The organism is Bradyrhizobium sp. USDA 376 (genome assembly GCF_054063675.1).
This window is the reverse complement of the sequence record NZ_JBSSGN010000001.1, coordinates 675001-731587: the sequence shown is the minus strand read 5'-3', so window position 1 is coordinate 731587 and position 56587 is coordinate 675001. Positions and strand designations below refer to the sequence as shown.

Sequence of the window (56587 nt, the reverse complement as noted above, 5' to 3'; positions counted from 1 at the left end):
CGCAAATGGCATCGAGCCCTATGCCACGCTCTACCATTGGGACCTGCCGCAGGCGCTGCAGGACCGCGTCGGCGGCTGGCAGTCGAGCGACACGTCAAAGGCCTTTGCCGACTACGCCGCCTATGTTGCCGCGCGCCTGACCGATCGCGTCAAAACCGTCTTCACCGTGAACGAGGTCGGGCGCTTCGTGAATTTCGGCTATGGCTGGGGCATCGACGCGCCGGGCCTGAAGCTGCCGGCCGCGCAGCTCAACCAGGCGCGCCATCACGTCGCGCTGGCGCATGGGCTCGCCGTGCAGGCGATCCGCGCTTCAGGGCGGGTCGGCACCCGTGTCGGCGCAGCCGAGAATATCGCTGCTTGCGTGCCGGCGATCGCGACGCCGGACAACATCCGCGCCGCCGAGATCGCGACGCGCGAGCTCAATGCCGGCTTCCTCGGCGTGGTGCTGGAGGGCAAGTACACCGACGGCTTCCTCGCCTATGCCGGCGCGAACGCGCCGAAGTTCACGCCCGAGGAATTGAAGATCATCGGCACGCCGAACGATTTCGTCGGCCTCAACATTTACGCGCCGCAGTTCTACGTCACCGCCTCCGATCGCGCGCCGGGCTTCCACGTGCTGCCGTTCCCGACCTCGTTCCCGCACATGAATTCGGAATGGCTGCGGGTCGGCCCCGAGGTGATCTATTGGGCCCCGCGGCTTGCCGCGAAAATCTGGAACATCGAGACGATCTACATCAGCGAGAACGGCACCTCGTCCGAGGACAGGATCGCCGCTGACGGCCAGGTCTACGACCTCGACCGCATCATGTTCCTGCGCAACTACCTGACCCAGATGCAGCGCGCCATCGCCGAGGGCGTGCCGATCCGCGGCTATTTCCTCTGGAGCCTGATGGACAATTTTGAATGGATCTTCGGCTACGGGAAGCGGTTCGGGCTCTACCGGGTCGATTTCGAGACCCAGGCGAGGGTGCCGAAGCTGAGCGCGGCGTTCTATCGCGACGTGGTGGCGCGGAATGCGATTGGGATGTGAGACCGTCCTTTATCGGCGGTGCGGGTAGTCGCGTTTGAGCCGCGCGATCTCTTCCGGAGGCGCAGCAAGCAGCATCAACTTGAGCGGCGAGAGCGGGCCGCCATGGCAAGGACCGAACTGGCCGTCGACCCGCCCGCGGTACAGCGTCTTGCCGTCGCTGGTGACCTTGTCGGGGCTGGGTGAAACTCCGATTGTAAGCATCGCGCCGGGAGCCCACTCGAGCGGACGGTGAGCGCAGCCACCATCACACCATCTGTCGAACGCGACCATCGCTATCCCATCAACCCTGCTGCGAGGAAGGACGCCCTTCAGGACTTTAACGTCCCTGAATCCAAGCAGCTCAATCCCGGAGTCCGGCCCAGAAAGGTGGCGGATGCTGACAAGGCGGCCGCTGAAGACAATCGGGCTGAGAGTATAGAGAGCGACACGCGCCTCGAGATCAACAGCCCTTTTGGTTGGATCGACATTTGGGTTGATCGATTCGAAAAAAGCGGAAGTCGGAAGACCGCAGTCCAGCCCATAGACCGTGACAGGCCAACCGATTGCGAAAGCAGCCAAGCCGATGGCTGATCGAATGCCGCGAAGAAAGCCGAACCGCATCGCCGGTCGCCAGCCTCTACGGATCCAGCTCCGTATCCCAGTACAGGTAGTCCAGCCAGCTGTCGTGCAGATAGTTCGGCGGGAACAGGCGGCCGTTGCGGTGGAGCTGGTGCACGGTCGGCGCGAACGCGGTCTGGCGCGGAAACATCTTGGCTTGCGCCGGGGTGAGATTGCCCTTGCGCAAATTACACGGCGAGCATGCCGCGACCACGTTCTCCCAGGTGGTCTGGCCGCCTTTGCTGCGCGGGATGATGTGATCGAAGGTGAGGTCTTCGGGCGAGCCGCAATATTGGCAATTGAAACGATCGCGCAGGAAGACGTTGAACCGGGTGAAGGCGGGATGGGTGGTCGGCTTGACGAAGGATTTGAGCGAGACGACGCTCGGTAACTGCATTTCCAGGGTGGGACTTCGAACCGCCTGATCGTAATGGGCGACGATGTTGACGCGGTCGAGGAACACCGCCTTGATCGCGTCCTGCCACGACCACAGAGACAGTGGGTAGTAACTCAGCGGCCGGAAGTCCGCATTCAGCACCAACACCGGCCAACTGCCTTGCGAGACATGTGCGTTCAAGTAACGCTCCCGGCCTCCAATATACGCTGCGAAGCAGCATGTATTGACATACTACATGCAGCGTGACGGGATTGTGAAGCCCGTTGAGAGACTTATTCAGCCGCAGCCAATGCGGCGGCGGGGTGGCGAAGCGCCCAAAAACGCCGTGATTCGGGGGGACGGGCGAGGCCGGCCCGGAACCGCCGGGCGGTCGCCGACGCCTCATTCCGGCACTCGCTCCAGCTTCTGCAGGCACCGCGTCGCGCGCACCGCGGCCGGCATCTCCTCGTCCGGAAAGCTCGCCTTCCAGTTGGTGACGCCGACCTCGCCGACATAGATGTCGCCCTTGGAATCCAGCGCGATGCCATGCGGCGCCAGGAACTTGCCGCTGGCGACACCCGGGCCTTCCTCGCCGCCGAGCCGTGCGATGCGTTTGCCCTGCGCATCGACAATCGACAGCCGCGGGCCGAGATTCGGCACGTTGCGGTTGATATCGAGGCCGGGACCGAGCTCGCCGATGACGAAGGTCGGGCGCTTAGCCCCACCGCAGCAGCACAACGCGCAGGGCCGGTGCAGATTGTTCCACTGCGTCTCGTACTTGCCCTCGCCGTCGAACACCTGCACGCGATGGTTCTCGCGGTCGGCGACATAGACCCAGCCGTCGGCATCGGTCGCGATATTGTGCACGATGTTGAACTGGCCGGGATCGGTGCCCGGCTCGCCCCAGCTCTTGATCAGCCTGCCGTCGGGCGTGAACTTGTGCACGCGCGCATTGCCATAGCCGTCGGAGACGTAGATCTCGTCCTTCGGCGACAGCGCGGTGTGGGTGCAGCGGTGGAACGGCTCGCCGCTCATGAACGGCGCCGGCTTTGCGGGGATGCCGATCGTCAGCAGCACCTTGCCGTCGGTGGTGCATTTACGCACCGTGTGGTCCCCGTCGTCGGTGCAATAGAGGTTGTCGTCGGCGTCGATGTGCAGGCCGTGCGCGCGGGAGAACAGGCCCTCGCCAAAACTGCGCAAAAAGTTGCCCTCGCGGTCCAGCACCACCATCGGATGGGCGCCGCGGTTGAAGACATAGATTCGGTCCTTGCTGTCGACCGCGACCGAGGCGACGTCGGTCAGCGTCCAGCCGTCGGGAAGTTTCGCGAAATCTTCGACGACGCGGTAGCGGTGCTCGCCGCTGCCGAGAATGGCTGGCATTGATTTCTCCTCTTGTCATTCCGGGGCACGCGAAGCGTGAACTATGATGCGCAATTGCGCATCTGAGAATCCATTGCGCGGCATATTTCGTGGATGGATAGATTCCGGGCTCGCGCTGCGCCCGCCCCGGAATGACGGGTGTCGTTAAACCCGCCCCAACATCCCTTCCTCGATCGCCTTGATCTGGAGCGCGAGATATTTCGAGTTGATCCGGCATTGCGCGAGGCTGCCGGCGATGAACCAGAGGCCCGGCTGCTGCGTGCGGGCGTACATGTTGCGCAGCTCAAAACCGTCGCCAAAACCCCAGATCGGGCCGACGCGGTCGGCGATAGCCTCGCCGAACAGCTTTCGCACCAGATATTCCTGCGGCTTGTAGCCGGTCGAGAGCACGATCAGATCGGCGGCAATGATCGTGCCGTCCGTCATCCGCGCGCCCTCGGGGACAAAGCCCTCGATGTCGGAAAACTGCCTGAGCTTGACCACGCCCTCGACGATCAGGTTGGAGCAGCCGACGTTGAAATAGTAGCCGCCGCCGCGGGTGAGATATTTGAACTGCCAGCCGGTGCCGGCCTCGCCGAAGTCGAGCTTGAAGCCGACGCGCGAGAGGCCGTCGAGCAGCTCCTTGTCCAGCTGCCTCGACTGCTCGGTCAGCATCACATGCGTCTTTTTCGCGAGCGGCGTCGGCATCGAGGCCGCGATCAGATCGTTGTCCTCGAGCGTGCCCTCATTGTAGGTGGCGTAGGCAAGCTGCGCCGACGGCTCGATATTGGTGACCAGCGTCGGCGAACGCTGCACCAGCGTCACCTCGGCTCCGCTGGAATGGAGGTCCTGCGCGATGTCGTGACCGCTGTTGCCGGTGCCGATGACGATGGTGCGCTTGCCTGTCCAGTTCTCGCCGTCCTCGTAGCGGCTGGAGTGCACCAGCGTACCCTTGAAATTGTCGAGGGTCGGAATGTCGGGAATGTTGGCGATGCCGCTGACGCCGGTGGCCATGATCACATGGCGCGGATGCATGGTGCGCCTGCTGCCGTCGGCGCGGCGCAGCGTGACGGTCCAGTGGCCCTTGGCCTCGTCATAGGTGCCGCTCTCGAATTCGGTGCCGGTCCAGAAGTTCAGCTCCATGGCGTCGACATAGGCTTCGAACCAGTTGGCGAGCTTGTCCTTGGGGATATAGACCGGCCAGTTCGGCGGAAACGGCATGTAGGGCAGATGATTGACCTGAACCTGGTTGTGCAGGGTGAGCGCGTGATAGCGCTTGCGCCAATTGTCGCCGATCCGCATCCCGCGATCGACGATCAGGGTGTCGACCTTCAGCTGCTTCAGCCGCGCCGCAATCGCGAGCCCGGCCTGGCCTCCGCCGACCACCAGCACGGCCGGATCGCGATCGGAATAGTCGCGCGAGGCGTTGCGCAGGTCGAGCCAGTTCGGCCCGCGGAAATCGCGCGAATAGGCCTGGCCGCGCGGGCGCGAGGTGCCGAGCTGCTCCTCGAAGCCCTTCAATTCGTCGAGCGCGGTGAGCAGCGTCCATGCCTTCAGGCGGTCGCCGTCGGCGGCATCAGGGACGAGCCGCACGATGCCGCTGCCGCGGCCGAGCGCGGTCTCGAAGTTGAAAAGCGCCTCGATGTTGTTCGTGCCGGCACGCGTCACCCAGCGCGGCGGTGCGCGGTTCGGGGCCAGCTTGAAATTGGTTGGTGCGGCCTTTGGTGCGAGTGCTGTCAGCGCCTGAACGACTGCATCGTGGCTGGCGATCGTTTGCAGGTTCCAGCTCAGCGCCAGCACGTCACGCCAGAAACAGTCGGTAAGGAAAAGGCGGTCCAGCGTGACGGGCTCAGGCTTGCCCAGCGAGTGCTCGAACTCGTCGAGCCAAGCCTGTGCGGCGACGGAAATATCCTTCGTCTTGTCCAGCATGCGCGACCTCATGGCCGTCTTCGCGGCGCTTCCTCTGAGGTTGACGCTATACGGTTTCGACGGCCGCCAGAAGCCGATTACCCGAGCAACGAAAGCATGTGGCCCTGCTCAGGAGGAATGCGCCCCTTCAGGGTATCGAGATACACCTGCAGCACCGCCTCGGGCCCGCGGCTCTCGACCACGGTCAGGCATCGCTCCAACATCGGCGCGAAGCCGGCCCAAGCCGCGCCAAGGCGCTGCTCGATGCCGCCCGGCCCCCATTCCTTGGCGCGCTTGCGGATATGGTCGGGCGCGAAGAACCAGCGCGGCTTTGCGCCGGGCAGGACGCCTTCGTCGGTATCGGTCGCACGATGCGTCAACCCGACGCGTACCGAGCATTTCATCTGGTCACCGAAATGCCGGTGCAGCGTGGTGCGCAGCGCGCTGTTGCCGGCCATGTCGACGAAGGCAACCGGCGCGTCCGATGGCAGCGAGGTCACGTGGTCATAGGTGACGACCTCGTCATAGCAGCCGAGCGATGTGACAAAGCCGGTATTGCCTGATGAGGTCAGGCCGATCACTTTGCGGCCGCGCGTGTGAAGCAGATGTGCAAGGCCGAATGCGGTCTTGCTCGAGGCACTCGACAGCAGCACCGTGCGCGCACCAAAATCGTCGTTCTCGGCGAGGAAGTCGTCGACCAGGAACGACAGCATGAACAGCGGCCGCAGCAGCGCCTGGTAGTCGCCCTGCGGCCCGGCGTAAGCGGGGTCGCCGCCAACGCGCGCATAGGTATTGTAGACCGGTGCCACGCCCTGCCGGTGCGCGGCGCCGTCGCGCAAGCCGCGCTTGCTGACGTCGGTGGCCTCGATCACGAGATGCGTCGCCATCGGGAAATAGCCGAACAGCCGCTCGCCGACCGGCACGTTCGGATGTTTGGAGGCGATTACTTCGCCAAAGCCCCACACCGGAATGTTGCCAAAACCCTGCGGCGCGGGAAAGATCTGCCAGTATTTCAGCTCGTCGCCCATCACGGCATAGGTGATGTTGTTGGCGGTGAACGCAAAGCGCTCGACTCTGACGAGGAGTGCATCCTGCGGCAACGCGTCTGCCGCGGGAAGCGCGCTCGCGATCGTCTTGCAGGTTTCGAGATTATCCCGTGCAACGATGAAGTCGGTGGCTGTCATGATGTCGATCCCGGCTCTGATCCGCACCGGCATCTCATCGACTATGCGCGCGCCGTTTGCAACCTCAACATAGTTTTAAACGCTGTTTGCTCGCGTCCGATCAGGTGCGGTTCGTCCAGTAGGGATCGCGCAGCTTGCGCTTGAAGATCTTTCCGGTCGCCTCGCGCGGCAGCGCATCCAGAAACTGGACCTCCTTCGGCACCTTGAAGTTGGCCAATCGCTCGCGCAGAAAGGCTTGCACCGCGGCGGCGGACAGCTGCGCGCCCGTCTCCGGCTCGATGCAGGCGCACAGCCGCTCGCCAAACTCGGCGTCGGGGATGCCGAACACGGCGCAGTCGCGCACGCCGGGCATTGCGATCAGCACGTTCTCGATCTCGGCGGGATAGATGTTGACGCCGCCTGAGATCACCATGTCGCGCTTGCGGTCGCACAGGAACAGATAGCCGTCTTCGTCGAGATAGCCGACGTCGCCAACGCTGACGAGGCCGTCGCGCCCGGCTTCGGCGCGGGCCTGCGCCTTGCCGTGATAGTCGAAATCAGGCACGGCGGTCTGGCGCATGTAGATCTCGCCGACCTCATTGACGCCGCAGAGGCTGCCGTCGTCGCGGAAGATCTTGACGATGCCGCCTTCGATGGCGCGGCCGACCGTGCCGGGCTTCTTCAACGCCTCCTCGGCCGAGTGCCACACCGGGATGCCGGTCTCGGTCGAGCCGAAATATTCGTTGATGACCGGTCCCCACCAATCGATCATGGCCCGCTTGATCTCGGGCGGGCAGGGCGCCGCGCCGTGCACGACGAAACGCAGCGAGGAGAGGTCATAGCGCTGCCTGACCGCTTCGGGCAGCCTCAGCAACCGGACGAACATGGTCGGCACCATGTGGATATGCGTGACGCGGTGGCGGTCGATCAGTGCCAGCAGCTCCTCGGCGTCGAACCGCGCCTGGAGAACGATGGTGCAGCCGCTGCGGAACGCCAGCATGCCGTAGGAGTGCGGCGCCGAGTGATACATCGGCCCGTTGATCAGAACGACCTGGTTGTCCCGTGTCTTGATGCCATAGGCGATCGCGCCGACGCGCGCGGAGGCGGCCGCCTGTTCGGGCTGCATCGGCATGCGCCGCACGCCCTTCGGCATGCCCGTGGTCCCCGACGTGTAGATCATTGCTGCGGCACGGCGCGGCGGCTCCTGCATTTCCGGATGGCCATCGCGCCAGCGGTCCCAATCGGTCAGGCCCGCCGGGACTTGTGTCAGCTCGAGGGGAATGGCGAAGGTCGCCGCCAGCTCGGGCGGCGTTGTGACGACGAGCAGGCGAACATCCTCGGGCAGGCCCGCGCGGATCTGCGGCAGCAGATCGGCATGACAGACCAGGATCTTCGCCCCGCTGTCGGTCAGGATGTAGCGGACCTCCTCGGCCTTGAGGTGCCAGTTGATCGGCACCACCGGACTGCCCAGCGCGGCGGAGGCCGCGGCCACCTCGAACAGCGCAAAATCGTTGCGCAGCATCATGGCGACCGGAGCGCCCTCGCCAAGGCCAAGGGCGCGCAGCCCGCTCGCTGCCCGCCTGATGCGCGCCTGGATCTCGTCATAGCCGATCCGGCGTTCACCGCTGATGATCATGGCGTATCCTATCTTGTTCCAGCCTAGCGATCGTCCAGCACGTCGCCGAACCCGACCCAGCTCTTGCCGTTGAAGCGGCGGAGCTGCAGCTGCTGGAACGGCAGATAGTCGTCGGGGCCGGTGCTGACGGATATGCCCGGCAGCAGCAGCGGCAGCTTCACCTCTTTCAGCGAGGCGGCCTGGCGCATGATGTTGTCGCGGCTGAAATCGTCCTTGCACGCCTTCAGCACCGTCATCAGCAGCGTCGCGTAGTGGTAGCCGGCGGCGTAGTTGGAATTGGTGAGATCAGCGGTCGGCATGTACTGCTTCATGAAGGCAAAATAGTCCTTCACGCCGGGATCGCTGGCCCATTGCGGGTCCATCGTGTCCTTCTGGTTGCTCGACGAGATCAGGCCGACCGCATTGTCGAGCCCGGCCGGCTCGAGGAACGAGATCGACGAAGCGGACGTGGGCACGAAGAACAGCTCGGGCTTCCAGCCGATCTCGGCCACGCCCTTGACCATCTGCGAGGTGAACTTGCCGAGCACGACGCCGAACAGCACGTCGGCGCCCGACGCCTTCAGGGTCGAAAGCTGCGAGCTGATCGTCGGCGCGCTGGTCTCGTAGGTCTGCTCCGCCACGATCATGCTGGCGCCTTTCTCGCCGAGCGCGCGCTTGAAGCCGGCGACATAGTCGCGGCCGAAATCGTCGTTCTGGGACAGGATGGCGATCTTGGCGCCGGGCTTGGTGCGCAGCACGTGTTTGGCATAGACCACGCCCTCGGACTCGTAGGCGGCCATGCCGGGCATGGTCCACGGATATTTCTGCGGATCGGCCCATTTCGTCGCGCCCGAGAGCACGAACAGCTGCGGCACCTTCTTGCCGTTGAGGTAACGCTGCACGGCGCTGTTGGTGGCGGTGCCGAGCGAGCCGAACATCATCAGCACCTCGTCCTGCTCCACCAGCTTGCGGGTCTGCTCGACCGTCTTCGGCGGCGAGTAGGCGTCGTCCAGCGTGATGAACTTGACCTTGCGGCCGTTGATGCCGCCTTCGGCATTGATCTTCTCGAAGAACGCCTCCTGCGTCCGTCCGATCGCGCCGAAGCCGGAGGCCGGGCCGCTATAGGGCAGGGTCTGTCCGATGCGGATCTCGTTGTTGCCTTCGGCGCGGGCGGCCCCGGTCGCGAGCGTCAGCAACGACAGGCCGATCAGTGCGGCTGCCAGCTTCATGATGTCCTCCCGTTTTTCTTGTCCGTCCGAAATGTCAGGCGCTGGCGCGCATCAGGAAATCCTGCCGGGCCTGATCGAATTCGCCCTTCATCCGGTCGACGAGCTCGGCGACCGGAGGGGCGTCGGTGATCTGGCCGATGCCCTGGCCCGATCCCCAGATGTCGCGCCACGCTTTCGATTTCATGTTGCCGCCGGAGCCGAAATTCATCTTCGATTTGTCGGCGGCCGGGAGATTGTCGGGGTCCAGCCCTGCGGCGGCGATCGAGGGGCCGAGATAGTTGCCGTGCACGCCGGTGAAGAGGTTAGTGTAGACGATGTCGTGCGCAGCATGCTGCGTCAGCGCCGACTTGTAGGCTTCGTCGGCATTGGCTTCCTGCGTCGCGATGAAGCGCGTGCCCATATAGGCGAGGTCGGCGCCCAGCGTCAGCGCGGAGGCGATGCCAAAACCGTCGCTGATCGCGCCCGACAGCAGGATGGCGCCGTCAAACCATTGCTTGACCTCGCGCACCAGCGCGAAGGGCGACAATGTGCCGGCATGTCCGCCTGCGCCGGCGCAGACCAGGATCAGGCCGTCGACGCCCTGCTCGGCCGCTTTCCGCGCGTGCTTGACGTTGATGACGTCGTGGAACACCAGCCCGCCATAGGAATGCGCGGCCTCGACGATCTCCGCCGGCGGCCGCAGCGAGGTGATGACGATCGGCGCCTTGTGCTTCACGCAGGTCTCCATGTCCTTCATCAACCGGTCGTTGGAGGCATGGCAGATCTGGTTGACGGCGTAGGGCGCGACCTTCCTGTCGGGATTGCGCGATTTGAATTCGCCGAGCTCGTCCTCGATCCGGCTCAGCCATTCGTCGAGCTTCTCGACGGGACGGGCATTGAGCGCGGGAAACGAGCCGACGATTCCCGCCTTGCACTGGGCGATCACCAGTTCCGGCCCGGAGACGATGAAGAGCGGCGAGCCGACGACGGGCAGCTCCAGATTGTTCTTGAGCAAGGCAGGCAGTGCCATCGGATCCTCCTGATAACGCGCATCGCCGGACCTTGCGGGCGATGGTGAGCGCTTCCATGTCGATTTGTCGCGCCGGCGGAGTGTCCTCGCTTGGCGCCTTGACGCCACTATAGGGTTGGACGACGGGCGGGGATCGTTCAATATTGAACAAGCGCATATTCAGATTTGAACGGAGGCGGCGATGGATTGGGATCTCTGCAAGACCTTCGTCGCGGTCGCCGATACCGGCAGCTTCACCGCCGCGGCGCGGCGGCTGCACGCCAGCCATCCGACCGTCAGCCGCAAGATCGCGGCGCTGGAGGCGCAGCTCGGCACAAAACTGCTGGCGCGTGCTGCGGATGGTTTCATGCTCACCGCCGACGGCCGGACGCTACGCGAGCATGCGGAAACGATGGCGGCCGCCGCGCTCCGGGCCGAGGCCGCGGTCGGCGCCGGCGGACGCAAGGCGCGCGGCACGGTCAAGCTGTCGATCGGCGCGACCCTGGCCTCGCACTGGCTGATGCCGCGGCTGCGATCCTTTCTCGACGAGCACGATCATATCCGGCTCGAGATCATCACCCATCCGTTCCCGGCAAGCGTGCGCCGCCGGGAGGCCGACGTCGTGCTGCGGCCGGTCGACAGCGGCGAGGAAAACCTGGTCGGCCGCAAGATCGGCCGTCTCGGCACCGGCTTCTACGCCTCGCGCGACTATGCCGCCGGCCGGTCCCTGCCGGAACGGAGCGGCGAGTGGAAGGGGCACAGCGTGATCGGCTTTGCCGACCAGGATTCCAACGCGCAGCTGGCGCGCTGGAGCGATGCGATCACGCGCCAGGGCACGGTCGTGATGCGCTGCTCGTCGCAGGGCGACATGCTGGCGGCGGTGCGCGCGGGGATCGGAATCTCCGCGCTGTCCTGCTTCGTCGCGGAGAGCTATCCGGATCTCGTGCGCGTCGCGCCGCAAAAACTCGTCAGCGTCGCCGACCTCTGGCTGCTCGCCCATCCCGACCTGGTCGAGCTGTCGGCGGTGCGTGCCGTGGTCGACTTCGTCGCCGAATGCGCCCGCGCCGATCGCGAGCGGCTGCGGGGCTAGGGCTGGTTGCCGATGACACCTTCGCGCTTCTTGATCACGCGATAATAGCTCCACCACAGATGCGCGGCTGCTCCGCGCAGCGGCCGCCAGGGTTCGGCGAGCGGCGCCATCTGCTTCTCCGTCGGCCGCGCCTTGAGCCCCAGGCCAACCTTGATCCCCTCCTGCACGGCGATGTCGCCAGCCGGCCAGGCATCGCCGTGTCCGAGGCAGAACAGCAGATAGACATCGGCCGTCCACGGGCCGATGCCGGGCAGCGTGATCAGCGTATGGTGCGCGGCCTCGGCGTCTTCTTCGGCGAGCACGTCGAGGTTCAGCCGTTGCGCGGTGATCTCGCGCGCGAGATGTTTCAGCGTCTTGATCTTGGCGGCGGAGAGGCCAAGCCGCCCCAGCCGGTCGGTGCGGGCACGCCGCACCGCCTCATGGTCGAACGGATCGAAGGCGGCCGACAGCCGCCCCCAGATAGCTGCCGCGCTCGCGGTCGAAAGCTGCTGCCCGCAGACGATGTGGGCGAGCCCGACGAAGCCGGGCTCGCGCCGCCGCAACGCCGGCATGCCCGCGATCTCGAGCACGGGCTTGAGCCGCGAATCGCGCTTGATCAGCGCGTGGACGGCTTCTTCGAGGTCGGACTGGGTTTCGAGGTGGATGGTCATTGTTATGGGACTCGTGATGCACGGGCTTGACCCCGTATCGAATATCCTACTCCGTCATTCCGGGGCGATGCGACGGGGATCGCGCGAAGCGCGATGCCGGAGCATCGAACTATGGTGCGCAATTGCGCACCAGAGAATCTCGAGATTCCGGGCTCGGTCCTGCGGACCGCCCCGGAATGACAATCGTGGCAGTCAAGCCCGGCAATGACGAGTCTTGCGAGAACTCATGCCACCCGTTTTCCGATTTGCCCCCAGCCCGAACGGCTTCCTGCATCTTGGCCACGCCTATTCCGCGCTGCTCAACTTCGATCGCGCGCGCGAGAGCGGCGGGCGGCTGTTGCTGAGGATCGAGGACATCGATGCGACACGCTGCCGGCCCGAATATGAGGCAGCGATCTACGAGGATCTCGCCTGGCTCGGGGTCGCCTGGGAGACGCCGGTGCGACGGCAGTCGGAGCATCTGTCCGATTACCGTGCCGCGTTCGAAAAACTCTCCGCGCTCGGCCTTGTTTATCCCGCCTTCGAAAGCCGGGCCGAGATCGCAAGGCTGGTGGCCGCGCGTGAGGCGGGCGGGCCGTGGCCGCGCGATCCCGATGGCGCGCCGCTTTATCCCGGTGATGCGAAGTCGCTCCCTGCCGACGAGCGGGCACGGTTGATCGCGTCGGGCGCGCCCTACGCGCTCCGGCTCGACATGGCGGCCGCCTGCCGCCGCATCGCCGGCCTGAACTGGAACGAGCTCGGCGAGGGACCCGATGGCGAGCGTGGCACCGTCCCGGCGCGGCCGGAGGCCTGGGGCGACGTGATCCTGGCCCGCAAGGAGACGCCGACCAGCTACCATCTGTCGGTGGTCGTCGATGACGCGCTCCAGGGCGTCAGCGAGATCGTGCGGGGGCAGGACCTGTTTCACGCAACCGCGGTGCACCGCCTGCTCCAGGTTCTGCTCGGCCTGCCGGAACCCGCTTACCGGCACCATGCCCTGATTCGTGACGGCGAGGGACGGAAGCTGTCGAAATCCAGTCGCTCGACGGGGCTGCGGGAGTTGCGCACCGCGGGCGCCACGCCCGCCAGTGTCCGCCGGCTGGTGGGATTAGGTTAAGTTTCTCTGGGGGTTAGCGAAACGCTGCCGTGACTCCGGGGGTTCCGTCGTGTCATGCTTGGCTGACAGCCCGGGTTCGAAGGGGATACTTCGAAGGGGAATTATGGCGGCGAAAACGCGCGCGTTGCGCACTACGCGGACGTCCAGGCGACCGCCTCGGAAACGGTCCGGGGCGGCCGGGCGGCCGCGCAAGCGCGCCGCCAGGGCAGCCGCGCCAGATGTGGTCCAGGCGGCGCTCGCCGCCTTTGCCCACGAGGTCCGCACCCCCCTGACCGGCATTCTCGCGATCAGCGACCTGCTCGCAACCTCCGATCTCGGGGAGCGGGAGAGGCGCTGGGCAGACACCATCAAGGCCGGCGCCGAGCATCTGGCGAGCCTTGCCACGCTGTTCGTGGACGCTGCCAGAACCGGCAAGGGCGCCGGGAAGGGCGGCAGCACGCTGCGGCAGGATCTGTTCGACTTGCGGGCGCTCGCGCGCAGCACCGGCGATTCGCTCGCCGGGCGCGCGGCGGCCAAGGGCCTCCAGGCCCAGGTCGAGATCTCCGACAAGCTACCGGGGCTGGTGGTCGGCGATCCCGTTCGCCTGCGCGCCGCGCTGGAGAACCTGATCGACAATGCCGTGAAATTCACCGAGCAGGGCGGTGTGGCACTTGCGGTAGCGCCCTGGCGTTCTGCCAAGAAGGGCAAAGGCAAGGTCGGCGTCGCCTTCGCGGTGTCCGACAGCGGCATCGGCCTGACCATGGCCGAGATCAAGCGGCTGTTCCGCCCTTTCACCCAGGCCAACGTCACCATCGCCTCGCGTTTCGGCGGCGCCGGTCTCGGGCTGTCCTCGGTGAAGCAATTGGCGCGCGCGATGGGCGGCGACGTCTCGGTCGCGCCGCGCGGTGGCGGCGGCGCCACCTTCACGCTGACGGTGTCGCTGGATGCGGCGGGGCCGGCCAGGTCCCGCAAATCGAAGGGCGACGCCGGGGTGGACGCGGTCGCTGCGCTGCGCGTGCTCAGCGTCGAGGACAACCCGTTCGGCCGCGTCGTGCTCAACACCATCCTGACCGAGCTTGGCCATCATGCCGAGTTCATCGGGCGCGGCGAGGATGCCGTGAACCGGCTGGAGCAGGGCGCCTTCGATGCGGTGCTGATGGACATGGTGTTGCCGGGGATCGACGGCGTCGAGGCGATCAGGCGGATCCGCACCATGCCGGCGCCGCTGGCTCAGATCCCCATCATCGGGGTCTCCGGGCGCGGCGAGGACGAGGCGGCCTCGCGTGAAGCCGGCGCCGACGCCTTCCTGGTCAAGCCTGTGTCTCCGCGGGCTTTAGCGACTGCGCTGCTTGAAGCGACACGCCGTGAGGTAGCTGCGACTTGATGATCGCGGCATTGAGCTCGCCGCCATAAACGAAGATCGCGGCGATGAAATACAGAAACACCAGCGCGATGATCACCGAGGCGAGCCCCGCATACATCGTCACGTAATTGTTGGCGAAGCGCGCCAGATATTGTCCGAACACGATGCCCGAGATCAGCGACGCCACGATGGTGAAGACGATGCCGGGCAGGATCTGGAGAAAGCCGCGCCGGCCCGCCGGCAGCCAGGCGTGCAGGATCAACAGCGCCACCACCAGCGCGCCGATGGTGATGCCGTAACGCAGCCAGGTGAGAATGCTTTCGTTCGATTCGACGAACAGGGGAATGTGGCGCCGCGTCGCCTCGATGATCAGCGGACCGAGCACGATCAGGAACGCCATCGCGAGGGCAGTGAAGGCCGCAATGAGCGTGTAGGCAATCGATTCCAACCGTAGCCAGTACCAGCTCCGCATCTCCACCACCGCATAGGCGCGGTTGAGCGCGACTCGCAGCGCCTCGACGCCGTTCGAGGCGAAATAGACCGACAGCGCCGCGCCGATGGTCAGTATGCCGGTGCGGGTGGTGGTCAGCACGTCGTGGATTTCGCCCGAGATCGAATCGGCGACCTGCTTGGGCCAGACCTGGAGCATCAGGCTGGCGGCCTGATCGGCGAGTTCCTTGGAGCCGAAGAAGCCGGCGAGCGAGGTCAGCACGATCAGGAACGGGAACAGCGCCATCAGCGTCGACAGCGCGATATGGCTCGCGATCGCCCAGCCGTCGTCGGCCAGGAACGTGTAGAACGCATCCTCCAGCACGACGTAGATGTAGCGGATCGCTTTCACGTGGCACCCGTATTGGCGGCCGATGCTTTCCTACCCCGCAGGCGGGGACAGTTGAAGGACGGCTGCATCGGATCGACATTCATCCAGCTAGCTTCTGATATTATTAGCTTAAAAGCCAGATCGGGAACGCCATGGCGAACCGCCGCACACGGTGTTATCTACCCTCAGATGGCATCTATCCTGAGTACTTTCATCCTGCCGATCGCGGTCGGCGCCGTGGCGTTGGTGCTGCTGCTCGGTCTCATCAACATGATGCGCGGCGGCTCGCCAAACACCTCGCAGAAGCTGATGCGCTGGCGGGTGCTGCTTCAGTTCGTGGCGATCGTCATCGCCATGGTCGCAGTCTGGGCGATGGGACGCTGAACATGGTGGTATTGAACCGCATTTATACCAAGACCGGTGACGACGGCACGACGGCGCTCGGCTCGGGCGAGCGCCGGCCGAAATACGATCTGCGCATCGAGGCCTATGGCACCGTCGACGAGACCAATGCCGCAATCGGCGTGGTGCGGCTTCACACGCGTGACATGCCCGAGTTCGACGCGATGCTCGGCCGCATCCAGAATGATCTGTTCGACCTCGGCGCCGATCTCGCGGTGCCCGAACGTGACGGCAAGGAAACTAAAAAGGCCGAGCGGCTACGGGTGGTCGCGAGCCAGGTTGAGCGGCTCGAGCGCGACATCGACGCGCTCAACGACAAGCTCGCGCCGCTGACCTCCTTCGTGCTCCCTGGCGGCACGCCGGCTGCGGCCTACCTGCACGTTGCGCGCACGATATGCCGCAGGGCGGAACGCGTCATCGTGGAACTGGCGGCCCGGCCGGGCGAGCCGGTCAGCGCGGCTGGCATCCAGTATATGAACCGCCTCTCGGACTTCCTGTTCGTGGCGAGCCGTGCCGCTAACCATAATGGCGCCGGGGACGTGCTCTGGGTTCCGGGCCAGAACCGCTGACCCATTTGGGCGGCGCATTTCTAAGGACTAAAAATTGGCCGCTTCGCGCGTTGACCGGGCCGGATCAGGCCTTTAGGTTCCGCGCCAGTTGATAACCCCCCTCCCAAATTGAGTGAAAGAGGATCGATGAAGGTCTTAGTGCCGGTAAAGCGGGTGGTCGATTACAACGTCAAGGTCCGCGTCAAGGGCGATGGATCGGGCGTTGAACTCGCCAACGTCAAGATGTCGATGAACCCGTTCGACGAAATCGCGGTCGAGGAAGCGCTGCGTCTGAAGGAAGCCGGCAAGGCGACCGAAGTCGTGGTGGTCTCCATTGGACCGGCGCAGGCGTCGGAGACGATCCGCACCGGTCTTGCCATGGGCGCCGATCGCGGCATCCTGGTGAAGGCCGAAGGCAATGTCGAGCCGCTCGCCGTCGCCAAGATCCTGAAGAAGGTTGCTGAGGAAGAGCAGCCCGGCCTCATCATCCTTGGCAAGCAAGCCATCGATGACGACAGCAATCAGACCGGCCAGATGCTGGCCGCGCTGCTGGGCTGGTCGCAGGCGACCTTCGCCTCCAAGCTCGAGGTCGAAGGCTCTGACTTCAAGGTCACCCGCGAAGTCGACGGCGGTCTGCAGACCGTCAAGCTGAAGGGACCGGCGATCGTCACCACCGACCTTCGTCTCAACGAGCCGCGCTACGCCTCCTTGCCCAACATCATGAAGGCGAAGAAGAAGCCGATCGCGGAGAAGACCGTCGCCGATTACGGTGTCGATGTCGCCGCGCGCCTCGAGGTTCTCAAGACGACTGAACCGGCGGGCCGCAAGGCGGGCGTCAAGGTCAAGGACGTCGCCGAGCTGGTGTCGAAACTCAAGAACGAAGCCGGGGTGCTCTGATGACGACGCTTCTGATTGCCGAACACGACAATGCGTCGCTCAAGGATGCGACCAACAAGACCCTCACCGCGGCTGCCGCGCTCGGCGCGGACGTCGAGGTGTTGGTGGCCGGCCAGAACGCCAAGGCCGCGGCGGATGCCGCCGCCACGCTTGCCGGCGTGAAGAAGGTGCTGCTCGCCGACGGCGAGCTCTACGCTCACGATCTCGCCGAGCCGCTGGCCGCGCTGATCGTCTCGCTGGCCCCGTCCTACGACGCGATCGTCGCGCCCGCGACCTCGCGCTTCAAGAACGTGATGCCGCGCGTCGCCGCCCTGCTCGACGTCATGCAGGTCTCGGAGATCATCAAGGTGGTCGCCCCCGATACCTATGAGCGTCCGATCTATGCCGGCAACGCCATCCAGACGGTGAAGTCGAAGGACGCCAAGAAGGTCATCACGGTCCGCACCTCCACCTTCGCTGCGGCGGGTGAAGGCGGCAGCGCGCCGGTCGAGACCGTGGCGGCGGCGGCCGATCCCGGCCTGTCGTCCTTCGTCGGCGAGGAAGTCGCCAAGAGCGACCGTCCCGAGCTGACCTCGGCCAAGATCATCGTCTCCGGTGGCCGCGCCATGCAGAGCCGCGAGAATTTTGCCAAGTACATCGAGCCGCTGGCCGACAAGCTGGGCGCCGGTGTCGGTGCCTCGCGCGCGGCGGTGGACGCCGGCTATGCCCCGAACGACTGGCAGGTCGGCCAGACCGGCAAGGTCGTGGCCCCCGAGCTCTATGTCGCCGTGGGCATTTCCGGCGCGATCCAGCATCTGGCCGGCATGAAGGACTCCAAGGTGATCGTCGCGATCAACAAGGACGAGGACGCGCCGATCTTCCAGGTCGCCGACTACGGCCTGGTCGCCGACCTCTACCAGGCGGTTCCTGAGCTGACGGACGAACTCGCCAAGCTCGGCAAGTAAAAGCCGTACAAAACACCGGCCGGAGGTATAAACTCCGGCCGGTGTTTCATTTTTGAGGCGATTTCTTTGGCGTGGGGCACGCCTTCGAAGCGATCCAATCTAGGTTTCGAGCCCGGGTTCTGATTAAATCGGACCTCCTGGCTCAAGGGGATAGGCAGGGCGCGCGTCGCGCGCCGTTCCGGTGGATGACATTATGGCGGCAGTGATCAAGAAGGTCGGCGTGATCGGCGCGGGTCAGATGGGCAATGGCATCGCGCATGTTGCGGCGCTGGCCGGCTTCGACGTGGTGCTCAACGACGTTTCGGCCGACCGCCTCAAGTCGGGCATGGCCACCATCAACGGCAATCTGGCCCGCCAGGTCTCCAAGAAGGTCGTCACCGAGGAGGCCAAGACCCAGGCGCTGTCGCGCATCGTGGCCGCCGAGAAGCTCGACGACCTCGCCGACTGCGATCTCGTGATCGAGACCGCGGTCGAGAAGGAAGAGGTCAAGCGCAAGATCTTCCACGAGCTCTGCGCTATCTTGAAGCCGGAGGCGATCGTCGCCTCCGATACGTCCTCGATCTCGATCACCCGCCTTGCCGCGGCCACCGACCGGCCCGAGCGCTTCATCGGTATCCACTTCATGAATCCGGTGCCGCTGATGGAGCTGGTCGAGCTGATCCGCGGCATCGCCACGGATGATGCGACCTTCGAGGCGGCCAAGGAATTCGTCGCCAAGCTCGGCAAGCAGGTCGCGGTGTCCGAGGACTTCCCGGCCTTCATCGTCAACCGCATTTTGCTGCCGATGATCAACGAGGCGATCTACACGCTGTACGAAGGCGTCGGCAATGTCGAGGCGATCGACGCGGCGATGAAGTTAGGGGCGCACCATCCGATGGGCCCGCTCGAGCTCGCCGATTTCATCGGCCTCGATACCTGCCTGTCGATCATGCAGGTCCTGCACGAGGGCCTCGCCGACTCCAAGTACCGCCCGTGCCCGCTGCTGGTGAAATACGTCGAGGCCGGCTGGCTCGGTCGCAAGACCCAGCGCGGCTTCTACGACTACCGCGGCGCCAAGCCGGTTCCGACGCGCTGACCCATTGCCCGGTGCCGTAGGTGCCGTAGGGTGGGCAAAGCGAAGCGTGCCCACCGCTTCAATCCAATTTGCGGACAGATGGTGGGCACGGCGCAAGTGCGCCTTTGCCCACCCTACGGCACTGTGACAATTCATGTCCCATTAACCCCTCGCGTCTAGGTTACAGCCGGTACGAGGGTTCGCGTAATGGACATGATGGCGATGGTCAGCACCATGCTGGCCGCTCAGCAAGGCGCGCTGCAGTCGAATATTGCGGCGACGCTGACCAAGCAGAACATGGATATGGAGAAATCCACCGTCCTGACCCTGCTCGGTGCCGGTCAGCCTTCGCTCGCCAATGTCGGCCCCGGCGTCGGCGGCAATCTCAACGTGACCGCCTAACCCTCAAAGCGACGCGGCGGCCTTGCCTGTCGCCGCCCGGAGCAGCTTGAGCGCATCCTCGCTCGCCCATTCCGCCGGCCCGGCGATCGTCGCGATCTCGCAGCCATGCGGGTCGACCAGCACCGAGGTCGGCATGCCCAGCGCCCGGCCTATCGCCTTAAGATCCTGGAAAACCTTGGCTTTCTGGTCGTTGAAGTAGCCGAGCCGGGTCAGGTTAGCCTCTTTCAGGAAGGTTTTCGGCTTCTCCGGGTCGCGGGTGTCGATGTTGATCGCCACCACCTCGAAATTCGGGCCCGACAGCTTGCCTTGGAGCTCGTCCAGCGCCGGCATTTCCTTCCGGCACGGCACGCACCAGGTGGCCCAGAGGTTCACCAGCAGCGTCTTGCCGCGGAAATCGGACAGCTTCTTCGGCTTGCCGTCGGCATCCTCGAAGGCGAGGTCGGGCAGCTTCAACGGCGCGCTTGCCATGGTCAGGGCGGCCACCTCGCCATGGGCGAGCGGGGCTATTTTCTGCGCCGTTGCGACGGCCGGCTTGCAGGTCGGATCGCCTGAGGGCGCCCGGCTCAGGCCCAGCCCGTACAGCGCGGCGAAGCCGGCCAGCCCGCCGATCGCCACGGTGGCGACGACGAGGGGGATCCGGCGCGTGGCGGAGGGCTTCTGGTCGAGCATATCGTTTGTCATCCGGTCGCAGATATGGCTATCAGGGGCCTCTTAATACGGCTGGCCTCGGCCAGCAAACGTGCGGCAAAGCAAGGCGTGAGCAGGGGATCATGAGCAACAAGATGTGGGGCGGCCGGTTCTCGGAACGTCCCGATGAGATCATGGAAGAGATCAACGTCTCCATCGACGTCGATCGTCACCTCTTTGCCCAGGACATTGCCGCGTCCAAGGCCCACGCCGCGATGCTCGCCGCGAAGGGCATCATCACGGCCTCTGATGCGAAAAATATCGGCAAGGGTCTAGACACGATTTTGTCAGAGATCGGCAAGGGCGGCTTCGAATTCAAGCGCGCGCTCGAGGACATCCATATGAATGTCGAGAGCCGCCTGTCGGAGCTGATCGGCCCCGCGGCCGGCCGCCTGCACACCGCGCGCTCGCGCAACGACCAGGTCGCGACCGACTTCCGTCTCTATGTCCGCGACGTGCTCGACGAGACCGACGCTGCGCTCGCCGCGTTCCAGCAGGCGCTGGTCGAGCGTGCGCTGGAGCATGCCGGGACGGTGATGCCCGGCTTCACCCATTTGCAGACCGCGCAGCCCGTCACCTTCGGCCATCATCTGCTCGCCTATGTCGAGATGGCCGCGCGCGACCGCGGCCGCTTCCAGGACGCACGCAAGCGACTCAACGAGTCGCCGCTCGGCGCCGCCGCGCTCGCCGGCACCTCGTTCCCGATCGACCGCCATGCCACCGCGAAGGCGCTCGGCTTCGACCGCCCGATGGCGAACTCGCTCGACGCCGTCTCCGACCGTGACTTCGTGCTGGAGACGCTCTCGGCCGCCTCGATCTGCGCCGTGCACATGTCGCGCTTCGCCGAGGAGATCGTGATCTGGACCTCGCCACTGGTGGGCCTGATCCGTCTCAGCGACAAGTTCACCACTGGCTCCTCGATCATGCCGCAGAAGCGCAATCCGGATGCCGCCGAGCTCGTGCGCGCCAAGACCGGGCGGGTCATCGGTGCGCTCAACGGCCTCCTGATCGTGATGAAGGGCCTGCCGCTCGCCTATCAAAAGGACATGCAGGAGGACAAGCAGGGCGCCATGGAGGGCTTTGCCGCGCTGTCGCTGGCGATCCGCGCCATGACCGGCATGGTTCAAGACCTCGTGCCCGATGAAGCGAAGATGAAGGCGGCCGCCGGCGAGGGCTATGCCACGGCGACCGATCTCGCCGATTGGCTGGTGCGGACCCTGAAAATGCCGTTCCGCGACGCCCACCACGTCACCGGCCGCATCGTGGCCAAGGCCGCCGAGGGAAGCGTGGCGCTGCACGAGCTGCCGCTGAAGGAGATGCAGGCGATCGAGCCCAAGATCACCAAGGACGTGCTCGGCGTGCTCTCGGTCGAATCGTCGGTGAAGAGCCGCACCAGCTTCGGCGGCACCGCGCCGAAGAACGTGGCCTCTCAGGCCAAGGCCTGGGCGAAGCGGCTGGAAAAAGAGCGGAAATTGGGCTGAGGGGCAAAATTTCGCTTATGTTTCATGGTCATCCGGCTCTCGCCAGAGCGCGCCAATCTCTGTATGGTGCGGCCCGCGTAGTGGGGATTTCGTCGTGACGTCAAAGTTTCGCCCGGCCGGCTCGGGGTGGGCCATCATTGTCTTGAGCCTGACGGCGCTCGCGCTTGCCGGCTGCGGCCGCAAAGGTCCGCTCGACCTGCCGCCGACCGCGTCCGGCGCGTCCACGGCCAACGTCGCAGCTCCAACCGAGACCGAGACGGCAGCCCAGAAGACGCCGAGCCTGTTCAACCCCACCTCCGGCGCAGACTCCGCGCCGGCGGCGGCCAAGGGCAGCAAGAAACCGTTTATCCTCGACCCGCTCCTGGACGAACCTCCCGGCAAGAAATAAGCCGGGACAACTGAGCCAACGCCATGAACCATTTCGACTATCGCAACGGCGTGCTGCACGCCGAGGCGGTGAACCTGTCCGAGCTGGCCGCAACGGTCGGCACGCCGTTCTATTGCTATTCGACCGCGACCCTGGAGCGGCATTACCGCGTCTTCACCGAGGCTTTCGCCGGCGAGAAGGTGCTGGTCTGCTACGCCATGAAGGCGAACTCCAACCAGTCCGTGCTGCGCACGCTGGCCAAGCTGGGCGCCGGCGCTGACGTGGTCTCGGGCGGCGAGTTGAAGCGCGCGCTGGCCGCCGGCATTCCCGCCAGCAAGATCGTCTTCTCCGGCGTCGGCAAGACGGAAGACGAGCTGCGTGCGGCACTCGCCGCCGACATCCTCTGTCTCAACGTCGAATCCGAGCCCGAGCTCGAACTGCTCTCGCGCCTTGCAACCGAAATGGGCAAGACCGCGCGGATCTCGCTGCGCGTCAATCCCGACGTCGATGCCGGCACGCATGCCAAGATCTCCACCGGCAAGTCCGAGAACAAGTTCGGCATCCCGATCGTGCATGCCCGCGAGGTCTATGCGCGCGCTGCAAAGCTGCCTGGTATCGAAGTGACCGGCACCGACGTGCATATCGGCAGCCAGATCACCGATCTCTCCGGCATGGAGACCGCGTTCCGCATCCTCTCCGAATTCGTGCAGACGCTGCGTAGCGACGGCCACGACATCAGCCACGTCGATTTCGGCGGCGGCCTCGGCATTCCCTACTACATGGACCGCGAGGCACCGCCGGCGCCCGCCGCCTACGCCGCCATGGTCAAACGCGTCAGCCACAATCTCGGCTGCACGCTGATGTTCGAGCCGGGCCGCATGATCGTCGGCAATGCCGGCATCCTGGTCGCCAAGGTGATCTATGTGAAGCACGGCGACGGCAAGAATTTCGTCATCATCGACGCCGCGATGAACGATCTGATCCGCCCCACGCTTTATGAAGCCCATCACGACATCCTGCCGGTGACGCAGCCGGCGAAGGATGTGGCCACGATCACGGCCGACGTCGTCGGTCCGGTCTGCGAGACCGGCGACTATCTCGCGCTCGACCGCACGCTGCCGACGCCGAAGGCGGGCGATCTCCTCGCCATCATGACCGCCGGCGCTTATGGCGCCGTGCAGGCCGGCACCTACAACACACGCCCGCTGGTGCCCGAGGTGCTGGTAAAGGGCGACCAGTACGCCGTGGTGCGCCCGCGCATCGAGGTCGAGCAACTGATCGCGATGGATACGCCCGCGCCGTGGCTGTGAGTGAGGTGAGGGGCGGCGCAAGCACGCCTCATACGCGGTGTCGTCCCGGCGAAGGCCGGGACCCATAACTCCGCAGCAGAAGTCGTAGTGCGAAGTGGTCATGACCAGCCTTCGCCAAATCCAATTCGGTGGTTATGGGTCCCGGCCCCCCGTGCGCAATTGCGCACTAGGCCGGGACGACAACGGAAACTACTTCCCCGCCAATCCACCTTTCCCCCCGACCACCACCCCCGCCTTCTTCTCGATCGGCTTGATCGCCGCGGTGAAATCCGACTCCGCGCCTTCCGCGCTGATCACCGTCTCCCACAGCCGCCCGACCGCATCGGCGACCTCCATCGACAGGCCGAGCTGCTTCATCTCCTCCAGCGCCAGCCGCACGTCCTTGACCATCAGCCCCGTGGCGAAGCCAAAGTCGAAGGTGCGCGGCAGCACCGAGCGCGGAAACTTGTCGCGGCTTGCGGTGTTCATGCCCGAGCCGGCATTGATGACGTCGATCATCACGGCGGGATCGAGCCCGGCCTTTACGCCCATCACGACGGCTTCCGACGTCGCCACGATGGCAGTGGCCGACAGGAAATTGTTGGCGAGCTTCATGGTCTGTGCCGCGCCGGGCTTCTCGCCGATGAAGAACACCTTTCCGATCACGTCGAGCGCCGGCTTCAAGAGCTCGAACTCCGCCTTCGGCCCCGACACCATCACCGCCAGCGTGCCTTTCTCGGCACCGCCGACTCCACCGGAGACGGGAGAATCGATCTGCACGATGTCGCGCTTTGCCAGGAGGCCGTGAATCTTCGCGGCCATCGCCGAGCCGACGGTGGAGAGATCGATGAAGCGCTTGACGCGGCTCCCCTCGATCACACCGTTCGCGCCCGTGGCAACCTCAAGCGAAGCCTGCAGCGAGGGCAGGCTCGCCATCACGGTCTCGACCTGGTCGGCGACGTCCTTCGGCGATGACGCAGCAGTAGCGCCGCGCGCCACCAGCCTGTCCGTGACCTCCTCGCGCATGTCGAACACGACGAGCTTGTGTCCCGCCTCGATCAGCCGCCGCGCCATCGGGAAACCCATGTTTCCGAGCCCGATGAATCCGATGTCCATGGTGTTTCCTTGTGCTTGTTATTTGTTGTTTGTTGATATGCGTGCGCCCAATTTCGGTGTCGTCCTGGCGAAGGCCAGGACCCATTACCCCAGAGAGGAGTGGGGCGCGAAAGCGGTCACTCCGAGTCCTCGCAACCACATCCGCTGGTGGTTATGGGTCCTGGCCTGCGCCAGGACGACGATGAGGAGGGACTTCGCGCCCCTCACCACACGACCCTCACGCCTTCCCATCGATCTCCGCGAACACCTCGCGCGCGATGCGAAAGCTGTCGACGGCGGCGGGCATGCCGCCGTAGATCGCGACCTGCATCAGGATCTCGCGGATCTCGTCGCGGGTGACGCCGTTGGTGAGTGCGCCCTTGAGATGCGCGCGAAACTCGTGCTGGCGGTTGAGGATCGCGATCATCGCGATGTTGAGCATGCTCCGGGTCTTGCGCGGCAGCTCCTCGCGGCCCCACACCGTGCCCCAGCAATACTCGTTGAGCATCTCCTGGAACGGACGGTTGAAATCGTCGACGTTCTTCAGGGCGTTGTTGACATAGGCTTCTCCGAGTACCGCTTTGCGGACCTCGAGGCCCTTGTCGTGCATCTTCTTGTCCATGGCGTTTCCTTCGTTTCCCTTGAGGTGGCGGCGCGGAAATTACGGGGTTGCGGCGGGCCAGTCACGTCCTCGTGTTATGCGGGAAAAGGGGTGTCTCCCGTACAGGAACGGATGCCTCAGTGCTGCCGTTGTGGTACGCTTCACTCTACCGGGCAACCTGGAGAGCTGATTGAACGGCGTCACCCCCGACCCGTCAGACCCGATCCGCGATGGCGACGCTCTGTCGCGGCTGAAGCTGGCGCAGGCCCTCGACCGGGCCATCTATGCCATCGCGTGGGAGCGTGCCTGGCCAAATCTCGCGCGACTGCTGACCGTCATCGGCCTGTTCCTGGTGGTGTCCTGGGCCGGTCTCTGGCTGGCGCTGCCGTTCCTGGCCCGTGCCCTCGGTCTCGTCATTTTTGCCGGCATTGCGATCGCCGCGCTGTTCCCCCTGCTTCGGTTCCGCTGGCCGAGCCGCGAGGAAGCGCTGGGCCGGCTCGACCGCGGCTCCGGCATCCGTCACCGCCCGGCGACCACGCTCACCGATACCCTGACCTCGCAGGACCCGATCGCGAAGGCGCTGTGGCAGGCGCAGCGTGAGCGCACGCTGGCGTCGCTCAAGCGCATCCGGGCCGGTCTGCCGCGCCCGCGGCTCGCTCTGCACGATCCCTGGGCGCTGCGGGCGCTGGTGATGGTGATGCTGGTTGCGACCTTCTTCGCCGCCGGCGATGAACGCGCGATGCGGCTCGGGGCCGCCTTCGACTGGAACGGCGTGCTGGCACCGACCAACGTTCGCGTCGATGCCTGGGTCACGCCGCCGCTCTACACCGGCAAGCCGCCGGTGATCCTGTCGGCGGCCAACAAAGAGGCCGCAGCGCTGCCGGCGAGCGGTCCGCTCGCCGTGCCCGCCGGCTCGACCCTGATCGTGCGCTCCTCCGGCGGCAACCTCGATGTCGTCGTCTCCGGCGGCCTGAAGGAGGTCGCCCCCACTGAAGCCACGCCCAAGGGCACCAACGAGAAGCATTTCGCCATCACCGGCGACGGCACCGCGCATGTCCGTGCGCCCTCCGGCCAGCCGCAATGGGCGTTTGCGGCGACGCCCGATCGCGCGCCGACGATCTCGCTCGCCAAGGATCCCGAGCGCCAGGCGCGCGGCGGACTCCAGCTCTCCTACAAGATCGAGGACGATTACGGCGTCACCGGCGCCGAGGCGCAAATCGGCCTGCGCGCCGTCGATGCCAAGGATTCCGGCAAGGGCGACACCAAGGCCGCCGCGCGGCCGCTGTTCCAGCCGCCGCAATTCCCGCTGGTGCTGCCGAACGTGCGCACCCGCAACGGCGTCGGCCAGACCGTGAAGGACCTCAGCGAGGATCCCTATGCCGGCGCCGACGTCACGCTGACGCTCACCGCCAAGGACGAGGCCGGCAACGAGGCGAGGAGCGAGCCGTTCAACATGCGCCTGCCCGAGCGCCTGTTCACCAACTCGCTGGCGCGCGCGCTGATCGAGCAGCGCCGCATCCTCGCGCTCGACGCCAACAAGAATTCCGACGTCTACGTCGCGCTCGACGCGCTGATGATCGCGCCTGAATTGTTCACGCCGGATGCCGGCTGCTATCTCGGCCTGCGCAGCCTCGCTGCCCAGCTCGAGGCCGCCCGCACCGACGATGCGCTGCGCGACGTGGTGGCGAGCATGTGGGCTTTCGCGGTCACCATCGAGGATGACGGTGTCGCCGGAAGCGTCAACGCCGCGCTGCGCTCGGCGCAGGACGCGCTGAAGCGGGCGCTGGAACGCGGCGCCAGCGAGGATGAGATCAAGGTGCTGACGCAAAAGCTCCGCGAGGCCATGGCCGGCAAGGTGCGCGATCTCGCCCGCCGCGCCGAGCAGAATCCGCTTGGGCCCCGGCAGCCGTTCCCCGCGGAGGTTCAGCTCATCCTCGACAAGGCCATCGAGCTGCGACAGAAGACCCAGCATGCGACGGCGGAGCAGCTCGAGGAGCTGGCGCAGCAGCAGGACGCACTTCGCCAGCAGCTTCAGGCCTATCGGAAGTCGGCGAGCAACCGGGGGAAGGCGGGCAACGACGGGGCCAACCAGTTTACGCGGGACCGGAAATGCGGAAGCTAGCGCGCGTGCCAGTCTTCAAGGCGATCTCGATCGCCTGCTTCGCCTTGCTGTTGGGCGGCGTCTCGCCGGCCGCTGCCCAGCTGAATCAGGATCCCGACGCGCTGCTCGACAGCGCCGAAAAGGCGATGCAGGATTCCGGCGACAGCCTCAGGCAGAAGGAATCGGGCAAGAGCCTGAGCAATCAATCCGATGCCATCCAGAAGCTCGAGGAATACAAGCGCGCGACGGAACGGAGCCAGTCCTCCAGCCGTGATCGCAACGTCATCACGCAGCGCGATCTCGACGAACTGCTGAAGCAGATCGAGAAGGCGGCGCGCGAGGGCAATCGCGAGGCGGCCCAGCGCATGCTCGAGCAGCTCGCGCAGATCATGGAAAATCTCCAGATGGCGCAGCCGGGGCAATCCGGCGACAGCGACATGGAGCAGGCGCTGAACGAGCTCAGCGACATGATCCGCAAGCAGCAGCAATTGCGCGACAAGACGTTCAAGCAGGGCCAGGACTCCCGGCGTGACCGCTCCCGCGGCAAGCAGGGCGACCAGTCGATGTCGGACCTCCAGCAGGACCAGCAGGCGCTGCGCGACCGCCTGAAGAAGCTGCAGGACGAACTCGCCAAGCGCGGCCTGGCGCAGAAGGGTCAAAAGGGCCAGAAAGGTCAGCCGGGGCAGAAGGGCCAGCAGGGCGATCCGGGACAGTCCGGCCAGGATGGCGATCAGGACGGCGACCAGGGTGACGATGACGGCAGCCTGGATGCCGCCGACGGCGCCATGGGCGATGCCGGCTCGAAGCTCGGCGAGGGCAATGCGGATGGTGCCGTGGACTCGCAGGGCAAGGCGCTCGATGCCCTGCGCAAGGGCGCGCAGAAGATGGCCGAGGCGATGCAGCAGGGCGACGGCGACGGGCAGGGCGACGGCCCCGGCAACCGGGCCGGCCGCCAGCAGAGCGGCGGCAATCAGACCGATCCGCTCGGCCGTCCGCTTCACGGCCGTGAGTTCGGCGACGATTACACGGTCAAGATTCCCGGCGAGATCGACGCCCAGCGCGTCCGCCGCATCCTCGAAGAGCTCCGCCGCCGCCTAGGGGATCCCTCGCGCCCGCAGATCGAGCTCGACTACATCGAGCGACTGCTGAAGGATTTTTAGCGGGCGATAGCCTCGATGCCTCCCCGATGTCGTCCTGGCGAAAGCCAGGACCCATTACCCCAGGGAGGCGTTTGGCGAAGACTGGTTGCCCGGTACGACTTCCATTTCCGACAGATAAATCACGCGGTATGGGTCCTGGCTTTCGCCAGGACGACACCGAATGTGTAGCGGTGGCGTCGCGTCATAGAGGTATAGCCGACGCAACTGCAGCGCCGCCGGCTACCCCTTCTTCGCCGCCAGCGCGTCGGCCACGGCGGTGCGGATATCCGCCACCGAGAACGGTTTTGTCACGACATCGTGCACCAGCGCGTTCAAATTCGAGGCGCGCTCGCGCTGGTCGGCAAAGCCCGTCATCAGCAAGATGGTCAGGTCGGGGAAGTCGCGCGCGGCGGACAGCGCCAGCGCGATGCCGTCCATCACGGGCATCTGGATGTCGGTGAGCAAGAGATCGAACGCACCGTCCTCGCGGGTCAGGATCTCCAGCGCCTCGGCGCCGTCCTGTGCGGTCACGGTCTCGTGGCCGTCCATGGCGATCGCGCGCGCCACCAGCGTGCGCATCGAATCCTCGTCGTCGGCGATCAGGATTTTCGGCATGAGACCAACCTTGGGACCAACCTCCCGTGTGACGACTATACGCTGCCGCCGGCGATGTCGCGCCGGTTGAAGAAGCGAACGTCGATATTGCGGCCCTCCGGCGGCGGCGAGGCCAGGCGCGAGCGGAAGAAGGCGCGCTCGCCGGGCTGCAGCACGGTCTGTTCCAGCACGGTATTCCAGGCGTAGATTTCCGCGCCCTGCGCATCGCGCACGGCAAAGCGCAGCCGCGGGATATCGAGCGGCTTCTTGCCCTGGCCGACGATCACGCCCTCGATCACCAGCACCTGCTTACCGTCAACGGTCTCGCTGGAGAGCTTGACGTCCTTGAAGGCCAGCCCGCGCAAATTCACCTCGAGCCCGACCATCTTGTAGAAGGCCGCCGTCTGCGGCAGCAGGCGCACCACGTCGCCGCGCCACATGATCAGGGCCAACACCAGCGCGGCCATGGCGGCGCAGGCGGTCGGCAGGCCGAAATAGGATTTTCGCGGCGCCACAGCGGGGGCCGCACGCTTCACCCGCGCTCCGCGGCGGCTGAACAGGCCGCGGAACCAGGATTGGTGCTGGGCGCCGACGGCGTCTTCCTCGGCGGCCCGGGCTGCCGCTGACCACTCGTCCTCGATCTCCCGGGCGTCCTCGGCTGGCCAGTCGCTGGCGATCGAGGGGCTCTCGATCACCGGCGCATCGGTGGCGCCATCGTCCTTGGCATAGGAGTTCCACTGCTCGGCAAGGTCGGACTGGTCGTCGGCCCGGCTGGCCGCGGCCATGGCCGGGACGGACGCCTCCTCGATGGCATCCTCGGCATAGGCGACCCAGGTCTCCTTGCAGCGGGAGCAGCGGACCGTCCGTCCGTTCGCCCCCAGGCTCGCGGGCTTGATGGCGTAGGATGTCGTACAATGGGGGCAGACGATATGCATGGACGAGCCTTGATGCATGGACTGGTCTTGATGAGCCGGAGAGCCGGTTGCCCTGGATGCTACAAGGCGACCGTTAACGAACCGGAAACCATAACGGTCGCAAAAACCGTTGATCGCGCATGGCGGAGCGTCGCGGCGCTTCTGTCGCCCCCTCTCGAACGGAGCTGAGCTTGGTTCGGTTCGAAAATGTCGGATTGCGTTACGGCCTGGGGCCGGAGATCCTGCGCGACCTCAGCTTCCAGATCCCCGCGCATTCCTTCCAGTTTCTCACCGGCCCGTCGGGTGCCGGCAAGACCTCGCTGCTGCGCCTGTTGTTCCTGTCGCACCGGCCGACGCGCGGCCTCGTCAATCTGTTCGGCCACGACATCTCGCAGCTCGGCAAGGACGAGATCGCGGACTTGCGCAAGCGCATCGGCATCGTGCTCCAGGACTTCCGCCTGCTCGACCACATGACGACCTACGAGAATGTCGCGCTGCCGTTCCGCGTCATGGGCCGCAGCGAGTCGAGCTATCGCAAGGAGGTCATCGACCTCCTGCGCTGGGTCGGCCTCGGCGATCGCATGGACGCGCTGCCGCCGATCCTGTCGGGCGGCGAGAAGCAGCGCGCCGCGATCGCGCGCGCGGTGATCTCGCGGCCGCAGCTTTTGCTCGCGGACGAGCCGACCGGCAGCGTCGATCCGACGCTCGGCCGCCGCCTGCTGCGGCTTTTCATCGAGCTCAACAAATCCGGCACCGCCGTCATCATCGCGACCCACGACATCGGCCTGATGGACCAGTACGAGGCGCGGCGGCTGGTGCTGCATCAGGGACGGCTGCACGTTTATGAATAGGACCGACGAGCGCGGCGTGCTGGTCGATCTCGGACAGGAGCGTCCGCAGCTTCCGGCCAAGGCGCGCAACATGTCGCCGATCGTGCCGCGCGCCTCGATCCACGGCCGCGCGCTGGTCGCGGTCGTCGCCATCATGACCTTCCTGGCGTCGATGACCACGGGCACGGTGCTGCTGGTCAGCGCCTCCGCCGCGGAGTGGCAGTCGGACGTCGCAAGCGAGATCACCATCCAGGTCCGTCCGCAAGCGGGGCGCGATCTCGACCGCGACACCGCGGCCGTGACCGAGGCGATGCGCGCGCAGGCCGGCATCGTCGAGGTCAAGCCGTTCAGCAAGGACGAGAGCAGCAAGCTGCTCGAGCCCTGGCTCGGCACCGGGCTGTCGATGGACGATCTGCCGGTGCCGCGCATGATCATCGCGCGCGTGCAGCCGGGCACGCCGCTCGATCTCGGCGCCTTGCGCGCCCGGGTGACGCAAGTGGCGCCAAGCGCCAGCGTCGACGATCACCGCGCCTGGATCGAGCGCATGCGCTCGATGACCAATGCCACCGTGCTCGCCGGCCTCGGCATCCTCGCGCTCGTCATTATCGCGACCATCATCTCGGTGTCGTTCGCGACCCGCGGCGCCATGGCGGCGAACCGCCCGATCGTCGAGGTGCTGCATTTCGTCGGTGCCGGCGACCGCTACATCGCCAATCGTTTCCTGCGCCATTTCCTCAGGCTCGGCCTCGAAGGCGGCGTGATCGGCGGCGGTGCCGCCATGCTGGTGTTCGGCTTCTCCGAGTCGGTCGCCGGCTGGTTCTCGGGGACACCGGTCGGAGATCAGTTCGCCGCGCTGCTCGGCACCTTCTCGCTGCGGCCGTCCGGCTATGTCGTGCTCGCCGTGCAGGCGGTCCTGATCGGTGCCATTACAGCTGTAGCTTCGCGGCAGACGCTGTTCGCGACATTGAATGACGTTGATTAGGTCCGATAAAGCGGACTCCACTTCGCCTCAAAACGTCCTAAAATCATCCAGGGAAGGGATCACTGACATCGCATGACCTCGCCGACCGACGATCGATCGCCGAAACTGCCGCGCGGCTGGCTGCGCGCGACAATCGTGTCGACGATTGCGCTCGCTTTCGTCGGCGCGGCGGCGGGCTTCGTCGCGTTCCTGTCGCAGATGCGCGGCGCCGAGATCGCGCCGGACCGCAAGGCCGACGGCATCGTAGTTCTGACCGGCGGTTCCTCGCGGGTGTCGGACGCGATGGAGCTGCTCGCCGCCGGCTATGGCAAGCGGTTGCTGATTTCCGGCGTGCATCCGACCTCGACGGCGAACGACATCTCGCGGACCTTGCCGGAGAACCAGGCCTTCATGACCTGCTGCGTCGACCTCGACCGCACCGCGCTCACGACCCGCGGCAACGCCGCGGAGGCGCGGCGCTGGGCCGAGGGGCGACGATTCAAGTCGCTGATCGTGGTCACCTCGAATTACCACATGCCGCGCGCGCTGGTGGAATTCTCGCATGCGATGCCGGAGACCACGCTGATCCCGTTCGTGGTGGTCGGCGACAAATGGCGCGAGGAGCCGTGGTGGACCTCGGCCTCCACCCTGCGGCTGCTCTTGTCCGAATATGTCAAGTACATCGCGGCCGAACTCAGGGTGCGGCTGGAGGATTTCGGGATTGACCTTTCACCCGAGATGTCGGAGCAGCCTGCAGGTCAGCAGCCCAAGCGGCCCGCCACCGCCCAAGCCAATTGACCGGCAATTGATCGGCAAATTAATCGGATCGTCGATGTTTCTGATTTTCCTGCGCTCGTTCGTGTTCAACGTGTTGTTCTACGCCGTATTGGTGTGCCTCGCGATCGTGGCGCTGCCGACCTTCGCATTGCCGCCGCGTGCCATGCTCACGGTCGCGCGATGGTGGGCGAAGGCGACGCTGGTCCTGATGCGCGTGATCTGCAACATCAAGGTGGAATTCCGGGGTGTCGAGAAGATCCCGCAGGGACCGCTGGTAATCGCAGCGAAGCACCAGTCGTTCTGGGAAACCTTCGTGCTGCCGGGTTTCTTCCACCGCCCGATCTTCATCCTCAAGCGCCAGCTCATGCAGATTCCGGTATTCGGCCAGTTCCTGGTCAAGACCGGGATGATCGCGATCGATCGCAATGCCGGCGTGAAGGCGCTGCTGGACATGACGCGGCGCGCGCGCGAAGCGGTGCGCAGCGGCCGGCAGCTCGTGATCTTTCCGGAAGGCACGCGCCGCGCGCCGGGCGCGCCGCCCGACTACAAGACCGGCTTCGCCCAGATCTATTCGTCCTGCGGCGTGCCGTGCCTGCCGATCGCGCTCAACTCAGGCCTGTTCTGGCCACGCCGCACCTTCATGCGCTATCCCGGCACGCTGGTGGTCGAGTTCCTCGACCCGTTGCCGCCGGGCCTGCCGAAGGACGAGTTTCTCTCCCGCGTGCAAACGGTCATCGAGGACGCGACCGGCCGCCTCGTCGAAGCGGGGCGGAAAGAGCAGGAGCAGTTGATCGGCAGCGCGCCGAGCTACGCGCCGTCGGAGAGTTAGCGGCTCTCTCGATCTTCGGGTGCCGGCGCGTGCAGGGGATGCGCATCACCATGCAGCATCGTCGCGAGCTGATGCAATTGCGTGTCGCGAAAACCTTCGGCCTCGATGGCCTTCACCGTTGCCGTGACGTAGTCGCGGTTGGCGCCGGACTGGCCGTGGCCCTGAACGACATGGCGGTGCTGCTCGGCGAGCGACAGCCGGCCGGCATATTGGACATGGCCGCGGTCGACGACATAGGCGAGCGCCGAGACGCGCTGCCGCGCATCATTCTCCAGCCATACCGAGCGCATCACCTCGCGATAGACCGACGTCACCTGCTCGCGTTCGCGCAAATAGGCGACGACGTCAGCGCGGTTCTTTTCGGCGACGCGGAAGGCGATGCCTCGGCAGGCGCCGCCGCGATCGAGCCCGAGCACCAGGCCGGGCTTCTCCGGCGTGCCGCGATGCACGAAGGAATAGACGCAGAGCGCCCGATGCTCGCCGACCAGCCGGGCCGGGACGCGTTCCTCGAATTCGAAGCCCGGCCGCCACATCAGCGAGCCGTAGCCGAACACCCAGAGGTCGCCCTTGGCTGTGGTGACGGAGGGGAGGGTGATTTCCGACATTTCGGGCACGGCTACCAGAACCAAGCCCCGAAACGAAGCGGATTCTCAGTCTTTCGTCGGGGGCCGGCCCCGCTTACATTTGCCTGAATCTGGGGCCAAAGGGTCGCCGCATGTCCGATATGACCGTTGCCACAGGCCGCCGCTCCCGTTGGGGCCTTTTCATCGCACCCGTTCTCCTGCTGATCCTCGCCCTCGCGTGGACCTGCTTCTGGTTCTATGCCGCTTCGCAGGCCGAGGTGGCCGCAGATGCCTGGCGCGCGCAGGAGGCCAAGTCCGGCCGCATCTATGATTGCGCCAAGCGCTCGATCGCAGGCTTCCCGTTCCGCTTCGAGGTCCAGTGCTCCGGCGCCAGCGTCGCCCTGGTCTCGCAGAACGCCAGCAAGACGCCGTTCACGGCCAAGCTCGACAACATCCTGGTCGTTGCGCAGGTCTACGATCCCAAGCTCGTGATCGCCGAGTTTTCGGCGCCGGCCACGTTGACCGACGGCGTCACGCAAAACACCTTCGTGGTGAACTGGAGCAAGGGCCGCAGCAGCGTCGTCGGCCTGCCGGCCGTGCCGGAGCGCGCCTCTCTCGTGTTCGACGATCCCAACATCAACCGGCTGGACGGCAGCGTGCAGGTGCCGCTCGCGCGCGCCAAGCAGGTCGAGCTGCATGGCCGCCTTGCGGATGGCTCGCCTGCCGATCACCCTGTCATCGAGACCGTGCTCCATGTCGCGCAGGGCAGCATCCAGGGCGTTCATCCCTTGCTCGCCGAGCCGTTCGAGGCCGACACGCGCGCCAAGGTCACGGGCCTCTCCGACCTCACGCCGAAGCCCTGGCCGCAGCGCTTCCGCGAGATCCAGGCCGCCGGCGGTCATATCGAGATCGTGCAGTCGCGGATCCAGCAGGGCGAGATGATCGCGGTCGCGGCCGGCACGCTCGGCCTCTCGGCCAATGGCCGACTGGACGGCGAGCTGCAGATGACGGTGACCGGCCTCGAGCGCGTGATCCCGGCACTCGGCATCGAGAAGATGCTGGAAGAGGGCGTGCCGCAGGCAACGCTGGATCGCGTCGCGCCCGGCGTGAAGTCGCAGGACCTCAACAATCTCTTCGGCGCGCTCGACCGCGCCGTTCCCGGCCTCGGCAAGGTCATCAAGCAGAACGCCAACGCCGGCGTTGCCGCCGGCATCAACTCGATCGGCACCGAGAGCACGCTCGAGGGCAAGAAGGCGCGCAGCTTCCCGCTGAAGTTCGTCGACGGTGCGGTGCTGCTCGGCCCGGTCAAGGTCGGCCAGATCCCGCCGCTGTATTGAAACCTCTCTCGTCATTCCGGGGCGATGCGCAGCATCGAACCCGGAATCCATTTCACCGCGTGCGCTGCGGCCCAATGGATTCCGGGCTCGCCCTTCGGGCGCCCCGGAATGACAGGGGCTACGGCTTCTTCTCGAGCTGCCCGTGCTGGCGGCCGAAATCGGCTACCGCCGAATCCTGGCCGATCTCGACGATGCCGCGGCGGATGGCGCGGGTGCGGGTGAAGTGATCGAACAGCGCCTCGCCGTCGCCGCGGCGGATCGCGCGGGTCAGCTTGGCGAGATCCTCAGTGAAGGTGCCGAGCATCTCCAGCACCGCTTCCTTGTTGGCGAGGAAGACGTCGCGCCACATCGTCGGATCGGACGCCGCGATGCGGGTGAAATCGCGAAAACCGCCGGCGGAGAACTTGATGACTTCCGATTCCGTCACCTGAGCCAGCTCGTCGGCGGTGCCGACGATGGTGTAGGCGATCAGATGCGGCAGATGGCTGGTGATCGCGAGCACGAGATCATGATGATCCGGCGTCATCACCTCGACCTTGGCGCCCATCGCCGCCCAGAACGCGCGCAAATGCGCGACGGCCTCAGTGTCGGTGCCCTCCGGCGGCGTCAGGATGCACCAGCGGTTGATGAAGAGCTCGGCGAAGCCGGAATCCGGCCCCGAATGCTCGGTGCCCGCGACCGGGTGTGCCGGCACGAAATGGACGCCCTCTGGCAGATGCGGCGCCATGTCCCTGACCACCGCGCCCTTGACCGAGCCGACGTCGGAGATGACAGCGCCGGGCTTCAGATGCGGCGCGATCTCCTGCGCGACCGGCCCGCAGGCGCCGACGGGAATGCAGAGGATGACGAGATCGGCATCCTTCACCGCCTCCGCATTGGTTGCCACCACCTGGTCGACAATGCCGAGCTCGATCACCCGCGCACGCGTCTTCTCCGAGCGCGCGGTGGTGACGATCTCGCCGGCGAGGCCCTGGAGCTTCGCAGCGCGCGCGATCGAGCCGCCGATCAGGCCGAAGCCGATCAGGGCGACGCGCTGGAAATGCGGGTTCGCGCTCATTTGCCGGCCATGAAGTCGCGCAAGGCATCGACGACGAGGCGGTTGGCCTCTTCGGTGCCGATGGTCATGCGCAGGGAATGCGGCAGGCCGTAGTTCTTCAGCGCGCGCAGCACGAGGCCCCGCTTGGTGAGGAAGGCGTCGGCGTCGTCCGAGGTCCTGCCCTTGTCGATCGGGAAGTGGATCAGCACGAAATTGGCAACGCTCGGCGTCACCTTCAGGCCAAGCTTGGTGATCTCCTCGGTCAGCCAGTTGCGCCAGGTCTCGGTGAACTGCTTCGACATCGCCTGATGCGCGGTGTCCTCGATCGCGGCGACCGCGGCATACATTGCCGGCGTCGACACGTTGAAGGGACCGCGGATGCGGTTGACCGCGTCGATGATGTGCTCGGGCCCGAACATCCAGCCGATGCGCAGCGCGGCAAGGCCGTGGATCTTGGAGAAGGTGTGGGTCACCACCGTATTCTCGGTGGTGGCGACGAGCTCGATTCCCATCTCGTAATCGTTGCGCGAGACGTAGTCGCAATACGCGGCGTCCAGCACCAGCAGCACGTGCGAGGGCAGGCCGGCGCGCAGCCGCTTGACCTCGTCGAACGGAATATAGGTGCCGGTCGGGTTGTTCGGATTGGCGAGCCAGACCAGTTTTGTCTTCGGCGTCACCGCCTTCAGGATGGCGTCGACGTTGCAGGTGAGGTTGGTCTCTTCCGCGATCACGTTCCTGGCGCCGACCGCCATGGTCGCGATCGGATAGACCAGGAAGCCGTGCGTGGTGGAGATCGCCTCGTCGCCTTGGCCGAGATAGGTGTGGGCGAGCAGGTTGAGGATCTCGTCCGAGCCGGCGCCGCAGATGATGCGGTTCGGGTCGAGGCCGAAAGAGCGGCCGATCGCTTCGCGCAGCACGCGCGAGGTGCCTTCCGGATAGTCTTCCAGATGATCCGCCACGCGCTTGAAGGCCTCGATCGCCCTGGGCGAGGGCCCGAACGGCGTCTCGTTGGCCGAGAGCTTGAACACCTTGCGGCCCGGCTCCGGCACCGGGGTCTTGCCGGGCGTGTAGGGCGCAATATCGAGAATGCCGGGGTTCGGCACGGGGCGGGACATCTTCAACTCCGGATAGGCTTTAGGCGGTACGCGATTTACGATTTCGACCCGGTCGGGGCCACCGTATAGCGCGTTGCGTGGCTGCCGACGAGGGCCGTGGAGCGCACCGAGGCCCCCGCCTCGATCAGGGCAGCCTTGATTTTGTCGATGCTGCTCGCAGCCGTGACCGAGACCAGCAGCGCCGCGCCGTCGAAGGCGGTATCGGGTACCGCCACGATATCGGCGAGCGGCGACAGGGTGCGCGCGACCTCGGCATTCCACCCCGACACGCGAACGCTGAAGGTCTCGACCTCCGTCACCAGCGCGCTGTCGGCGACGCGCGAGATCGCGAACACCGGCAGCGCGGCCGGATGGTCGGCGCGCTCGACGAAGGGCATCCGCGCGATGATCTTCGGCGCGCCTTCTGCCTCCAGCTCCAGCCACCACGGCGTGCGGCTCGAGGTCGCCGAGACCAGCGCCAGATCGCCCTTGGACTTCGCCACCGCCTCGACCGCGGCCTGCGCGCTGAAATGCGCGACGTAAGGCACGGTGAAGCCGAAATGGAAGCGGACGGAATCGCGCATCGCGGGCTCGCTCACCGAGATGTCGGCATGCACGGAGAACGGCGCCTGCACATAGGTGAAGGTCGAGATGATGACGCGCCAGATGCTCTCGACGGTGTCGAGCGGCAGGATGCCGCGATGACGCTGCACGATCTCGCGCATCATGGAGGCCTCGCGCGCCGGCCGGAAGGCCGAGCCAACCTCCTGGGTCTGCTTCACCTGGATCAGGCGGTCGATGATGTCGCCGCGCTGCATCAGCAGGCGATGCATTGCCTCGTCGATCGCATCGATCTCCTTGCGCAATTCCTGCAATGATGGTGGCGCGGGCGGACGTTGGGACATATCTGACAGTGGTTGTTGAGAGGCGTTCCAATGCGGGCCGGCCAAAGAGACTGGTAGGGTCCGATCCGCTGCGATCAACGTCCTGATTAGGCAGTCAGGGCGACGAAAGCAAAGAGAAATGACGGCCTGTTCGGTCGGCGAGGCAGGGACGAATTTGGCTGATCCGGACCGCGACTTGACGAAATCCGCCCAAGCCGGTAGGTTTTTGCCTGTTCCGTGGTCATTTGAGCCGGCCGGCTTGCAGCCACGTTAAAAAACTCGCTAAACAGGCCGGGGACGCTTCCGATCCCGGCCGAACCTATCGTTCAGGCCGGGTTTTTCATGGCCTGATGTCAATGCGGTCTGAAATCCGATCGCAAACGAGGTCGATGGTCAGATGGTTGTCGTCAAGTCTGTACCCAGTCCCGCGATCAGTGCCGACGATCGGTCGCACGAGGTGGATCATCCGAGCTCGCTCATCGCGCATTTCGGCGCCGAGCAGCCGTTGCGGCTCGATTGCGGTGTCGACCTCACCCCGTTCCAGATCGCCTATCAGACCTACGGCGAGCTCAACGCCGAGCGCTCCAACGCGATCCTGATCTGCCATGCGCTGACGGGCGACCAGCACGTCGCCAATGTGCATCCCGTCACCGGCAAGCCGGGCTGGTGGGAGACCCTGGTCGGCCCGGGCCGGCCGCTCGATCCCGACAGGTACTTCATCATCTGCTCCAACGTGATCGGCGGCTGCATGGGCTCGACCGGGCCCGCCTCGATCAATCCCGCCACCGGCAAGGTGTGGGGCCTCGAATTCCCCGTCATCACCATTCCGGACATGGTGCGCGCGCAGGCGATGCTGATCGACCGGCTCGGCATCGACACGCTGTTCGCCGTGGTGGGCGGCTCGATGGGCGGCATGCAGGTGCTGCAATGGACTGCGGCCTATCCCCAGCGTGTGTTCTCCGCGCTGGCGATCGCCTGCTCGACGCGGCACTCGGCGCAGAACATCGCGTTCCACGAACTCGGCCGCCAGGCCGTGATGGCCGATCCCGACTGGCACAATGGCGGCTATGCCGCTCGCGGCATCCATCCGCATCGCGGCCTCGCGGTGGCGCGGATGGCGGCGCACATCACCTATCTCTCCGACGCCGCGCTGCATCGCAAGTTCGGCCGGCGCATGCAGGATCGCGACCTGCCGACCTTCTCGTTCGACGCCGACTTCCAGGTCGAGTCCTATCTGCGATACCAGGGTTCGTCCTTCGTCGAGCGCTTCGACGCCAACGCCTATCTCTATTTGACGCGCGCGATGGACTATTTCGACATTGCCGCCGACCATGGCGGCGTGCTGGCGAAGGCGTTCGCCGGCATCCAGACCCGCTTCTGCGTCGTCTCCTTTACCAGCGACTGGCTGTTTCCGACCTCGGAATCGCGCGCGCTGGTGCACGCGCTGAACGCCTCGAGCGCGCGGGTGTCGTTCGCCGAGATCGAGACCGATCGCGGCCACGATGCCTTCCTGCTCGACGTGCCCGAGTTCTTCGACATCTCCCGCGCCTTCCTGCAATCGGCCGGCAAGGCGCGCGGATTGAACGACAATGGTGGCTAGGATGTCAGTGCAGGAAGTGCTGCCGCTGGGCGGCGTTGCGACCGGGCAGCCCGGCCAGGTTCGCGCCGATCATCTGCTGATGGCCGAGATGGTCAAGCCGGGCTCGAAAGTGCTCGACGTCGGCTGCGGCGACGGCGACCTGCTTCAGCTGCTCGAGGCCCGCGGCATCGACGGCCGCGGCATCGAGCTGTCGCGCGAGGGCGTCAACCGCTGCGTCGCCAAGGGCCTCGCGGTGGTGCAGGGCGACGCCGACACCGACCTCGTCAATTACCCCGACGACGCTTTCGACTACGTGATCCTGTCGCAGACGCTGCAGGCGACGCGGCAGCCGAAGGTCGTGCTGGAGAATTTGCTGCGCATCGGCCACCGCGCCATCGTGTCGTTCCCGAATTTCGGCTTCTGGAAGATGCGGCTGCAGCTCCTGATCGGCGGCCACATGCCGCGCACGGAGAACCTGCCGGCGACCTGGTATGACACCGCCAACATCCACTTCTGCACCATCAAGGATTTCGTCGAGCTGTGCGATGCGATCAATGTCAAGATGGAGCGCTCGGTGGCGCTCGATCTCTACGGCCGCCCGGTGCCGCTGAACCTGCCCTGGTGGGTGTGGAATATGTTCGGCGAGCAGGGCGTGTTTCTGCTGAGCAGAGGTGGAGGGAAGTGACGCCGTAGGCGTCATTCCGGGGCGGCACGAAGTGCCGAACCCGGAATCTCGAGATTCCGGGTTCGCTCTTCGAGCGACCCGGAATGACAAGTAGACTAATGCGCCGCCAGCGACCTGGGATCGCGCACCGGCCAGCGGCCCGCTTCGACCAGCGCCATGAACCGCTCCACCGTCGCGTTGAACAGCGCGGGCTCCTCGAGGTTGAGCACGTGGCCTGACTTCGGAAACATCGCGAGCCCTGCGGCCGGCAGATGCTTCTTCAGGAACAGGCTCGGGCCGACGCAAGGGTCGTCCTCGTCGCCGCAGATGATCAGCGCGGGCGTGGATGCCTTCCTGATCGCATCCGTCATCGTGTAGATCGAGGGACGGCCGCCCTGGAAGCCGCGCATCGTGTTGGCCGAACCCTTCGCATCGTGGCGCGCCAGCGCGGCGTAGAAATCGGCGTGGCCGCGCGGGTCTTTGACCAGGAAGGGAATCCGGCTCGGCGCCTCGCGCGTGACCTTTGCCACTTCGGCTGAGCCAAGCGTCTCGAACTGCTCGGCATTGGCGCGGCACTGCTCGCGCCAATTCTCGAGATTCTCGAGCTCCGAGCCGGAGCCGACGCCGGCCAGCGTCATCGACAGCGCGCGATGCGGCGCGTTCAATCCGATCTGGAGCGAGGAGTAGGCTCCCATCGAGAGCCCGACGAGATGCGCGCGCTCGATCTTGAGATGATCGAGCACGGCGAGCGCGTCGGTGTAGAAATGCGTGTAGGTGTAGACCTCGCCATCAGGCACGTCCGACGGCGTGTAGCCGCGCGCCGAATAGGTGATGCAACGGTGGCCGCGCGAGAAGTAGCGCATCTGCGGCTCCCAATTGGTGTAGTCGGCCGCGAACTCGTGCAGAAAAATGATCGGCGTTCCCTGACCCGCCTCTTCGAAATAGATGCGGACGTCATCCCAGGTCGTGGCGTGGGGCATTAACTGTTTCCCTCTCTTCAAGCCGCCTTTGCAGGATCGCAGTTAATGCTGATGTCCGCAATGCGGCAGCATCGCACCAGCACCAACACAAAATCATCGCAGCTATTCGCCGACGTTGCGTCTTTTTCTCGCCACATCCGGAAGCTTTACGCCCCGGCGGATGTGGGCCACCGCACGGGCCGACGGGAAGTGGGGTGTCAACCAAGGATGAAGAATGTTTGAGTTGTTTGCGTTCCGCCTGTCGCGTTGTGTTGTCGCGCTGGCGGTCTTCTTCGCGGCGGTCGCCGCATTCGTTTCTCCGGCCTCGGCGCGGCCGCATCATCGTCATAGCGCAGAGCGGCACACTTACGTGCATCACGCCAGACATCATCACTCCCGCCATCATGCACGCAGCTCGCGCTTCGAGCGCAGCGTGGCGCAGTTGCGGGCGGGCGGCTTCGCCGACACCCAGGCCAGCTATGATCCGAACGCCGACGCCGGCGGTGCGGGCATGAGCGGCGGCCTCAGTGGCGGATCGGGCCTCGTGTCCGAGGCGCGCCGCTATCTCGGCGGCAATCCGACCGGGCGCGGCAGCCTGTGGTGCGCGCGCTTCATGAACATGGTGCTGGAGCACACCGGCCATCGTGGCACCGGCTCGGACATGGCGAACTCGTTCGCGCGTTATGGCACGCGCGTGTCCGGCCCGCAGGTCGGCGCCATCGCGGTGATGTCGCGCGGTCGCCGCGGCGGCCATGTCGGTATCATCACCGGCATCGACGCCCAGGGCAATCCGATCATGATCTCCGGCAACAACGGCAACCGCGTCCGCGAGGCGCCGGTCTCGCGCGGCCGGATCTATGCGTATGTGATGCCGAACTGACCGTCGCCAGTGCAGGTTGACAGCCTCGTGCTCACATGCGCGAGGCTGTCAGTTGCGCCACGAACCTTTTGCTGCTGCCGTGCGACGAAGATGGCACTGGCCGAACCTTCGGCCCGGAGTGGCAGGGGATCATGGCATTCGCGAAAGTCACGGCGGCGGAGTTCAACGCACTGCTGAAGCAAAACGGCTCGGCGAGGTTTCAGCGCGAGCTGGCGCGTTACGACTTCTTCGTGCCGCAGGGCGACTGTGCCGTGCATCGCGGCTCGCTTTCCGTGCCAGGTGCGCTGCCGGCCTCGGCGGCCAACATGCTCGTGCTCGGCGATCTCTCGGCGGACGGCCTGCTGGATCTCGGAGAGGATGGTGCGGAGTGCGGCTGTTTCATCGTGCTGGGCAACGTTGCCTGCAGCGCATTTGCAAATGCCTACGGCAAGTGCGTCATGATCGACGGCAACCTCGAGGCCGACGAGATCATCGTCAATTCGTTCGAAGATTCGGCCCTCACGGTGACGGGACATCTCCGGACCTATTTTTATCACGGCATCGACATCTGGGCCGAGGTCGGGGGCCGCGCGGAGATGGAATATGGCGACGGCTATTGCCTGCCGATCGGATATACCGCGGCTGCGGCCGAGGCGATCGAGCCGCGGCATGACCGCGATGCGTCCTTGCGCAGGCTGAGCTTTGGGAACGGCGCGTCTGTCGATCCGCAGGATTTCCTCGATCGGCTGAAAAACGGCCAGCCGATTTTTCGGCCGCTTATGTAGCAGACGCCGCTTACATCAGCTTTGGCTGCTCCACCGCAACCGCATCGCCCACGCCGATCTCGCCATCGGCAATCACCTCGGCATAGATGCCGCAATCCATGTGGCCGAGATGGCGCGAGAGCGTGGGCGGGATCTCGAGATCGCGCTTTGCCGTCACCGGGTCGACATTCGTGGCGGGGCAGCGGACGATGCGCTTGACCACCTTCAGGCGGGCATCGCCGATCGCGAGCGTCTGGCCGACGAGGTCGAGCTCGGACCAGGCCGGCCAGCCCTTCACGTAGAGATTGCCGCGGAAGCGCAGCGGGTGGACTGCGGTGCCGCCGAGCATGGCCTCGATGGCGCGGACGCTGTCGAGATTGATGATGGACACGACCTTGCGGGCGACGTCGGAAAAGCTGTGGTCGCGGCCGGACAGGACTTTTGGCGGGCCCTTCAACTCCGGCTGGAAGTTCTCGCGGAAGTAGGCCTCGATGGCGGCGCGCCCGGCGGCCGTCTCCAGATCGCCGCTGGCGACGATCTGGCCGTCCTTGCGGATGGTCAGGCGGTTGGTGGCGTCCTCGAAGCGGCTGTCGAGGGAGGCTAGCCGCTCATTGCGCGCCAGCATCAGAAACAGGATTTTCGGCTTCCATTCGGGCGCCTCCGGATCGAACCCGCTCGGGCCGTTCTCGATGGCGTAGCGGCGGTCGGCGGGCAGCGTCTCTCCTCGCCGCAAGGGGACGCGGGAGAGCGGCTCCGGTGTCAGGCCCTTGATCGGGTAGCGGTAGAGGCCGGTGATCTCGGCAGTCTGGCTGGCTGGCTTTGCGTTAAGTGTCATGCCGCTACTTAGGGGATTCGACGCAGCCCCGCCAAGCCGGCGGATCAGCGCACGAAATTGTGAAGTCGCCTCTTTCGCATCCGCAACCCGCTTCCCACATCTGCCCCAGGCCGGCGGCCACGCCGGTCCACGACGACCGTTACCGGTTGAGAAACGTCAATGCGGTAATCGGAAACCCAATGAAGATGCCGTTTGGGGTGCCTTGGAGGGCCCCAGGGGCAGGCCGAGGGACACAAAAGACATGAATATCGACAAATATACCGAACGCTCGAGGGGCTTCATCCAGTCCGCGCAGTCGCTCGCAGTGCGCGAGGGGCACCAGCAGTTTTCCACCCTGCACGTCCTGAAAGTCCTCTTGGACGACAATGAGGGGCTCGCGGCCGGTCTGATCGACCGCGCCGGCGGCAATTCCCGCGCGATCCTGAAGGCGACCGAGGAGGCCCTTAACAAGGTGCCGAAGGTCTCCGGCGGCGGCGCCGGCCAGATTTATCTCGCGCCCGAGCTCGTCCGCACCTTCGACGCGGCTGAGAAGGCCGGCGAGAAAGCCGGTGACAGCTTTGTCACCGTCGAGCGGCTGCTGCTCGGCCTCACCCTGGAGAAGACCAGCGAGGCCGGCACGATCCTCAACAAGGGTGGTGTCACTCCGCAAAACCTCAATGCGGCGATCGAGGCGCTGCGCAAGGGCCGGACCGCGGATTCCGCGACCGCCGAGAACGCCTATGACGCGCTGAAGAAATATGCCCGCGATCTGACCCAGGCCGCGCGCGACGGCAAGCTCGACCCGGTCATCGGCCGCGACGAGGAGATCCGCCGTACCATCCAGGTGCTCTCGCGCCGGACCAAGAACAATCCCGTCCTGATCGGCGAGCCCGGCGTCGGCAAGACCGCCATCGCGGAAGGCCTCGCGCTGCGCATCGTCAACGGTGACGTGCCCGAGAGCCTGAAGGACAAGAAGCTGCTGTCGCTCGACCTCGGCGCACTGATCGCGGGCGCAAAATACCGCGGCGAATTCGAGGAGCGGCTGAAGGCCGTGCTCCAGGAAGTCACCGCGAGCGACGGCCATTTCATCCTGTTCATCGACGAGATGCACACGCTGATCGGGGCCGGCAAGGGCGACGGCGCGATGGACGCCTCCAATCTGCTCAAGCCGGCGCTCGCCCGCGGCGAGCTGCACTGCATCGGCGCGACCACGCTCGACGAGTACCAGAAGCACGTCGAGAAGGACGCCGCGCTGGCGCGGCGCTTCCAGCCGATCTTCGTCAGCGAGCCCTCGGTCGAGGACACCATCTCGATCCTGCGCGGGCTGAAGGACAAGTACGAGCAGCACCATGGCGTGCGGATCACCGATTCCGCGCTGGTGGCCGCCACGACGCTGTCCAACCGCTACATCACCGACCGCTTCCTGCCCGACAAGGCGATCGACCTCATGGACGAGGCCGCGGCACGGCTGAAGATGCAGGTCGATTCCAAGCCGGAAGAGCTGGATTCGCTCGACCGTGAGATCATCCGGCTCAAGATCGAGCAGGAAGCTCTCAAGAAAGAGAGCGATCTCGGCTCCAAGACCCGTCTCGAGCTGCTCGAGAAGGAGCTGGCCGAGCTCGAGGAGAAGTCCGCGGCGCTCACTTCGCGCTGGAGTGCGGAGAAGAACAAGCTCTCCAACGCCCAGAAGCTGAAGGCCGAGCTCGATGGCTTGCGCGTCGAACTCGCCAATGCGCAGCGGCGCGGCGAATTCCAGAAGGCCGGCGAGCTGGCCTATGGCCGGATTCCCGAGCTCGAGAAGAGGCTTGCCGATATCGAGGCGCGTGAAGGCACCAGTGAGATGATGGAGGAGGCGGTCACCGCCAACCACATCGCGCAGGTGGTCTCGCGCTGGACCGGCGTGCCCGTCGACAAGATGCTGGAGGGCGAGAAGGAGAAGCTCCTGAAGATGGAGGAGCAGCTCGGCACCCGCGTCGTCGGCCAGGCCGAGGCCGTGCGTGCGGTCGCGACCGCCGTGCGTCGCTCCCGTGCAGGCCTGCAGGACCCGAACCGCCCCACCGGCTCCTTCATGTTCCTGGGGCCGACCGGCGTCGGCAAGACCGAGCTGACCAAGGCGCTCGCCGAGTACCTGTTCAACGACGAGACCGCTATGGTCCGCCTCGACATGTCCGAATACATGGAGAAGCACTCGGTCTCGCGGCTGATCGGCGCGCCTCCGGGCTATGTCGGTTATGACGAGGGCGGCGCGCTCACCGAAGCGGTGCGGCGCCGGCCTTATCAGGTGGTGCTGTTCGACGAGATCGAGAAGGCGCATCCCGACGTCTTCAACGTCCTGTTGCAGGTGCTCGACGACGGCCGCCTGACCGATGGCCAGGGCCGCACCGTCGACTTCCGCAACACGCTGATCATCATGACCTCGAACCTCGGTTCGGAATTTTTGGTGAACCAGCCGGAGGGCGAGGATACGTCGGCTGTGCGCGAGCAGGTGATGGGAACGGTGCGGGCGCATTTCCGCCCCGAATTCCTCAACCGCGTCGACGAGATCATCCTGTTCCACCGCTTGCAGAAGAGCGAGATGGGCCGGATCGTCGAGATCCAGTTCGCGCGGCTGCAGAAGCTGCTGACCGATCGCAAGATCGTGCTGAACCTCGACACCGCCGGCCGCGACTGGCTCGCGGCCAAGGGCTGGGACCCCGCCTACGGCGCAAGGCCGCTGAAGCGGGTGATCCAGCGCTCCCTCCAGGATCCGCTCGCCGAGATGATTTTGGCTGGCGACGTCAGGGACGGCGACACGGTCGCGATCTCCTCCGAAGGCAACGTGCTGACCTTCAACGGCAAGGCACCGCAAACCGCGGAGATCGCCCAGTTCGAGGCGCCGGTGCCGAAGCGTAAGCTGAACTGAGGCTCGCGACGCCGCATCTGAACGACGGTTTGCCCCAGACAGGCTCGGCCTCTCTGGGGCATTTCGCTTCTCAATGAATGGGCGAGCCTAGGTCAATCGGATGAAATCCTTGCCCGTATAGCTGCGATTACCTTGCCGAGCATTCGCGCCGTCGTTTCCACCATCTCCGCCGGTGTTACCTTCAAATGTATCAAATGTCTTATCGTTGATCGATAACACGACGCCGGTATGGGTCCAATCTGTGCTGGAGGCGCGAACGACGAATATCTGGCCCGGGCGAAGCTTCGATCTTCTCTTGACCTCATCGCGGACTTCGGATTCCGCAACGAACCGGCCGCTCGCCTTTGCGTCGTTTACGAGTTCGTCCACGCCAGCTTGTCTCCTGAACGGAATGTTTGTACCGAGATCGCGCGCCGCCTGGGCCACGATGAAGCAGACGAATCCGGCGCACCATTTTTGGTCCGTTCCCTGGTTTCCTCGCATATAGAGGCGCACCCAGGGACCGCGGTTGTTGCCGCCGATCTCGATCGGCATCTGCTTGATATGCTGCTGTGCAACTCTCAATATGGCGTCCTCGAATGAGGAGGACGGTCCGTGATCGATTGTCGCGAGTGCGCAACGCATCGGTGCGGTTAAAAGCGCCCACGTCTCCGCATCAAGCTGTCCCGTTGGCTCTCGGTTCGTCTTGATCTGAAAACTCTTCAGTTGCTCTGCGGTCGAATGACCGAAGTCTCCATCGATCGGCGTTACGACGCCGTGAATGTTCAGCCATTCTTGCACATGAGTGATGACTATCCTGTTCGTCCTATTCCTGGGCGAATCTAGGTCCAGGGCGCCTGGGAAGTCGAGTTCGGCTGGGACGTGCTGAAATGCAGAACCGGTTGTGTTGATATTGAGGGAAGGGACATGCTCGGTGGCGGCCGCGGCGTTCGTAGTGACGGCAAATTGAGGATCGACTGTAACGGCCCCCACATCCACCAGGGCTTTCAGGATAACAGCCGCACCTGCCTGACCGGAGACGGCGTTGGCATCAAATTCGTGGTCTGCGACGTATTTGCCCTTCGTGTAGTGTTGCGATCCGCTCCAAAGATACGGCGTTGGGATTCCGCGCCGCTTGTATTCGTTGTTGATGCCATTGTAGCGGTGCCAATGAAACAATACGCTCGGGAGGGTCCAATCGGTGACCTTGTCGAGGCTTTCGTAAACGATGGAATCCCGAGCGCTTTCCTCCCATGTAAATGGAGGTGCACCGGCAGGCGGGCGACCTTTGGGAACCCTGACAGTGCGTGCCGTTAGCGGATCACCGTTGTGGAGATGCTGGTCAAAACGAAGACTGCACTCCATGGCGTGAACGACTGCGATGAACCACCAGGGAATGGCAGTTCCCGAAACGGCCGCGGCATAGCGACCTTGGTTGGAAACGATCTTGCTTGCGATAGCGTCCGAAGTCTTTTTCCACTCCGGCCGAATTTGAATTGTGCTCCAGAGTTCGGTGTAGTTCTGGCTCCAGCCGGGACTTACTGTCGGAATCTTCTGGGATGGCATCGGGCCGGGCTGAGGCGCCGGCGCATCCGGGCCTTGGTCTTCCGAGTCGTTGTCCTGAATGTCGTCGCGAAACGGGCGTTCGTGATTGGTTGGAGCGTTCAGCGATCCGAATGGCCAGCCTTTCGCCTTTTGAGCCGCTGTGTCTATTTTTGCTTTTATCGCCTCCAGCTTTGTCGCCAGCGTCTGAAGATCAGTGATCGCAATTTTGTCCAATAAGTCGTCGATTTCGCCTGCAATTCCGGTCAGTCTCGCCATCTCGGCTTGATCGTTCCGTGACTTGGCGTCCTGATATTGCTGAAAAAGGCTCGCTCGGAGTGCTTCGAGTTCACTCTGCGTTTGCGGCAAGGTGGGCATGAAATCTCTCCACTCGAAATGCTTACTTTATACGCAATGCTTTCACTTGCTCCGCAAGGACGCGTAGCTCAATGGACGCTTCGGATAGACTCGCGAGGTCAGCCGAGGATATGTCCGCCATCGCTGCGGTAACCGCCGCCTCCATGGCGACAAGCGCCTTGTCCAAGAGGATTACCCAGGCTGCGAGCATGACCCGATCTTTTTCCAGTGCAGTCTGGCCGTCAGAAGAAATTCCGCTGGGTGTCTCGAGCGAGCCGCGGGTAACGCGAGACCGTTTGAGAATCTCGAACATCGCAGGAGTGCCGGCCCGCAACGTAATCAACAGCTCCCTCATTGCCGGATAAGCCGCAATGAGCTGTTGTCTGAATGCCTCGCGACTTGCGAACGTCGCGATTTGCTTGATCAAGGGTGAAACGCTTAGCAGCGATTTGGCGCTGTCTGAAACAAGCTTGTCAGCGCCCGGAATGGCTCCGGCCCCGCCAATGGCCGCTTGCGAGGCGGCAACCGCGCCGACGACATTGCTTGTCAACGTACCCAGACGATTTGACAAAGCCTCGGCGGCCTCGCCGTTTGCCAAACCTCCCAATAGATCATTGTAGGATTTGAGCGATTTCAGTGAGGCTCGAATTGATCCAGTAATCGGTGGGTCAACGGTATCGACAAAGTATGCTGCCTGGTCCGGATTGAACGCAGGAATAGCGGCAGTTTGCTTGATGCCTCGCAGAACAACAATTCGTTCCGCTTTCGCGATTCCATTCAAAATAGAATCGCCTTGCTCAAACTGCGTATTGAAAGCCTGAGTGTAGAGTTGAAACTCAGCCACCCCTCGGGCGCACCCGCTCACAACAGCGGCAAACGAGAGAATGAAAAATAAAACGCGAATACGCAAAAACACCGCCGTCACAGCACCCCCCTGCCGTTACTGGCCGCACAATATGATTTATCGAAACACACGTCCGGGTTGCTTACAATGTAAAGTTACCCGTCGGCGTACCCTCTAAAATTAATTGAGAAGTCTGCGTTGCAATCGTGCCACACTGTTCATTGGGAAAAGGTCGAGAGGAGTTGCGAGGCACTCCAAGGATCGCGGGGGCTACGACCTACAGGTCTGTGGTGAACCGTCGCGTAGTACGCAGCAGTCAGGCGTCGACTTACTGCATCGTATCCCGCGCAACTATGCGGATATCCCGAGCGCTACCTCCAAGACCGCTTGCCGAGATGGATTTTGGGCGGCGACGTCAGGGACGGCGACACCGTTGCAATCTCGTCCGCAGGCAATGTGCTGACCTTGGCAAGGCGCAGCAGACAGCGGATATCACCCAGTTCGACGCGCCGGCCTCCAAGCGGAAGCTGAACGGATCGCCGGCATTTCATTGCTAAACAAAATCGTCCCGAAGAGGTCGTCCTTTCCGGGCGAATTGTTTCGGGTGCAGCTGCTAGCTGACTGCGGACGCGGGGCCGGGGGAGGCCGGGCCTTCCTCCTCCTCGTTCTCTTCCAGCTCCGAAAGAATATCCACCAGCTCGCGCACCCGTCCCTGGGCCAGCGGCCGCAAATCGTTGATCATCGGCTCGTCATTGGCGAGCCAGGCCTGGGCTTCTGCGAGTTCTTCGACGGTCGCGCCGGTCCCGATGATCTGGGCAATGGTAACGTCGTCGGCCCGGTCCACGGCCTTGATGACATCGTCGCGTGAGAGGCGCGTCATGCGGCGATCCTCCTGCTGGTCGGCTTCCCATTAGCGTATAACGGGGAACCGGCGGGGCCGGTTCCAGGTCAGCAGGACCCCACTGGCAGACGCTACTTCTTCACCGCCTTGTAGATCGCATTCTCGATGTCGGAGGAGAAGTAGATGACGCCGGTCGCGCCGACCGCGACGCCTGTCGGAATGTGGGTCGGCAGGCCGCCCGGCGCGCCCGTCAGCCCGATGGGGATATCGGCGGCGATCTCGGTGACCACGCCGGTTTCCGGCACGATCTCGATCAGCCGCCTGGCGCCGACTTCCGCCACGATCAGCTTGCCGTCGCGGCCTCGCGCGATGCCTTCGGGCATTTTCAGCTCCCTGGCGAGCACGGTCTTCTCGCCGTTGCTGTCGACCCTGGCGACGGTGCCCGCAAAGGCTTCGGTGACGTAGACCTCGCCGCCCGGCCCACTGACGAGCCCGATCGGTCCCTCGAGGTCGCCAATCAACGTGGTGCGGTCCTTGCCGTGCTCGCCGCTTACGCGGACCAGCGACTTGGTGCCGAGCTCGGCCACCAGGATGCTGCCGTCCGCCAGCACGATGGCGTCATGCGGCGCCTTGAAGTCGTGCAGCATGTCGCGCGTTGCGCCGGTCTTGCCGTCGATCACCTGCACCGTGCCGGTAAACCAGCTCGACAGGACCACGTCGTTGCCCTTCGCCGTCGCGCTCATCGGATATTCGAGCGTGACGCCGGCGGCATGCATGCGCGCCTTCTCGGTGACCTCGCCGGTCACCCCGTCCACCGTGCGATAGGCGAATACGTCGGCGACGTGGATCGTATCCTTGCCGTTCTCCGAGGTGACGCCGATGCCGCCGGGCAGGGAGAGCTTGCCGATGATGATTTGTTTGGCCTGTCCGGTCGCCGGATCGACCTCCTGGATGCCGTTGTCAGCCATGTTGGAGACATAGATGCGGTCCCTGCCGTCGATCGCGAGGTTGTCCAGCGACGGCTTCAGCTGCGCGACCATGGTCTTGGCGCCCGACTTGGGATCGACCCGCACGAGCTGGCCGAGCGCGGTGTCGACCACAAAGAGGTTGCCCTTGGAATCGAAGTTCACCGCGGCCGGGACCTTGAAGCCGTCGGCGACGACCGTCAGCTCGGCCTTGTCGACGTCGACCTTGGCGACCTGTCCCTTGAACCAGAGCGGACCGTAGAGCTTGTCGTCAGGACCGAATTCGAAGCCGTTGAGGCCGCCCATCTTCTCCATGATCTGGCGGGGTGGTTTGACGCCCTCGACGTCGATCTCATAGAGCGTGTCGCCGAGAAAGACGGTGGTGGCGTAGAGCCTGCCGTCCTTGCGGAAGGCGAGGGAATTGATACCGGGAAGGCCGGAGGCGAGCTTCCTGATCGGGCCGTCGCCCTTGCGCGCATAGAGATCGCCGGTCAGGAAGCCGGTCCAGGCCATGGTGCCGTCGGGCGCGAATGCGATGTCGTCGGCCATTCCGACCGGAGCGGGGATTGCAACCTTGGCGGTACCGGCGGCGATGTCGACCTCGTAGAGCGCCGCGCCCGCGACGCTGCCGGCAAACAAATGGCCGGCCTTGTCGATCGCAAGTCCGTGCACGCCGTGGAATGCCGAGCCAGGAACGAGCTTGGTGATCTCCCAGCCGTCAGCCAATGCGCTCGTGACGGAGAAAATCGTAGCAATCAGGGCCGCGCAGGCGAGCCTGTTCTTCATGGCGAGACCTCCCGTTTTTTGGAAAGTATTCGCCCGTCATGCGGCTTTGGCAAACGAAACTTGAAATTGTGGCGCCGTGAAGCGGCCGCGCCTCTCAGCGTTCCGTTTGATCGTGCTTGAAGATGTCTGGTTGGGCGTGCGCCGCAGCCGACTTAGCGGTTGGTGACCTGCAACGGTCCGCCGGTTGCGTCCGACATGCGGGCGATGGCCGCGCCCCGGCCGCTCATCATGGCGTCGAGGCGGTCGCGCTCTTTCTCGAAGCCGGCGAGCACCGTGCCTTCCAGCGAACGGCCGCGCGGCAGTTTTACGCGCAGCGGATCGACGAAGCGGCCGTTGACGAGGATTTCGTAGTGGACGTGGGGGCCCGTCGACTGGCCGGTCGAACCGACGAAGCCGATCACCTGGCCTTGCCGCACCTTCTTGCCGACCTCCATGCCCTTGGCGAAGGCCGACATGTGGCCGTAGGCGGTCTCGTAGCCGTTGGAATGCTTGATGCGGATATATTTGCCGTAGCCGCCTTCAGGACCGGCCTTCTCGATCACGCCGTTGCCGGAGGCGAAGATCGGCGTGCCATAGGCGGTGGCCCAGTCGACGCCGGTGTGCATCTTCACGAAGCCGAGGATCGGGTGGCGGCGGCCGCCGAATCCCGAACGCATGATGGCGTTGTTGACGGGCTTCCTGACCAGGAATTTCTTCGCGCTCTTGCCGGTCTCGTCGTAGTAGTCGACGACGCCGTCGTCGGGGCTCTGGTAGCGGTAGTATTTCTTGGTCTCGCCGCCGACGGTGAGCGAAGCGAACAGCACGTCGTTCTTTTCGCTCGACGTCGTGCCCTCTTCCTCGCCGGCGTAGAAGACGTCGAAGGAATCGCCCGGCTGCACCTTGCGCTGGAAATCGACGTCGTAGGAATAGATCTTGATCATGTCCTCGATGACCGGCATCGGCACCTTGTTGCGCATCGCGGTCTCGTAGATGCTCTGGTAGAGCCGGACGCCAGTGCCATCATCGTCGTCATCGTCGTCGCTGTTGGCGTTGGCCGTGGCATCAGCGACGGTGTTCATGCTGGAGACGTCGACCGCGACGTATTTGCCGAGATCGGACAGCGCCGCGATCGCTTCCACCATGGTGTCGTTTGCAACCACGACGCGATAGGGCTGGAGGCGGGCGCCGGGGCTTGCGGGCGCCATCAGGATGCGGAGTTTTTCGCCTTCCTTCAGGCCGCCGTCGCGGCCGCGCGGGCCGAGCGTCGCGGTGATCGCCTTGATCTCGTCGGCCGTGGCGCCGAGATCACGCAGCACGGAGCCGACGCTGTCGCCTCTCTTGACGACATGGACGCGTTCGCCGTTGGGATTGCCGCCGGTGATCTGTTCCTTGGTCTTCGGCAGCAGCGTGACGTTTTCCGGCACCACGCGCGTCTCGAAGCCGGCATAGGGATCGGACGGCGACACCTCGGTGGCGTAGGCCATCTTGATGTCGGACGGACCGGTCGCGCCGGAGACGTCGGCGGCGGCGTTGGCGAGCGAGGCGTAGCGCACCCCGCCATTGCCGCGCCAGTTGGCGGCATCGCGCACCCGCATCAGGATGTCGTCGAGCGCCACCACCGCGGAAATCTTGGCCTTCGGCAGCACCGGCGACAGGTCCTTGGTCACGAAGGAGACCTCGGCGTCGGGCTCGACGGCTTCCGGATTGTTCGGATCGTCCGATGCCGTCTTCGGATCGGAGCCGACGTCGGTGAGCAGGCGCTGGGCATTGAACGGCGGAATCTTCGCCGACAGATCGCTCGTCGTCATCGACAGATTGCCGGCGATCCGCACGAACGGACGCACCCGCATCACGTCGCGGTTGCCGACGCGGGCGACCGTCGAGACGCGCATGATGTTGCGCGAGGCGGTGGATTCGCTGGGCGGCGGCAGCCGGTCGCTCTTGTGCAGCGTGGCGGCACGATCAGCTGCGCCGAACGCCCCACGCAGCGCGCCTTCGACGCGTTCCGGAACCTTGGCGAAGGTCATCTCGCCGTCGAGCGACGCGAAAACGGCGCCGCCGATCAGGGCTGCGCCGCAGAGTCCGGTCAGAATTGTGCCGCTGAACCATTGCACCGAGACGCGACGGCGATCGATGACGGCAGCTTCCGAACCATCGACGGACAGCGGCGGCTCGTGGCCGAGATCGATGATCCCGGTCTCACGCCCATAAGCGCCGCGTGACGTCCTGTGGTTCAACCCAAGTCCCCCAATCAACGACCCAAGAGCCCAATTCCACGAGCCCAATTCCACGAGCCCGGTTTCAAGCCCCTTCCTGGCCGCCCTCTTCGAGGGGCATCGCAGGAATGGGCAAGCCGCACAGGCGTCCGCGGTCAGAAGGCCCCGATGACGGGCCGGCCGAAATTACGAACAGCTAAGCGGAAAAAGATCTCTCGATGCTTCTCGAATGTCCGAAGAAGGCCGCTTCATCGGTATGATCGCCTTCCTCTGACCCCACGCAAATCGCCGGCAGCCCCCACTGGCATCCCTGCGATTCAAGCTTTGTCTCTTATCAGAACGCCGCGGGATTGTGGCTCAAGTACGGCGCCTAATATGGAAAAAGTTTCCTGAACGGGCGGGCGGCGGGGCGGCCCGGGAGGGACGCCCAAGGCCGCTCCCCGAGCCCCTCAGGAGCCGCTGAGGAGGCTCCTGGGGCGCAAACTTTTTTTGAGATTTTTTGCCGAGCGGCTCCGCTCCGAGCGCCTGCCGGTCCTCTAATCGACTGGAATCGCTAGATTTTCTGCGCTGATCCACTGTGCGACGATTTGTTGACGATTGGCGTTGACAGCCCGGAAGGTGGGGCCTATAACCCCAACCACTGAGCGCGGCGCCGCCGGGTCACTGACCGAGGCGAGCGAACGCGCCACTGATGCTCCTCACCTTGTTGAGTGAACACAACAGCCGACACCAGTCGGTTGGAGTTCATCCATCGTCGGTAAGGGTGTCGGAACCCTTCCTCTCAGGAAGGTTGGGGCCTCTCCGGCTCCGGGCTGTTTGACAAGTGAAGATGAAGAAAGAGAAACGTGGACGGCGGAGTCCTTGCGGGTCTCGCTTCTGAAAAGCTTCGGCTTTTCTGATCGAGACCGGACGAAAGACTTCGGCGGTACACGTTTTAAAGGAAACACCATCGTTGCCCGCGATGTGAATCGCAGGCAGCTCGTCGATTTCGGTCGATGAAAAATGGTGGGACCTCGTCAAACGTTGTGATCAGCCGGTTCAAAGTTCAAGTCCAACTTGAGAGTTTGATCCTGGCTCAGAGCGAACGCTGGCGGCAGGCTTAACACATGCAAGTCGAGCGGGCGTAGCAATACGTCAGCGGCAGACGGGTGAGTAACGCGTGGGAACGTACCTTTTGGTTCGGAACAACACAGGGAAACTTGTGCTAATACCGGATAAGCCCTTACGGGGAAAGATTTATCGCCGAAAGATCGGCCCGCGTCTGATTAGCTAGTTGGTAGGGTAATGGCCTACCAAGGCGACGATCAGTAGCTGGTCTGAGAGGATGATCAGCCACATTGGGACTGAGACACGGCCCAAACTCCTACGGGAGGCAGCAGTGGGGAATATTGGACAATGGGGGCAACCCTGATCCAGCCATGCCGCGTGAGTGATGAAGGCCCTAGGGTTGTAAAGCTCTTTTGTGCGGGAAGATAATGACGGTACCGCAAGAATAAGCCCCGGCTAACTTCGTGCCAGCAGCCGCGGTAATACGAAGGGGGCTAGCGTTGCTCGGAATCACTGGGCGTAAAGGGTGCGTAGGCGGGTCTTTAAGTCAGGGGTGAAATCCTGGAGCTCAACTCCAGAACTGCCTTTGATACTGAAGATCTTGAGTTCGGGAGAGGTGAGTGGAACTGCGAGTGTAGAGGTGAAATTCGTAGATATTCGCAAGAACACCAGTGGCGAAGGCGGCTCACTGGCCCGATACTGACGCTGAGGCACGAAAGCGTGGGGAGCAAACAGGATTAGATACCCTGGTAGTCCACGCCGTAAACGATGAATGCCAGCCGTTAGTGGGTTTACTCACTAGTGGCGCAGCTAACGCTTTAAGCATTCCGCCTGGGGAGTACGGTCGCAAGATTAAAACTCAAAGGAATTGACGGGGGCCCGCACAAGCGGTGGAGCATGTGGTTTAATTCGACGCAACGCGCAGAACCTTACCAGCCCTTGACATGTCCAGGACCGGTCGCAGAGATGTGACCTTCTCTTCGGAGCCTGGAACACAGGTGCTGCATGGCTGTCGTCAGCTCGTGTCGTGAGATGTTGGGTTAAGTCCCGCAACGAGCGCAACCCCCGTCCTTAGTTGCTACCATTTAGTTGAGCACTCTAAGGAGACTGCCGGTGATAAGCCGCGAGGAAGGTGGGGATGACGTCAAGTCCTCATGGCCCTTACGGGCTGGGCTACACACGTGCTACAATGGCGGTGACAATGGGAAGCGAAGGGGCAACCCCTAGCAAATCTCAAAAAGCCGTCTCAGTTCGGATTGGGCTCTGCAACTCGAGCCCATGAAGTTGGAATCGCTAGTAATCGTGGATCAGCACGCCACGGTGAATACGTTCCCGGGCCTTGTACACACCGCCCGTCACACCATGGGAGTTGGTTTTACCTGAAGACGGTGCGCTAACCAG

Annotated in this window: 51 protein-coding genes, 1 rRNA gene and 1 riboswitch (2 of these 53 running past the window's edge); of the genes, 26 read left to right on the top strand and 26 right to left on the bottom strand. The window is 64.6% G+C overall.

All coding sequences use genetic code 11. The features are described 5' to 3' along the window. Positions 1 to 1030, top strand: partial view of a GH1 family beta-glucosidase gene (locus ACVJ19_RS03230; protein ID WP_453947996.1) — the 3' portion only. 431 nt of this gene lie to the left of the window's left edge; only the last 1030 of its 1461 coding nucleotides appear in the window; the start codon falls outside the window, past its left edge; it ends in the stop codon at positions 1028 to 1030. A gap of 9 nt (positions 1031 to 1039) precedes the next feature. Here ACVJ19_RS03230 and ACVJ19_RS03225 read toward each other — a convergent pair whose 3' ends face one another. The 8 genes from ACVJ19_RS03225 to ACVJ19_RS03190 form a co-directional block, all read right to left on the bottom strand. Further along, positions 1040 to 1630, bottom strand: coding sequence for a hypothetical protein (locus ACVJ19_RS03225; RefSeq protein ID WP_453947995.1), 591 nt, complete (start codon positions 1628 to 1630; stop codon positions 1040 to 1042). A gap of 16 nt (positions 1631 to 1646) precedes the next feature. Then, complete coding sequence (locus tag ACVJ19_RS03220; RefSeq protein ID WP_027522133.1) at positions 1647 to 2204, bottom strand: HNH endonuclease; 558 nt, start codon at positions 2202 to 2204, stop codon at positions 1647 to 1649. 201 nt (positions 2205 to 2405) lie between these two features. Next, complete coding sequence (locus ACVJ19_RS03215; protein ID WP_453947994.1) at positions 2406 to 3383, bottom strand: peptidyl-alpha-hydroxyglycine alpha-amidating lyase family protein; 978 nt, start codon at positions 3381 to 3383, stop codon at positions 2406 to 2408. 144 nt (positions 3384 to 3527) lie between these two features. Continuing rightward, positions 3528 to 5291: a flavin-containing monooxygenase gene (locus tag ACVJ19_RS03210; RefSeq protein WP_453947993.1), complete on the bottom strand. Its 1764-nt coding sequence runs from the start codon at positions 5289 to 5291 to the stop codon at positions 3528 to 3530. Positions 5292 to 5368: 77 nt separating this feature from the next. Beyond that, positions 5369 to 6454, bottom strand: coding sequence for a DUF2855 family protein (locus ACVJ19_RS03205; RefSeq protein ID WP_453947992.1), 1086 nt, complete (start codon positions 6452 to 6454; stop codon positions 5369 to 5371). 100 nt (positions 6455 to 6554) lie between these two features. Next, a complete protein-coding gene (locus tag ACVJ19_RS03200) occupies positions 6555 to 8069 on the bottom strand; it encodes an acyl-CoA synthetase (RefSeq protein WP_453947991.1) in 1515 nt (504 codons plus the stop codon). A 23-nt stretch (positions 8070 to 8092) separates the two neighbouring features. Then, positions 8093 to 9277: an ABC transporter substrate-binding protein gene (locus ACVJ19_RS03195; RefSeq protein WP_453947990.1), complete on the bottom strand. Its 1185-nt coding sequence runs from the start codon at positions 9275 to 9277 to the stop codon at positions 8093 to 8095. A 34-nt stretch (positions 9278 to 9311) separates the two neighbouring features. Next, positions 9312 to 10286, bottom strand: a complete 975-nt coding sequence (locus ACVJ19_RS03190) for an NAD(P)H-dependent flavin oxidoreductase (protein ID WP_453947989.1) — start codon at positions 10284 to 10286, stop codon at positions 9312 to 9314. 181 nt (positions 10287 to 10467) lie between these two features. Here ACVJ19_RS03190 and ACVJ19_RS03185 point away from each other — a divergent pair, with 181 nt between their 5' ends. Then, complete coding sequence (locus tag ACVJ19_RS03185; protein ID WP_453947988.1) at positions 10468 to 11355, top strand: LysR family transcriptional regulator; 888 nt, start codon at positions 10468 to 10470, stop codon at positions 11353 to 11355. Here ACVJ19_RS03185 and ACVJ19_RS03180 read toward each other — a convergent pair. Then, a complete protein-coding gene (locus tag ACVJ19_RS03180; protein WP_453947987.1) occupies positions 11352 to 12005 on the bottom strand; it encodes a DNA-3-methyladenine glycosylase family protein in 654 nt (217 codons plus the stop codon). The two genes, ACVJ19_RS03185 and ACVJ19_RS03180, sit on opposite strands and share 4 nt — an antisense overlap. 226 nt (positions 12006 to 12231) lie before the next feature. Here ACVJ19_RS03180 and gluQRS point away from each other — a divergent pair, with 226 nt between their 5' ends. Both gluQRS and ACVJ19_RS03170 read left to right on the top strand, forming a co-directional pair. Next, entirely contained in the window at positions 12232 to 13101 is an 870-nt protein-coding gene (gene gluQRS, locus ACVJ19_RS03175) for a tRNA glutamyl-Q(34) synthetase GluQRS (protein ID WP_453947986.1), read from the top strand. Positions 13102 to 13204: 103 nt separating this feature from the next. Then, positions 13205 to 14464, top strand: coding sequence for an ATP-binding protein (locus ACVJ19_RS03170; RefSeq protein ID WP_453947985.1), 1260 nt, complete (start codon positions 13205 to 13207; stop codon positions 14462 to 14464). On the opposite strand, the gene ACVJ19_RS03165 is transcribed toward ACVJ19_RS03170, so the two are convergent. Then, a complete protein-coding gene (locus tag ACVJ19_RS03165) occupies positions 14391 to 15284 on the bottom strand; it encodes a YihY/virulence factor BrkB family protein (RefSeq protein ID WP_453947984.1) in 894 nt (297 codons plus the stop codon). The genes ACVJ19_RS03170 and ACVJ19_RS03165 overlap by 74 nt on opposite strands. 168 nt (positions 15285 to 15452) lie before the next feature. Here ACVJ19_RS03165 and ACVJ19_RS03160 point away from each other — a divergent pair, with 168 nt between their 5' ends. From ACVJ19_RS03160 to ACVJ19_RS03135, 6 genes are all read left to right on the top strand, one after another. Further along, positions 15453 to 15647 (top strand): twin transmembrane helix small protein, encoded by a 195-nt coding sequence (locus ACVJ19_RS03160; protein WP_453947983.1) that lies wholly within the window; start codon positions 15453 to 15455, stop codon positions 15645 to 15647. Positions 15648 to 15649: 2 nt separating this feature from the next. After that, on the top strand, positions 15650 to 16234 hold the full coding sequence (locus tag ACVJ19_RS03155) for a cob(I)yrinic acid a,c-diamide adenosyltransferase (protein WP_453947981.1): 585 nt from the start codon (positions 15650 to 15652) through the stop codon (positions 16232 to 16234). 126 nt (positions 16235 to 16360) lie between these two features. After that, entirely contained in the window at positions 16361 to 17110 is a 750-nt protein-coding gene (locus ACVJ19_RS03150; RefSeq protein WP_212341089.1) for an electron transfer flavoprotein subunit beta/FixA family protein, read from the top strand. Continuing rightward, a complete protein-coding gene (locus ACVJ19_RS03145; protein ID WP_453947980.1) occupies positions 17110 to 18054 on the top strand; it encodes an electron transfer flavoprotein subunit alpha/FixB family protein in 945 nt (314 codons plus the stop codon). Before ACVJ19_RS03150 ends, ACVJ19_RS03145 begins: the two co-directional genes overlap by 1 nt. A gap of 193 nt (positions 18055 to 18247) precedes the next feature. Next, positions 18248 to 19129 (top strand): 3-hydroxybutyryl-CoA dehydrogenase, encoded by an 882-nt coding sequence (locus tag ACVJ19_RS03140; RefSeq protein ID WP_453947978.1) that lies wholly within the window; start codon positions 18248 to 18250, stop codon positions 19127 to 19129. A 186-nt stretch (positions 19130 to 19315) separates the two neighbouring features. After that, positions 19316 to 19510 carry a putative motility protein gene (locus ACVJ19_RS03135; protein ID WP_027562813.1) on the top strand — a complete coding sequence of 65 codons (195 nt, stop codon included), beginning with the start codon at positions 19316 to 19318 and terminating at the stop codon, positions 19508 to 19510. A 3-nt stretch (positions 19511 to 19513) separates the two neighbouring features. On the opposite strand, the gene tlpA is transcribed toward ACVJ19_RS03135, so the two are convergent. Continuing rightward, on the bottom strand, positions 19514 to 20179 hold the full coding sequence (tlpA, locus tag ACVJ19_RS03130) for a thiol:disulfide interchange protein TlpA (RefSeq protein ID WP_453947977.1): 666 nt from the start codon (positions 20177 to 20179) through the stop codon (positions 19514 to 19516). A gap of 101 nt (positions 20180 to 20280) precedes the next feature. Between tlpA and argH the strand changes: the two genes are divergently transcribed. The 3 genes from argH (at position 20281) to lysA (ending at position 23355) form a co-directional block, all read left to right on the top strand. After that, a complete protein-coding gene (gene argH / locus ACVJ19_RS03125; protein WP_453947976.1) occupies positions 20281 to 21678 on the top strand; it encodes an argininosuccinate lyase in 1398 nt (465 codons plus the stop codon). A 94-nt stretch (positions 21679 to 21772) separates the two neighbouring features. After that, entirely contained in the window at positions 21773 to 22066 is a 294-nt protein-coding gene (gene lptM, locus ACVJ19_RS03120) for an LPS translocon maturation chaperone LptM (protein WP_453947975.1), read from the top strand. Between the two features lie 23 nt (positions 22067 to 22089). After that, positions 22090 to 23355 (top strand): diaminopimelate decarboxylase, encoded by a 1266-nt coding sequence (lysA, locus tag ACVJ19_RS03115; protein WP_453947974.1) that lies wholly within the window; start codon positions 22090 to 22092, stop codon positions 23353 to 23355. Between the two features lie 189 nt (positions 23356 to 23544). On the opposite strand, the gene ACVJ19_RS03110 is transcribed toward lysA, so the two are convergent. Both ACVJ19_RS03110 and ACVJ19_RS03105 read right to left on the bottom strand, forming a co-directional pair. After that, entirely contained in the window at positions 23545 to 24450 is a 906-nt protein-coding gene (locus ACVJ19_RS03110; protein WP_453947973.1) for an NAD(P)-dependent oxidoreductase, read from the bottom strand. Positions 24451 to 24667: 217 nt separating this feature from the next. Beyond that, complete coding sequence (locus ACVJ19_RS03105; RefSeq protein ID WP_008567285.1) at positions 24668 to 25051, bottom strand: carboxymuconolactone decarboxylase family protein; 384 nt, start codon at positions 25049 to 25051, stop codon at positions 24668 to 24670. Positions 25052 to 25220: 169 nt separating this feature from the next. On the opposite strand from ACVJ19_RS03105, the gene ACVJ19_RS03100 reads away from it, so the two are divergent. Both ACVJ19_RS03100 and ACVJ19_RS03095 read left to right on the top strand, forming a co-directional pair. Further along, positions 25221 to 27152, top strand: coding sequence for a TIGR02302 family protein (locus ACVJ19_RS03100; RefSeq protein ID WP_456739351.1), 1932 nt, complete (start codon positions 25221 to 25223; stop codon positions 27150 to 27152). Then, positions 27140 to 28291 carry a DUF4175 family protein gene (locus tag ACVJ19_RS03095; protein ID WP_453947971.1) on the top strand — a complete coding sequence of 384 codons (1152 nt, stop codon included), beginning with the start codon at positions 27140 to 27142 and terminating at the stop codon, positions 28289 to 28291. Before ACVJ19_RS03100 ends, ACVJ19_RS03095 begins: the two co-directional genes overlap by 13 nt. 219 nt (positions 28292 to 28510) lie before the next feature. Here ACVJ19_RS03095 and ACVJ19_RS03090 read toward each other — a convergent pair whose 3' ends face one another. Continuing rightward, positions 28511 to 28885: a response regulator gene (locus tag ACVJ19_RS03090; protein WP_025033579.1), complete on the bottom strand. Its 375-nt coding sequence runs from the start codon at positions 28883 to 28885 to the stop codon at positions 28511 to 28513. Positions 28886 to 28920: 35 nt separating this feature from the next. Next, positions 28921 to 29799, bottom strand: coding sequence for an MJ0042-type zinc finger domain-containing protein (locus tag ACVJ19_RS03085; RefSeq protein ID WP_453947970.1), 879 nt, complete (start codon positions 29797 to 29799; stop codon positions 28921 to 28923). Between the two features lie 170 nt (positions 29800 to 29969). Between ACVJ19_RS03085 and ftsE the strand changes: the two genes are divergently transcribed. The 4 genes from ftsE to ACVJ19_RS03065 all read left to right on the top strand — a co-directional run bounded on the left by ftsE (position 29970) and on the right by ACVJ19_RS03065 (position 33175). After that, positions 29970 to 30629 carry a cell division ATP-binding protein FtsE gene (gene ftsE / locus ACVJ19_RS03080; protein WP_018646542.1) on the top strand — a complete coding sequence of 220 codons (660 nt, stop codon included), beginning with the start codon at positions 29970 to 29972 and terminating at the stop codon, positions 30627 to 30629. Beyond that, positions 30622 to 31590, top strand: coding sequence for a cell division protein FtsX (locus tag ACVJ19_RS03075; protein WP_453947969.1), 969 nt, complete (start codon positions 30622 to 30624; stop codon positions 31588 to 31590). The genes ftsE and ACVJ19_RS03075 overlap by 8 nt, the downstream gene beginning before the upstream one ends. Positions 31591 to 31662: 72 nt before the next feature. Next, complete coding sequence (locus ACVJ19_RS03070; protein WP_453947968.1) at positions 31663 to 32367, top strand: YdcF family protein; 705 nt, start codon at positions 31663 to 31665, stop codon at positions 32365 to 32367. Positions 32368 to 32401: 34 nt separating this feature from the next. After that, positions 32402 to 33175, top strand: a complete 774-nt coding sequence (locus ACVJ19_RS03065; RefSeq protein ID WP_456739350.1) for a lysophospholipid acyltransferase family protein — start codon at positions 32402 to 32404, stop codon at positions 33173 to 33175. Here ACVJ19_RS03065 and ACVJ19_RS03060 read toward each other — a convergent pair. Continuing rightward, positions 33172 to 33780, bottom strand: coding sequence for a gamma-glutamylcyclotransferase (locus ACVJ19_RS03060; RefSeq protein ID WP_453947967.1), 609 nt, complete (start codon positions 33778 to 33780; stop codon positions 33172 to 33174). The two genes, ACVJ19_RS03065 and ACVJ19_RS03060, sit on opposite strands and share 4 nt — an antisense overlap. 110 nt (positions 33781 to 33890) lie before the next feature. On the opposite strand from ACVJ19_RS03060, the gene ACVJ19_RS03055 reads away from it, so the two are divergent. Beyond that, complete coding sequence (locus tag ACVJ19_RS03055) at positions 33891 to 35075, top strand: DUF2125 domain-containing protein (protein ID WP_453947966.1); 1185 nt, start codon at positions 33891 to 33893, stop codon at positions 35073 to 35075. A gap of 118 nt (positions 35076 to 35193) precedes the next feature. On the opposite strand, the gene ACVJ19_RS03050 is transcribed toward ACVJ19_RS03055, so the two are convergent. From ACVJ19_RS03050 to ACVJ19_RS03040, 3 genes are read right to left on the bottom strand one after another with little or no spacing between them, the layout of a single operon-like run. Continuing rightward, positions 35194 to 36132: a prephenate/arogenate dehydrogenase family protein gene (locus tag ACVJ19_RS03050; RefSeq protein WP_453947965.1), complete on the bottom strand. Its 939-nt coding sequence runs from the start codon at positions 36130 to 36132 to the stop codon at positions 35194 to 35196. Further along, positions 36129 to 37226, bottom strand: a complete 1098-nt coding sequence (locus tag ACVJ19_RS03045; protein WP_453947964.1) for a pyridoxal phosphate-dependent aminotransferase — start codon at positions 37224 to 37226, stop codon at positions 36129 to 36131. Before ACVJ19_RS03045 ends, ACVJ19_RS03050 begins: the two co-directional genes overlap by 4 nt. A gap of 35 nt (positions 37227 to 37261) precedes the next feature. Beyond that, on the bottom strand, positions 37262 to 38110 hold the full coding sequence (locus ACVJ19_RS03040; RefSeq protein ID WP_211402832.1) for a chorismate mutase: 849 nt from the start codon (positions 38108 to 38110) through the stop codon (positions 37262 to 37264). Between the two features lie 206 nt (positions 38111 to 38316). After that, a riboswitch (SAM riboswitch) is annotated at positions 38317 to 38396 on the top strand. A 90-nt stretch (positions 38397 to 38486) separates the two neighbouring features. Here ACVJ19_RS03040 and metX point away from each other — a divergent pair. Next, on the top strand, positions 38487 to 39689 hold the full coding sequence (gene metX, locus ACVJ19_RS03035) for a homoserine O-acetyltransferase MetX (RefSeq protein WP_453947963.1): 1203 nt from the start codon (positions 38487 to 38489) through the stop codon (positions 39687 to 39689). A 1-nt stretch (position 39690) separates the two neighbouring features. Continuing rightward, a complete protein-coding gene (metW, locus tag ACVJ19_RS03030; RefSeq protein WP_453947962.1) occupies positions 39691 to 40353 on the top strand; it encodes a methionine biosynthesis protein MetW in 663 nt (220 codons plus the stop codon). Between the two features lie 95 nt (positions 40354 to 40448). On the opposite strand, the gene ACVJ19_RS03025 is transcribed toward metW, so the two are convergent. After that, a complete protein-coding gene (locus ACVJ19_RS03025; protein ID WP_453947961.1) occupies positions 40449 to 41312 on the bottom strand; it encodes an alpha/beta fold hydrolase in 864 nt (287 codons plus the stop codon). A gap of 214 nt (positions 41313 to 41526) precedes the next feature. Between ACVJ19_RS03025 and ACVJ19_RS03020 the strand changes: the two genes are divergently transcribed. Both ACVJ19_RS03020 and ACVJ19_RS03015 read left to right on the top strand, forming a co-directional pair. Then, on the top strand, positions 41527 to 42171 hold the full coding sequence (locus ACVJ19_RS03020) for an NlpC/P60 family protein (RefSeq protein WP_453947960.1): 645 nt from the start codon (positions 41527 to 41529) through the stop codon (positions 42169 to 42171). 131 nt (positions 42172 to 42302) lie between these two features. Continuing rightward, on the top strand, positions 42303 to 42935 hold the full coding sequence (locus ACVJ19_RS03015) for a hypothetical protein (RefSeq protein ID WP_453947959.1): 633 nt from the start codon (positions 42303 to 42305) through the stop codon (positions 42933 to 42935). Positions 42936 to 42945: 10 nt separating this feature from the next. Here the strand turns inward: ACVJ19_RS03015 and ACVJ19_RS03010 are convergent, their stop codons facing one another. Further along, entirely contained in the window at positions 42946 to 43749 is an 804-nt protein-coding gene (locus ACVJ19_RS03010; RefSeq protein ID WP_453947958.1) for an MOSC domain-containing protein, read from the bottom strand. A 241-nt stretch (positions 43750 to 43990) separates the two neighbouring features. Between ACVJ19_RS03010 and clpB the strand changes: the two genes are divergently transcribed. Then, a complete protein-coding gene (gene clpB, locus ACVJ19_RS03005; protein ID WP_453947957.1) occupies positions 43991 to 46630 on the top strand; it encodes an ATP-dependent chaperone ClpB in 2640 nt (879 codons plus the stop codon). 87 nt (positions 46631 to 46717) lie between these two features. On the opposite strand, the gene ACVJ19_RS03000 is transcribed toward clpB, so the two are convergent. From ACVJ19_RS03000 to ACVJ19_RS02980, 5 genes are all read right to left on the bottom strand, one after another. Further along, the gene (locus ACVJ19_RS03000) at positions 46718 to 48529 is read right to left on the bottom strand and encodes a peptidoglycan-binding protein (protein WP_453947956.1); all 1812 of its coding nucleotides are present in this window, start codon (positions 48527 to 48529) and stop codon (positions 46718 to 46720) included. Between the two features lie 22 nt (positions 48530 to 48551). Further along, a complete protein-coding gene (locus ACVJ19_RS02995; protein WP_453947955.1) occupies positions 48552 to 49433 on the bottom strand; it encodes a hypothetical protein in 882 nt (293 codons plus the stop codon). 532 nt (positions 49434 to 49965) lie between these two features. After that, positions 49966 to 50232 (bottom strand): hypothetical protein, encoded by a 267-nt coding sequence (locus tag ACVJ19_RS02990; protein ID WP_453947954.1) that lies wholly within the window; start codon positions 50230 to 50232, stop codon positions 49966 to 49968. Between the two features lie 92 nt (positions 50233 to 50324). Continuing rightward, positions 50325 to 51944: a hypothetical protein gene (locus ACVJ19_RS02985; RefSeq protein WP_453947953.1), complete on the bottom strand. Its 1620-nt coding sequence runs from the start codon at positions 51942 to 51944 to the stop codon at positions 50325 to 50327. A gap of 152 nt (positions 51945 to 52096) precedes the next feature. Beyond that, positions 52097 to 54160 carry a peptidoglycan DD-metalloendopeptidase family protein gene (locus ACVJ19_RS02980; RefSeq protein WP_453947952.1) on the bottom strand — a complete coding sequence of 688 codons (2064 nt, stop codon included), beginning with the start codon at positions 54158 to 54160 and terminating at the stop codon, positions 52097 to 52099. A gap of 1031 nt (positions 54161 to 55191) precedes the next feature. Between ACVJ19_RS02980 and ACVJ19_RS02975 the strand changes: the two genes are divergently transcribed. After that, positions 55192 to 56587: ribosomal RNA gene (locus ACVJ19_RS02975) — 16S ribosomal RNA — on the top strand; it runs 93 nt beyond the window's last position.

Coding starts and splice junctions, on each gene's coding strand:
- ACVJ19_RS03225 (WP_453947995.1), bottom strand. CDS start 1,630: ATGCGGTTCGGCTTTCTTCGCGGCATTCGATCAGCCATCGGCTTGGCT.
- ACVJ19_RS03215 (WP_453947994.1), bottom strand. CDS start 3,383: ATGCCAGCCATTCTCGGCAGCGGCGAGCACCGCTACCGCGTCGTCGAA.
- ACVJ19_RS03210 (WP_453947993.1), bottom strand. CDS start 5,291: ATGCTGGACAAGACGAAGGATATTTCCGTCGCCGCACAGGCTTGGCTC.
- ACVJ19_RS03205 (WP_453947992.1), bottom strand. CDS start 6,454: ATGACAGCCACCGACTTCATCGTTGCACGGGATAATCTCGAAACCTGC.
- ACVJ19_RS03200 (WP_453947991.1), bottom strand. CDS start 8,069: ATGATCATCAGCGGTGAACGCCGGATCGGCTATGACGAGATCCAGGCG.
- ACVJ19_RS03195 (WP_453947990.1), bottom strand. CDS start 9,277: ATGAAGCTGGCAGCCGCACTGATCGGCCTGTCGTTGCTGACGCTCGCG.
- ACVJ19_RS03190 (WP_453947989.1), bottom strand. CDS start 10,286: ATGGCACTGCCTGCCTTGCTCAAGAACAATCTGGAGCTGCCCGTCGTC.
- ACVJ19_RS03185 (WP_453947988.1), top strand. CDS start 10,468: ATGGATTGGGATCTCTGCAAGACCTTCGTCGCGGTCGCCGATACCGGC.
- ACVJ19_RS03180 (WP_453947987.1), bottom strand. CDS start 12,005: ATGACCATCCACCTCGAAACCCAGTCCGACCTCGAAGAAGCCGTCCAC.
- gluQRS (WP_453947986.1), top strand. CDS start 12,232: ATGCCACCCGTTTTCCGATTTGCCCCCAGCCCGAACGGCTTCCTGCAT.
- ACVJ19_RS03170 (WP_453947985.1), top strand. CDS start 13,205: ATGGCGGCGAAAACGCGCGCGTTGCGCACTACGCGGACGTCCAGGCGA.
- ACVJ19_RS03160 (WP_453947983.1), top strand. CDS start 15,453: ATGGCATCTATCCTGAGTACTTTCATCCTGCCGATCGCGGTCGGCGCC.
- ACVJ19_RS03155 (WP_453947981.1), top strand. CDS start 15,650: ATGGTGGTATTGAACCGCATTTATACCAAGACCGGTGACGACGGCACG.
- ACVJ19_RS03150 (WP_212341089.1), top strand. CDS start 16,361: ATGAAGGTCTTAGTGCCGGTAAAGCGGGTGGTCGATTACAACGTCAAG.
- ACVJ19_RS03145 (WP_453947980.1), top strand. CDS start 17,110: ATGACGACGCTTCTGATTGCCGAACACGACAATGCGTCGCTCAAGGAT.
- ACVJ19_RS03140 (WP_453947978.1), top strand. CDS start 18,248: ATGGCGGCAGTGATCAAGAAGGTCGGCGTGATCGGCGCGGGTCAGATG.
- ACVJ19_RS03135 (WP_027562813.1), top strand. CDS start 19,316: ATGGACATGATGGCGATGGTCAGCACCATGCTGGCCGCTCAGCAAGGC.
- tlpA (WP_453947977.1), bottom strand. CDS start 20,179: ATGCTCGACCAGAAGCCCTCCGCCACGCGCCGGATCCCCCTCGTCGTC.
- argH (WP_453947976.1), top strand. CDS start 20,281: ATGAGCAACAAGATGTGGGGCGGCCGGTTCTCGGAACGTCCCGATGAG.
- lysA (WP_453947974.1), top strand. CDS start 22,090: ATGAACCATTTCGACTATCGCAACGGCGTGCTGCACGCCGAGGCGGTG.
- ACVJ19_RS03110 (WP_453947973.1), bottom strand. CDS start 24,450: ATGGACATCGGATTCATCGGGCTCGGAAACATGGGTTTCCCGATGGCG.
- ACVJ19_RS03105 (WP_008567285.1), bottom strand. CDS start 25,051: ATGGACAAGAAGATGCACGACAAGGGCCTCGAGGTCCGCAAAGCGGTA.
- ACVJ19_RS03095 (WP_453947971.1), top strand. CDS start 27,140: ATGCGGAAGCTAGCGCGCGTGCCAGTCTTCAAGGCGATCTCGATCGCC.
- ACVJ19_RS03090 (WP_025033579.1), bottom strand. CDS start 28,885: ATGCCGAAAATCCTGATCGCCGACGACGAGGATTCGATGCGCACGCTG.
- ACVJ19_RS03085 (WP_453947970.1), bottom strand. CDS start 29,799: ATGCATATCGTCTGCCCCCATTGTACGACATCCTACGCCATCAAGCCC.
- ACVJ19_RS03075 (WP_453947969.1), top strand. CDS start 30,622: ATGAATAGGACCGACGAGCGCGGCGTGCTGGTCGATCTCGGACAGGAG.
- ACVJ19_RS03070 (WP_453947968.1), top strand. CDS start 31,663: ATGACCTCGCCGACCGACGATCGATCGCCGAAACTGCCGCGCGGCTGG.
- ACVJ19_RS03065 (WP_456739350.1), top strand. CDS start 32,402: ATGTTTCTGATTTTCCTGCGCTCGTTCGTGTTCAACGTGTTGTTCTAC.
- ACVJ19_RS03060 (WP_453947967.1), bottom strand. CDS start 33,780: ATGTCGGAAATCACCCTCCCCTCCGTCACCACAGCCAAGGGCGACCTC.
- ACVJ19_RS03055 (WP_453947966.1), top strand. CDS start 33,891: ATGTCCGATATGACCGTTGCCACAGGCCGCCGCTCCCGTTGGGGCCTT.
- ACVJ19_RS03050 (WP_453947965.1), bottom strand. CDS start 36,132: ATGAGCGCGAACCCGCATTTCCAGCGCGTCGCCCTGATCGGCTTCGGC.
- ACVJ19_RS03045 (WP_453947964.1), bottom strand. CDS start 37,226: ATGTCCCGCCCCGTGCCGAACCCCGGCATTCTCGATATTGCGCCCTAC.
- ACVJ19_RS03040 (WP_211402832.1), bottom strand. CDS start 38,110: ATGTCCCAACGTCCGCCCGCGCCACCATCATTGCAGGAATTGCGCAAG.
- metX (WP_453947963.1), top strand. CDS start 38,487: ATGGTTGTCGTCAAGTCTGTACCCAGTCCCGCGATCAGTGCCGACGAT.
- metW (WP_453947962.1), top strand. CDS start 39,691: ATGTCAGTGCAGGAAGTGCTGCCGCTGGGCGGCGTTGCGACCGGGCAG.
- ACVJ19_RS03025 (WP_453947961.1), bottom strand. CDS start 41,312: ATGCCCCACGCCACGACCTGGGATGACGTCCGCATCTATTTCGAAGAG.
- ACVJ19_RS03020 (WP_453947960.1), top strand. CDS start 41,527: ATGTTTGAGTTGTTTGCGTTCCGCCTGTCGCGTTGTGTTGTCGCGCTG.
- ACVJ19_RS03015 (WP_453947959.1), top strand. CDS start 42,303: ATGGCATTCGCGAAAGTCACGGCGGCGGAGTTCAACGCACTGCTGAAG.
- ACVJ19_RS03010 (WP_453947958.1), bottom strand. CDS start 43,749: ATGACACTTAACGCAAAGCCAGCCAGCCAGACTGCCGAGATCACCGGC.
- clpB (WP_453947957.1), top strand. CDS start 43,991: ATGAATATCGACAAATATACCGAACGCTCGAGGGGCTTCATCCAGTCC.
- ACVJ19_RS03000 (WP_453947956.1), bottom strand. CDS start 48,529: ATGCCCACCTTGCCGCAAACGCAGAGTGAACTCGAAGCACTCCGAGCG.
- ACVJ19_RS02990 (WP_453947954.1), bottom strand. CDS start 50,232: ATGACGCGCCTCTCACGCGACGATGTCATCAAGGCCGTGGACCGGGCC.
- ACVJ19_RS02985 (WP_453947953.1), bottom strand. CDS start 51,944: ATGAAGAACAGGCTCGCCTGCGCGGCCCTGATTGCTACGATTTTCTCC.